Raw genomic sequence first — 57,671 nt, 5'->3', positions numbered from 1 at the left:
ATTAGATTTCTGATGTAAACGTGATTCCGCAGCATCCAAATCTGGGACAGCGGCTGAAGGGAGAACTTCGGCTTGTTCAATTTGTTTATTAATGCCGAGATTCTGATTGGCCTGTTCAGTTTTTGCTTTGATAACTTCGGCACGTTTGCCTTTGGTGGGTGCCCATTCCAAAATAGGCAGAGCTCGTGCTACAGCCAAGGTGACTCGATCCGCCAATTGTTCACTTTTAACAGTATATTCTGGGGTAAAGTCGCGATCAGTTGCATAAACCCCGATAGGTAAGGTTTGTGCTTGGAAAAAGCTAAATAACGGGCGTAATTGATGTTCTAGTACCAAAGCATGGCGGTCGCTTCCTCCTGATGCAGCCAACAAAACAGGTACATCAACTAAAGCGGTTTGCTCTACGAAATCAAAAAAGTATTTAAACAACCCTGTAAATGAAGCACGGTAAACAGGTGTTCCCACGATCAATGCATCGGCAGCTTCAACTGCAGCTAAATCATCTTGGACACGTTGTGGTAACTGATTTCGATAGATGGCACCTCCTAATAAGGGACCAATCTCACTGAGTTTAATAAAATGCACATGGATCTGAGTTGCCTCCGCAAGTTCATCCAAAATTGCTTGTACCAAGCTTTCTGTTTTTGATGGGCTATTTAAGCCACCTGAGACCGCAACAATATTTAAGGGAGTAGAAAGGTTATTTTGATGTGACATGGATAAACGCCTAAATCAGCAATAAGGAATTGCTATTTATTTATCTATAGCTCCTGTCGACTGTAAAATAAGGAAATGCTGCAAGCTTATCTGTTTTAAATATAAGTTGAAAAATCACGTTTTGAAGCAAATTAAATGAATTTAATGCTCTGTTTCTATTCGCTATTTCGGTATAGTAGTTTGGGAATGATCTAGGTTGTGTGAGTTATATCATTATCTGATTTATTTTTCATATTTGCGAAATAAATAAGTTTTGATGCTCTTACAACAGTTTATTTCAAAAATAGGCTAAGATAGATTAGATTTGAATAAACACCGTACAGTGACGTACTTGCAGATTGCGTAAAGCGCTTATGAATATTTTAATTGTAGACGACCATCCGTTATTTAGACACGCTTTGATTCAAGCGGTTCGTTATAGCATTCCGCAGGCACAAATTCAGGAAACTGCAGATGTTGATGAATTTTATGAACGCTTAGAACATGGTGCAGAGCCAGATTTAGTTTTGTTGGATTTAAATCTACCAGGTGCCTCTGGTTTTTCCGCGTTGGTATATGTGAGAGCGCAATATCCTGCAATTCCAATCATTGTTGTTTCTGCACATGAAGAAACCTCCATCATTCAGCGTGCGATTGCACATGGTGCGATGGGTTATATTCCAAAATCATCTCATCCAAGTCATATTGGTGAAGCTATTAAACATGTTTTGGAAGGTGAGATTTGGTTACCTCCAAATCTACCGACACATTCAGGTTTTGATCCTCGTGCTGCCGATGAAACGGCTTTGGCAGAACGTTTACAATCACTCACACCACAACAGTTCCGTGTGTTGATGATGGTTGCTGAAGGCTTGTTAAATAAACAAATTGCTTATGAGCTAGATGTATCAGAAGCGACAATTAAAGCGCATGTGACAGCAATTTTCCGCAAATTAGGCGTACAAAACCGTACGCAGGCAGTACTTGCGATTAGTGCATTAAATATCGAAGATAAAAAGATGTAATTAACAAGTTGAATAACTCATTCGGTTATTCAAATGTTTAAAGACAATAAAAAACCCAGTTCATATGAACTGGGTTTTTTATGCATAGATGCTTAATTAGAACATCTATGACTGTATTAGAAGCGTACTTTAGCGTTTAAACCAACAGTTTGCATATCAGCTGCATTAACACCATTAGCATTTAAGTAGCTTGCACCAACAGCGATCGCTGGAGTGATGAAGTAATTTACGTTCACGCCCCAAGCTGAGTCTGGTGAACCAGCAAAGCTAGATTCAGCGTAAGAAACACCAGCGCTAAGTTGAGAGTTTAAGTACAAATCAGTTTTTAACTCGTATGCAGTGTCTTCACCATAAACGAGACCAGTTTCAAAACCGATTGACATTGGAGTACCATCGATCGCACCAACGTATTTAGTACGAGCAGTGATTGCATCTTGGTCATCAGCGATAGTCGCTGTTTCACCAACTGCTTTAGCAAAACCACTATTTAAGATTTTGAAAGTATCCAAAGATGTTTGTTCAACAACGTTTGTATAACCTACAGCAACAAGGAAGTTTGGAGCGATTACCGAACCAAATTCAACAGCCCAACGCTGACCACGGTCATCATTAAGACCATATTTACCGTCATTGTCAGTCGCGCTATAGCTTAAGCTTGCATACGCTGGTGTATATGGAGTTGGTACATAAGCTTCAGCTTTAACACCTACGTTTTGAGATTTAACTTCGTCAAGATTAGCAAAGTTATAACCAAGAGATACGTTAGAAGCTTGGTTAACAAAAGCTGCTTCAGCTAAAGGACCTTTAGAAGCATCTACATTTTTGAAGTAGTAAGTTGCTTGTCCGCCAACAGTGTAATTATTAAAATCTCTGTTTTCATCGTTAGAATCTAGAGCTTCAGACTGACCTTGTATTTCGAATTGGTAAGCGTGAGCACCGGTCATGGCTAATACTAAAGCAGTGGCTAAACCGAGTTTTTTCATAATAATTTCCAGCTTTAACAGTAATGAATAAAGTTGAGTCATTGTATTGTAACAAAATATGATGTCAATGTAATAAATCTGAGAACCCGATAAACGATCATAATGCACTCAGGTTGTGATCAAAATACATACAACTGTGTGTGGTGCTGTCAACCGAGATTGAAGTTTATATCTTACAAATAGATAGATTCAAAATAGTGAATAAAAGCACATATTATTTGGGGTTCATAATTTACTATTTTGATTGATAAATACGATTGTATTAATCTAATTTATCAATTATTGGTTTCTTAAAACTGTCATAATTGGCTGGAAAAATTGTGTTCAAAATCTATTTTTTTTACAAATTGGAATGATAAATCATATTTTTTAACAGTAGTTCGGGTCAAGGTTTGCTATTTAATTGAACAGTGTTGTTTTTTAATTCCAAAAAACGATCAAAAAAAGAATCCTGATCTATTTAATCGACTTTACATTTGGAGACTTAGTTCACATAATTGCGCCCAAGAGATATTTGTTTAGCATTCTATCTCATAACATTTTCTTGAGTATTCGATGTTTAAAAGCATCTGATTTTACTAGCTCGGCTTTCCCCAAGGCTGAGCTTTTTTTATCAATTTTTTAGTGTAGGAAATTTGATTTATAAGTTGTTCAAATAAAAAATTATTTATAAATCTATGAAATAGCTGTTCGCTCGACTGTTTGATCAGCTTCAGACATCAAGTTGTAAGACAAAGTATGACAATATTAAAAAAAACCACATGCAGTTAGTTTTTAAAAATAATATTAAAATAGCAATATCTCAATGACCGATATTCAAGATGTTGAAAGTACTTCGATTGCATTTGGCATAAATTTATATTGATAATGAATCACATATATCATATGGCTAATAATCAGATCATCTGGGATATATATTATTTTTACGTGGTGTTTATATTCTGCTTTAGTTTTTGGTTTTGATGGTTTTTTAGTAAATTAATAATAAAAAAGACCCAACCCTATGAGGTGGGTTGGGTATGAGAAGAAGGATGTTTGATCATTGGGAGAAACATCCTTGAGGAATTTGTATCAAATTGCTTAATTTCTTATCTAAATTGATTGTGTCTCTTTTTACTTAATTAGGGAAATTGATAATATTTATCTTCAGAATTTGTTTTTTCGATTATTTGTTTTTTTAATTAAATCAATAGCTTGAAATTTTCTGCTGTGTCGAATGATAAAGAGACTATTCATTTTTTATAAATACTTGTAAATACACCAGAGTATTGTTAAAACTAAAATAGTTTAATTATTTTAAAGTGTTATTTTAATAAAATGAAATTTAAAAAGTTGCATATTATTCTTTGATTATAAAAGTCTCAAAATTAATTGGAATCATATCAGCGCAAATTAAAAATTAAGGTAAGATTAATATTCTCAAGAAATCAAATAGGATGAGTTTTTGAAAAGAGTAGGATGTCTTCATGGAACGTAGTTTGAAACGTGTTAAATTACGTTCAGAGCAGATTAGCCTTCGTCTATTTTCTTGCATGGTCGTGATTATTTTTTCGATCTTATACATTTCTATTCCATTAATAATTCATAGTTATCAAGATTATATAAAAACTCAACAAGTATTATCAGAAATCACAAGTTTGCGGGCCTTAGTAAAAACAGCCAATAAGATTTCAAGAGAGCGAGCGCCTGCCAATAAGCTCATGTCGAGTACGCCTGATGAGCTTCAGCAACATCAAAAGGAGTTGAAAGAATTTAGACTGGTTGTCGATCAGCAAATTGATGAGGCGATTACAACACTTCATCAAGCAGGTTTTAACTCTATCGCGACGGCTTTAAATTCTGATTTAAAAACTCAATTAGCACAGTCACGAAAAGTCGTTGATGACTATGCTCTGATCCCTCCAAAACAACGTAATGCAGCAGAATTAGATCATGCGATAGTATCCATGTTCGCTGCATGGGATAAGACACGTGAATATCTGAGTGCTCTGATGCTAGAAGCAAAAAGTAAAGACAGTAAGATGTCAAATTACTTTATTTCGATTGTTGTTTTAACGGATATGCGTGATCAAGCGGGTCGCGTAGCATCTAATATCATGGCACCTGTGACGTTTAAGGAAACGATATCAGATATTAATCGTGCTCGATCATTACAAACTCAACATCAAGCCAGATATCTATGGTCATTGGTCGATACGATTCAGCCTGAACAAACCAAAACTACAGAATATTATCGTTTACATCGACGTGTAAAAACGGAGTTTCTTGATCAGGGACTACCACTGATCTCAAGATTATTAGATGAGAGTGCAAAGAAACAAACTTATTCACTTACAGGAACGCAACTTACCGAGCAAATTGTAGATAAATTTATTACGGTGATGGATCTACAAAATTATATTTTGGATAGCAGTATCCAAGTAGCGTATGAACAGAATAGAAAAGCAAAACAACAACTGATTTTTACATTATGTATGACCAGTGTTTCATTGCTGACAGCTCTATTTATTATGATTTATACCAAGCGAAAGGTATTTATGCCTTTAATTAGGGCTCGGCAAATGATCTTACGCTTATCTAACACATCCTATGAAGACCTGAATACGAAAGCATCAAAACAGGAATTTGCTTCATTATTCGAAGCGATCGATCGTTTAAAAGCGATGTTAAAACAACGAGACATGATGGAGTCTCAGTTGAAGAAAATCGCGAACTCAGATGTGCTGACTGGTGTAGCGAATCGCTTAGCTTTGGATGAATACATTCGGGTTTTGGAAAGTCGCCCAAATGCGTTTTCTAAAACAGGTGTGATCGTGATTGATATTGATAACTTTAAGTTGGTCAATGATCAGTATGGTCATATTGTGGGTGATCAGGTGATTACAATGATCGCGGATCAATTGAAGCATAACGTAAGGGCATCCGATCTGATTGTGCGTTATGGTGGTGATGAGTTTTTAGTGGTTATTGAAAATATTCAGTTAGATGCAGCTAAGCATATTGCGGAAAGTATTCGTACTGAAATCGCCAGTCAGTCTATAGAGGTTTCGAGTTTAGGTGAATCCATCCAAGTATCGATAAGTATTGGAGTAGCTGTCGGAGCAGAAAGCTGGCTTGAACTGCTAGAAAATGCGGATCAATCGATGTTAAGAGCGAAGGCTAAAGGGAAGAATGTGGTGGAGGGATAAAAAAAGTTGCCGTGAAATTTTTAAGTTTATCTTTTTTGGTCATCATATTTAAATTTAGAATTGCTAGTTTATATGAGTTCCAAAATTAAGATTCTATTTGTGTTAGTAAAAGACCAAGAAAAATTATGCGAAGCTATTTATTCAACTCAACATTATAATGACTGGCAGAGAATTGCCCAATCTTCTAAACAATATGAAGCAGATGATATTGCTCAAAATGCTTTTCTATACGTAATAGATAGATGGATAGGTGTATTTGATCCTGTTAATCTTGAACATTGGATTGAACTAAAAAGCCAAATGCGAAATCTTTATGGTTATGGTGTTGATCGAGTGCTCAGAAAAGCACTGAGTATGGATCAAAGTTCTAGTAATGATGTAGATGAAGCGACTAATCCGATTCTTTTGAGCATATCATCTTCAACATCAACTGAGCCATTACAGGGAATGATTGAGGATGAAGAACAACTTTTCCTCCAAAAGAAACAATTAAAACATATTCAAGAAAATAGCTTCTCGATGGCTTTGGCGTATGTTCAATTATTTGAAAGTCTAAAACCTAAATTACTCAAATATACATATCTGAATATCGCTGATTATATGAAAATGTCTTACTCATGGTTGAGGGAATGCATAAATCGTGCTGAGAAATTACAGAGAACACAGCATTCTTTGTTTGATAATATTGAATATGCTTCAGTTTCGCATTTAAGGAGTTGGCGTAAATTCAAGCTAGAGAGAAAAGTACAGCCTAAATTTACGCCAGTTTTGGAGAATCAATTAAATTTATTTCAACATCGGTTTTAAGAACTTACCTGTGTGTGAAATCTCAACTTCAGCAACTTGCTCAGGTGTGCCTTCAGCGATAATTTGACCACCACCAGAACCACCTTCAGGGCCAAGATCAATCACCCAATCGGCAGTTTTGATCACATCTAAATTATGCTCAATCACAACGATGGTATTACCCTTATTACGTAGCTCATGCAAGATATCGAGTAACTTGGCAATATCATGGAAATGTAAACCAGTGGTTGGCTCATCTAGGATATATAAGGTTTTACCCGTATCACGTTTTGCTAACTCACGCGCTAATTTCACGCGTTGAGCTTCACCACCTGAAAGGGTTGTTGCTGCCTGTCCCAAACGAATATAACCCAGTCCTACTTGAGTCAGTGTTTCTAGACGACGATGAATCACAGGAATTGCACTAAAGAATTCGGCTGCATCTTCTACCGTCATTTCTAACACATCAGAAATATTCTTACCTTTATAGCCTACTTCCAGTGTTTCACGATTATAACGCTTGCCATGACAGGCATCACAAGGCACATACATATCAGGCAGGAAATGCATCGCGACCTTGATCATGCCATCGCCTTCACATGCCTCACAGCGCCCGCCTTTTACGTTAAACGAGAAACGACCTGCGCTATAACCACGTGCTTTGGCTTCAGGGGTTTGCGCAAATAACTCACGAATTGGGGTAAATAACCCCGTGTAGGTAGCAGGGTTCGAACGTGGTGTACGACCAATTGGACTTTGGTCAATATCAACCACCTTATCCAAATGCTGTAAACCATCAATTGAATCAAACTTTTCTGCGGTAAGAGTGGTTGCACCATTGAGTTGAGTGGCTGCTAAAGGCAATAAAGTTCGGTTAATTAAGGTTGACTTTCCTGAACCTGAAACGCCAGTGACACAGGTCATAATGCCTAAGGGAATGGTTAAATCAACATTCTTCAGATTATGTCCGCTTGCGCCTGAAAGCTTAATCACTTCATCAGGACGTGGTGATTGGGTACGTTGTTTTGGCACTGCAATTTTTAATTTGCCTGAAAGATACTGACCTGTAAGCGAATCGGCATGGTTCGCCAATTCGTCATAAGTTCCTTCAGCAATGATCGCACCACCGTGAATCCCTGCACCTGGTCCGATATCAATGATATGGTCCGCAGCACGAATCGCATCTTCATCATGCTCAACGACTAGCACGGTGTTGCCCAAATCACGTAAACGAATGAGCGTTTGTAATAAGCGATCATTATCACGTTGATGCAGACCAATCGATGGTTCATCAAGCACATACATCACACCCATCAAGCCTGCACCGATTTGCGAAGCGAGACGAATACGCTGTGCCTCACCCCCTGAAAGGGTTTCAGCCGAACGTGCTAAGCTTAAATAATTGAGTCCAACACTCACCAAAAAGTGTAAACGTTCACGAATTTCTTTAAAAATTTTATCGGCGATTTCGCCTTTAGCCCCCTCAAGATTGAGGTCTTGATAATAACTTTCTGCATCACCAATCGACATCTTGGTGATTTCAGCAATGGTTTTGTCTTTAACACGAACATGACGCGAGATTTCATTGAGACGAGAACCACCACACGCATCACAAGCGGCATTAGATAAGTATTGGGCTAAGTCATCACGGACATAATTCGATTCCGTTTCACGATAACGACGTTCCAAATGTGGCAATATTCCTTCAAAAGGTTGCACACGATTATGTTTACGACCACGTTCATCAATATAACTGAGGTCGATTTTTTCTTTGCCTGTACCTTGTAAGAATTTCTTTTGTGTCTCTTTATCCAGTTGATTCCACGGGGTATCGAGTGGAATATCAAAATGATCTGCGACTTTTTGAAGCATCGTATAGTAATACGGACGCTGTCTGTCCCAACCACGAATTGCACCTTGGCTGATCGATACTTCTGGGTTTGGAATAAGTTTGTCGGCGCTGAAATGACTACGCGTCCCTAAACCATCGCAGACAGGGCAAGCACCAAAAGGATTGTTAAATGAGAACAAACGAGGCTCGAGTTCAGCAACCGCACGGTCACATTCAGGACAAGAGTGTTTCGCTGAAAAGACACGTTCTGGGTGTTCGCCATTCATCCACGATAAAATTGCAATATCGCCACCTAAACGTAAGGCAGTTTCAAAGGATTCAGCAATTCGATTGCCAAGATCATCGCGGACTTTGAAACGGTCGACGACGACTTCGATGGTATGTTTTTTCTTTTTGTCTAATTCAGGTGGGGTATCAATATCAATAATTTCGCCATCGACACGCGCACGTACAAAGCCTTGGCTTTGTAATTGTTCAAATAAGTTACTGTATTCGCCTTTGCGCTCACGAACCACAGGTGCGAGCAACATCAGTGCCGTACCTTCTTCAAGCGATTTTACTGCATCGACCATTTCCGAAACGGTTTGTGCGACCATCGGTAAGTCATGTTCTGGACAGTAGGGTGTACCCACACGCGCATAGAGCAGTCGTAAATAGTCATAAATTTCGGTAATTGTTCCGACAGTTGAACGCGGGTTATGGCTCGTTGATTTTTGCTCGATCGCGATCGCAGGGGATAAACCTTCGATTGAATCAACTTCAGGTTTTTCCATTTGCGAAAGGAATTGTCGTGCATAAGCCGAAAGTGATTCAACATAACGGCGCTGACCCTCAGCATATAAGGTATCAAATGCCAACGATGATTTCCCTGAACCTGAAAGCCCTGTGATCACCACAAATTTGTCACGTGGAATATCGAGTGACACATTCTTTAAATTATGGGTACGTGCGCCTCGAATACGGATATGACTTTGGCTCATGAAAACATCTCAATAATATGCAATAGAAGATCAAAAGACGTTGAACATTGATGGGGTGCATCATCAATTATTTAATTTGAATGTCTTGAGAGAAAGTTCAGTACCAATCAATTTAAAATAATTGCAGAGCAGCATCGTTCTGTTTAACAGGTCTTATATGATAGCGCCTTAAAATTGTTCAAGTGGTATAAAAATATTTAAAACGACAAGTTGTGACGGTCAGACCACTTTTTCAAACATGATCAGTCTCAAACCGAGTTATATTTTTATCATTCCTTTTCTCATTTTACTACTGTAAAGCTGTTGCTAAATAAAAATACATAACTTTACTAGACGACTGGTCTAATATTTATTTATAGTGTGAACATGAAACGATCAATGAAAAGTGAAGCAATCCGAAAACACATCTTGGATACCAGTTTTGAATTGGTATTGCATAAAGGTTTTGTTGGGCTTGGCTTACAAGAAATTTTGAAAGCCTGTGACGTACCCAAAGGTTCGTTCTATCACTATTTTTCGTCTAAAGAGGCCTTTGGTTGTGCTTTATTAGAACAGTACATGGCTGACTATAAAGTACGTGTCGAGCAGCTATGGCAGCACACTGAACAAAGTGCTTATGCACGTTTGATGGGGTTGTGGCAGGCATGGATTGACGATCCAATTTACGGCAGTTGGGCAGAAAACTGCTTAATAGTGAAACTCGCGGCTGAAGTCTCTGATTTATCAGAAGACATGCGACAAATTTTGAATTTAGGTGTGCATCGACTCACGCAACGCATAGCGCTGCTATTACAAGAAGGGCAGCAGCAAGGTTTGATTCCAACACATCTTGACCCATTTAAAACAGCTCAAGTGATGTATCAGCTTTGGTTGGGTGCGGCATTGATGACCAAATTGGCACAAGACAAAGCACCATTGCATCTTGCTTTGGAAACCACGAAACAGCTGTTACAACCGATACAGGAATAAATCATGCAAAGTGTTATCCACTACCAATTTGGCGAACCCGTAGATGTTTTAGAAGTAGCGGATATGCCTCAACCAAAGCCTAAAGCAGGTGAAGTGCGTATCAAGACCATTATGTCTCCAATCCATAATCATGATGTATGGACGGTGAGGGGGAGTTATGGCTATAAGCCAACTTTACCTGCAATTGGTGGTAGTGAAGCGGTAGGTATCGTCGATGCTGTAGGTGAAGGTGTCGATGAAAGTAAATTAGGGCAACGGGTTGCAGTTGCTGGGGTACATGGCAGTTGGGCAGAATATTTTATTGCTCCTGCGCAAAGCATCATTCCTTTAAATGATGCGATTGATGATGAAACAGCAGCTCAATTGATTGGTATGCCGATTAGTGCATTGATGTTATTGGACTTTGTAAATGTTCAAGCAGGTCAATGGCTGATTCAGAACACAGCGAATGGTGCAGTGGGTAAAACCGTTGCCATGATCGCTCAAGCGCGTGGTTTGCAAGTGATTAATCTCGTGCGTCGTACCGATGCGATTGCTGAAATGCAGGCTTTAGGTATTCAACATGTAGTTGCGACTGATCAGGCGGATTGGAAGCAACAAGTGAAAGCCATTCATGCTGATCAGCCATTAATTGCAGGCGTGGATTCAATTGGTGGAGCGGCGAGTGGTGAAATGCTGAATCTACTGAGTGAAAATAGCTTATTAGTTTCATTTGGCAGCATGACGGGTGAAACCATGCAGATTTCATCGGGTGATTTGATTTTCAAACAGGCTACAGTGAAAGGCTTTTGGGCAAGTGTAGTCAATAAAGAAATGCCAGCAGAGCGTAAAAAGGCATTATTTGTTGAGTTATTAACCCTTGCGACACAAAAGAAGCTGATTTTACCTGTAGAAGGCATTTTCAGTTTTGATGACATTAAAACAGCTGCACTGAAAGCGACTCAGGGAGCACGTCAGGGTAAAGTGTTGTTAAAAGCTTAATTTTGAAAATTGCATGACCAGTCGTGAGGCTGGTCTACTGATATTAAGTCATACAATAAAAAGGAAAATGAGATGATCGGACAACTGCTCGTAGGATTAATTGCTGTCTTGCATGTTTATATCTTAGTATTGGAAATGTTTTTATGGGATAAACCAGCAGGTTTAAAAGCATTTGCGAATACTCCTGAAAAAGCCCAGCTCACCAAAGTTTTAGCGCAGAACCAAGGTCTCTATAATGGTTTTCTTGCAGCAGGCTTATTCTGGTCGTTAATTGCACCTGAAACCTATGCTGTGGCTTTGGCGAATTTCTTTTTAGGTTGTGTATTGATTGCAGGTATTTATGGTGGTTTGACGGCGAGCAAAAAAATTATTTATATCCAATCTGTACCCGCAGTGATAGCCTTAATTGCCGTTAACTTTTTTTAAGTAATAAAGGTATTCACTCGATCTGATTTATGTTTTAATGCAGCCAGTTTGAGATGAGCCTCATACAGTATATCGGACGATACGATATACGACTAAGCCCCTTTATGGGGCTTTTTTATGTCTAAAAGAATGTCATGTTTAATTATTTATGGGATTAAGCGTGATCTAACCCTAACCATTGGCGTTGCTGATAAGCGCTATCCCAAAATAACCACTCCAGCTTTGCACCCATCGTATATGCTGCGTGCATTTTTGCTAAAGTATCTTCATCGCAACGCGCTGCTACTTTATCAATCGTTGCAATCACATTACTTACCGCTGTATTAAATTCTTCACCTGCATAGGTATCAATCCATGCTTGGTAACGGTTATTGTCAGCGGATTGGTGAATAATTGATTTCCCGACTTCTGCATAAATCCAAAAACATGGAAGCAATGCCGCTAAAATCACAGGATAACTTTCTGACCAAGCTGTAGCCGTTAGAAAAGATGTGTAGTGATGACAGGCAAGGGTGAGCGGGGTATTTTCAAATTCAGTTTTGCTGATGGAAAACTCTTGCATGAAATCACTGTGCAGACTACGTTCAACGATGATTGCAATTTTTGCAGCTTCAGAAAATTGAATTACATCATCCGCTTCATAAGCTTTAGCAGCAGCAACTGCAAGCGCACGACCATAAGCCAATAGATAATGTGCATCTTGAATCACATAATGACAAAAGACTTGAGGGTCCAATGTTCCTGCTGCAAGTTCTTGGTTGAATGGAAGTGCGAGGATTTTTTGATAAAGGTCGATGTTGCGCTGCCAGACATCCTGAGAAAAAGTCATAAATTGAACCTGTAAAAACAATAAGTCTAAGATTTTATTCAAACTATATCAGAACTTAGCTTTGATCGTATTTGATCTCAAAATAAGTCCAACAATCTTTTCTGTCTTTCGGTCAAAACTCGCCTACAATAGTCACATTTTTCTACCCAAACGATTTCGAATAAAAGGTTGCTCATGAAGCATTTTCGTTTCTCAATTTTCTTTACAGTAGTGTGTTTAGCACTATCTGCTTACTGGGGCTATACGCATGGCCCAGAAGCAGGTATTGTAACAATGCTGAAAGCATTAACTATTACTGCAATTTTGGCAGTGATGGAAGTCTCTCTCTCTTTTGATAATGCCGTGGTCAACGCATCAGTACTCCGTAATTGGGATCATTTCTGGAAAATGATCTTCTTAACGGTGGGTATTTTAATTGCCGTATTTGGTATGCGCTTGGTTTTCCCTGTCGTGATTGTTGCTGTCACAGCAGATATGGGCATGATGGAAGTCGTAAAATTGGCACTTAACGATCCGAAGTCTTATTCAGCTCGTTTGATGGAACATCATGCAGAAATTGCAGCCTTTGGTGGTACTTTCTTATTGATGGTGTTCTTGAATTTCTTCTTCGATGATGAAAAGGAAACTCATTGGTTCCGTTGGATCGAATCTAAACTCTCACATCTTGCAAGTGTTCCTGCGATGTCTGTTTTCATTGCTTTGGTTGCGATGTTAATCATGGCGGCGAATGTTGAGGAAAGCAAACGTCTGGTAGTGACGATGGCTGGAATCTGGGGGATCGTGGTTTATATCGGTGTGCAAGTTCTCAGTCATTTATTGGGTGGTGAACCTGAAATTGATGAACACGGTAATGCCGTAATGCATGATGGCAATGGGGCTGCATCAGGTGTTGTCAAAGCAGGTTTTGGTGGTTTCTTATATCTTGAAGTCCTAGATGCATCGTTCAGTTTTGATGGTGTTATTGGCGCATTTGCGATTACCAGTGATGTTGTGATCATTATGTTGGGTCTTGCGATTGGTGCGATCTTCGTCCGTTCGATGACGATCTATCTGGTTGAGAAAGGCACTTTAGATGCTTACATCTTCCTTGAACATGGTGCGCACTATGCGATTGGTGCATTGGCATTCATTATGATTGCTAGTGGTACAGGTTTACATGTACCTGAAGTGGTGACTGGTTTGATTGGTGTCGCATTTATTGTTTGGGCGGTAATTGCCTCGATCCAATACAGTAAACGACAGAAGCTAAGCTCTTAAGATTAGTTTCAGTTTGATCACTTAAGATCTTTTAAAGGGACGGTAACGTCACTGCTGTCCCACAAATATCACAAGAAGAACCTCAATTGAGGTTCTTCTTGTTTTCGCCATTTTTTATCAGGCACAAAGAGTGACCTTAAAAGTTTCCTTTCAAATAAATTGACCTGAATAATTCTCAGTAAACGCTGAACACTCCATCCTTCTTGTGCCATGTGTTTAGCGAAGTTCACCAGCAAATAGGCAATTAATGCAATCCATATTTGCGTTTGTATCGCATTGCGGCTTCGACCTAGAAATGACTTCAGTTTTAAATTCTGCTTGATGGCTTTAAAGAATAACTCAATCTTCCAGCGGTCTTTATAAATTGCAGCAATGGTGGATGCTGCCAGATGAAAGTTGTTGCTCAGAAATTCGAATGTTCTTTTCTTATCTGTATCATAAAACTCTATACGTCTTAATAATTCAGGTGCGCCTCTTTTCTTGGCATGCGCACTGCTCAATTCAATACATTCATCCGCAATAATCCCTTTAGTCTCTAATACGCTGCGGCTTGATTTAACTTGATAAACTGTCTTTGGGCGTAGCCGGGTTACAAAGCTGACGTTCTGAAGTGTCAACTGAGCAAACCATTGATAATCAACATATCCTTTATCAAAGACGATAATGCTGCCAGCAGGAAATTTAAATGCTCTGCCTTGCACCATATCATTTTCAATACCATCCCCAAGCGCTACAAATTCAGGAATGGTATTGCTGTGATTTAAGCCAACACTGAGTTTAATACTGGCTTTGGATTCATGCACTTTTGCCCATTCGCACAATGACAGTGAAAGATCAATATGACTGGCATCTAGTGAATACAGTGGATTTTTGAATCTAAATTTATGTGCAGTTTTAGAGTTTTCACAGCGCTGAAGCAGCTGTGTGAACAATTGCTGATACAGGCTGGCGGGCTGTTCTTCGTTGAGTCTTGCTAAGGTGCTTCGCGCAATTCTCTTCGCGCCAAGATGATAGAGCTTTTCCTGCTGGGATTCGAGATTGGATTGAATGTCTCTTAAGCTTTGCCGACAAGAAAGTTGGGACATCAATATGGCAACAAACTGATCCCAGCGGGTGGCTGATCTTAATTTTTGCCCAGAGTGGTGCAGTTTAGCCAGACGTTCAAAATCTTGTCTTAGAATGGGTTTGAGTAATTGATGAAATACGGTATTCTGATGTGACAAAACCTGAGTCCTTTATAGTTAAAGTGTTTGTTTGCACTCATATTTTAACTATTTAGACTCAGGTTTTTTTATTTAAAGCAAACTATGGGACAGTAGTGCGGTAACGTCCCTTTTTTATTTATTCGATTGTTATTTTTTCAACGCTTTAAAAGGAATAGCTTATAATCCTTTGAGCCAGTTTTAGTGTCTAGTCAATGATGAATGCTTTAGAACGTCGTTCAACCTTTGCCTTAAGTAGCATTTTTGCCTTACGCATGTTGGGCTTGTTCATGATTATTCCTGTTTTTTCAGTTGCAGGGCAATCATATCAATACGCAACACCTGCTTTGATCGGTTTAGCTGTCGGGGTGTATGGCTTAACGCAGGCGATCTTACAGATTCCCTTTAGCTTGTTGGCAGATCGTTTTAGTCGTAAGCCACTGGTTGTTCTCGGACTGCTATTGTTTGCGATTGGCGGTGCGATAGCAGGGTTTTCCGAGACGATCTATGGTGTAATCATCGGTCGTGCGATTGCGGGTGCTGGTGCTGTTTCGGCAGTTGTGATGGCCTTGTTGGCAGATGTAACCCGTGAAGAGCAACGAACGAAAGCAATGGCAGCCATGGGTATGAGTATTGGCTTGTCTTTTGTGGTGGCATTTAGTTTAGGGCCGTGGTTGACGAGTTTAGTCGGAATCTCAGGTTTATTTTTTGTCACGACCATCATGGGATTAGCCGCGATCTTAATGTTGTTATTGGTGCCGAAAGTCACTCGCCATCATCGAAATTTTCAACAAGGTTATTGGGCACAACTAAAACAAGTGATTCAAATGGGCGATTTAAATCGCTTGCATGTGTCAGTGTTCTCATTGCATTTATTGCTCACTGCAATGTTTATTTACATCCCTTCGCAATTAATCGACTACGCACAAATTCCTTTAGCAAAACATGGTTTGATTTACTTGCCCTTGTTATTGGTGAGTTTGTTTTTTGCATTTCCGAGCATCATCATTGCGGAAAAGTACCGCAAGATGCGTGGGATTTTTCTATCTGCAATCGCAGGCATTATTGGGGGCTTGTTAATTCTCATTTTTGGTTATGAATCGAAATATGTGTTGCTAACAGGCTTAGGAATTTTCTTTATTGCCTTCAATGTCATGGAAGCTTTATTGCCTTCTTGGTTATCGAAGGTCGCTCCGATTCAGTCCAAAGCCACTGCGATGGGTGTCAATGCAAGTAGTCAGTTTTTAGGTGCTTTTTTTGGTGGAACATTGGGCGGTCAGCTTTTGATGTTACAGAATACGGCGCTTGGCTGGAGTGTGTTAACGGGGATTGCTATACTATGGCTGCTGGTTAGTTTTGGGTTGTCTCAACCAAGATATTTGTCTTCAATCGTGCTTCGACTACCTGAAGCGCAACAAACAGATGAATGGTCTTCAAAATTACTGGCAATTCGTGGTATTGAAGAAGTCGTGGTGATGTCTGAGCAACAAGTTGCTTATATTAAGGTCGATAAACAACATCTAGATGATGCTGCGCGACAAGATTTAACGCACTTGTTGGGTAAAGAGGTAGCCATTTAAGCATAACTCTTATAAAGTAAAACATAGAAATAGATAGGACGTAGACAAGCTAATGCGTGGTGTGAATAAAGTTATTTTAGTCGGTACTTTGGGTAAAGATCCTGAGACAAAAACCTTTCCAAATGGTGGATCACTGACCCAATTTTCGATTGCAACAAGTGAATCGTGGACAGATAAAAATACAGGCGAACGAAAAGAACAAACAGAATGGCATCGTATCGTATTGCATAACCGTTTAGGTGAAATTGCACAGCAATACTTACGTAAAGGTTCGAAAGTTTATATCGAAGGTTCATTGCGTACGCGCCAATGGACAGACCAAAATGGTCAAGAGCGTTACAGCACCGAAATTCGTGGTGACCAAATGCAAATGCTCGATTCTCGCCAGCAAGGTGGTGAGCATCAAGCGGGTAATGATTTTAACCAACCGCGTTTTAACAACAATCAAGGCGGTGGCTACCAAAATACAGGCTATAACAACAACCAAAATGGTTATGGTCAAGGTGGCGGTTTTGGTGGTGGAAATCAGGGCAATTATGCAGGCAGTCCGCAAGCAGGTAATGGTTTTAATACACCAAAAGCCGCACCTCAACCTGCTGCTGCTCCAGCTGACTTAGATGATGATTTACCGTTCTAATCAGTTAAAAGACATGAAAAACCTCTTTTCCTGATCCGAAAAGAGGTTTTTTTATGGAGATTTATTGAAACTAGAAGCCAAGTTTAAATGGAGCTGAATCGAAGTTTAGGGTCTAGACAAATTTCTATTTCGATTCAGATTTTATTTTTAGAAAGGATTTTAAAGAAGGGGTTGATATATTAAATCACTGATTTATTTTAATTAATTTGATGTTGTATTTTTTAATTTGATGATGTTTCCTTTCAATATTGTTTAAAAAACTCGCCGAGATTGAGCATTATTTTTACAATTGGCTCTCTCTGTTATTCTAAAAATGGCTCTCGTTTCTTCAGAGCCGAAACGACAAATTAAAGCCATAGAAAGTATGCATGCGGAAGCGTCGTTTTTAATCCTTATTCCATTCTGGACGGAATAGGTTGAACGACACAGTTTTTAGGAGGTATTTGCGGCATGGTGTATGTGATGCCAAAAGCCGCTAATACCTTCAATATATTAAGGAAAATGATATGGCAGCACATCAAAATGGTTCTGAAGCCAATCTCTCCCAAGGTCTAAAACACGGGCTACAGTCACGCCACCTCACGATGATTTCAATTGCAGGTGTGATCGGTGGTTCTTTATTTGTCGGTTCAGGCAGTATTATTTACAACACAGGACCAGTGGTCTTTCTAACCTATGCCTTAGGTGGTTTACTGGTTTGGTTCATCATGCGTATGTTGGGTGAAATGGCGGTGTTAAACCCAGACAGCGGTTCATTTTCAACTTATGCTGACCGTGCAATTGGTCGGTGGGCAGGCTTTTCAATTGGATGGTTGTATTGGTGTACCTTGGCGATGTTGATGGGATGGGAAGCCTATGTCGCAGGTAAAATTCTGAATAGTTGGTTTCCCTTTATCCCGATTTGGGCTTATATGGTCTTGGTCATCGGCGGATTAGTTGCAGTCAACTTACAAAACGTCAAAAACTATGGTGAGTTTGAGTTTTGGTTTGCTTTGATCAAAGTCATTGCGATCGTGGTGTTTTTGGTGATCGGTAGCTTAGCGATCATGCATTTATGGCCGTGGGGTGATACGTCTGCTTCTGGGATCAGTAATCTAACCGCTCAAGGTTTTATGCCAAATGGCGTATCGTCAGTGATTACGGCATTACTTGGAGTTATGTTTGCCTATATTGGAGCTGAAATTGTCACGGTTGCAGCCGCTGAATCAGAAAATCCATCGAAAGAAATTCGTAAAGCCTCAAATTCAGTGGTTTGGCGAATTGTATTATTTTACGTCGGTTCAATGTTTGTCGCGGTTTGTTTGATTCCACATAATAACGAGTTATTAAAAGACTCAACTTGGGGAACTTATAGTGTGACTTTAACGGCACTCGGTATTCCAGAAGCACGTCATATCGTGAATTTCGTGGTGCTAACTTCAGTATGTAGTTGTTTTAACTCAGCATTGTATACCTGTTCACGTATGCTATTTTCATTATCAAAACGTGGTGATGCACCGAAAAGTTTTGGTTCTGTAAATAGCAAGAGCAGCCCTTGGGTTGGGGTGATTGTGTCATGCTTTTTCTCGGTAATTGCTGTGATTTTAACGGCTACCGAAAGTATGAATGTATATGACTTTTTCATGTTAACTACAGGTGCAGCAACACTGTATGTGTATTTAACCATTGCTTATTCTCAGCTTCGTATGCGTAAAAAGCTTGAAGCAGAGGGCACAAAAATTGAATTTAAAATGTGGTTATTCCCTTATATCACTTATCTCGTGATATTTGCCATTATCGGTGCAATTCTCACCATGTTAATAGAGGGAACCTATTTTAAAGAAGTCATTTACACCACAGCGCTCTTTGGAATTATTGTGTTCTTTGGTTTTGTCTCGCAAAAATTGCGTTGGGGTGAAGAGCGTCGAGCATCTCACCTGAGCCAAGTGCATGAAGAAAAATTGGTCTAAGTTCGTTTAAAAGTAAAAAGAGCCTCAAATCATGAGGCTCTTTTTTTTAGATACGACAATCGTAAAACAGCATCAATTGAGCGTGGGAACACCTGCTTCTCGTAAGCATTGCAATAACACACCAAAAGCCATCACCATGTCTTTTTCATTAACACAGGCGAAGCCCATCAACAGTCCACGTTCAGCGAGAGCATGTGATTGCATGTAATATTGCGACAATGGGCGAACTTTCACGCCTCGTTCTAAGGCTTTACTGGTAATCGCGACATCATCACAATCACTTGGTAATTTGAGAACCAAATGTAAGCCTGCGGCTTCATCATATTCATGTAGAAATTCAGTACCTAGATAGCGTTTGATCAAACTGACCAGATAATCCCGGCGTTTGCCATACAGTAGGCGCATACGTCGAATGTGCGCTTCATAATGACCTTCACGAATAAATTCAGCGAGTGCTTTTTGTTCAAGCAAATGCCCACCACGATATAGTTCTGCTGCCACGATTCTTAAAGATGAGAACAAGGGTTTAGGCACAACGAGATATCCAATTCTGAGTGATGGATAAATGGTTTTACTGAAGGTACCCATGTAGAGCACAGGGGCATTATTTTCTAAACCCTGCAAGGAGGGATAAGGTTGTCCTGAGAATCTAAACTCACTGTCATAATCATCTTCTACGATCCAACTGTTGTGTTGACGAGCAATTTGAATCAATTCTTTGCGTCGATTTACACTGAGATGAGAGCCTAAAGGATATTGATGAGAAGGGGTAACAAAGATCAGTTTAGGCGGTTGAGTTGGATTGTTTTCAGGAATAATACCTTCTGCATCAACGGGCATAGGTTGAATATCCAAGCCATTGATCCTGAGTGTGTTACGCATTCCCCAATATGCGGGATCTTCAATCCAAACACGATCACCAATGTCACTCAGCGCACGAGAAACTAAGTCAATCGCTTGATGAATGCCTTCGGTGATAATGATTTGATCTGCATCACATTGCACAGAGCGGGCGACTTTTAAGTAATCTGCCAAAGCACTCCGAAGTTCAATACATCCCCCAGCATTGCTATAAATCAGTCGATTCACATCAGGTTCACGACTTAAACGTGCTTGAATACGACTAAAAATATGATGTGGAAACTCAGTGACATCAGGTGCCCCGGGTACAAAAGCTCCCCATTGATGCAGTGATGCAGCAGCATAGCCCAATAAGTTTGAGCCACGTTGTGATAGTACATATGAACTTTGGATATTAGGGAGTTCAGGTTTTTTCTTTTTATTTTTGGTGTTTAAGAAACTTTCAGGGAGTTTTTCTGCGACCCAAGTTCCATGTCCTGTACGTGCTTCTAAATATCCTTCTGCTTGTAACTGCTCATAAGCACTCAGCACAGTGTTTCGAGAGACATGAATTTCACTGGCTAAATCACGTGACGCAGGTAAGCGCGTCATCGGTTGAATGACGCCTTCTATGATTGCACCACGTAGACATCGAAAAAGGCGTTGATGTAGTTTTCCCTCCGTGTCTTGTTGGAGCCTTTGCAGCAAATGATCTCCAAGTAAACTACGCAATTGGCTCTCTCCTACAGTTTAAAAATGGCTCTCGTCTCTTGCCTTGAGACGAGCGAAATTACAGCTATAGGCAGTCATTGTATCGCATCCTAAAAATCGACCCCTAGGATGTACGACCAAAGCTGTAACTGATGATGAGATATGAGGGAATAAAATGGATACTCAACATTCTGCACTGAATACACGCAAACAGCAAGCAACGCCACGTGGCGTCGGTGTGATGTGTCAGTGGTATGCAGAAAAAGCTGAAAATGCAACCATTTGGGACAAGGAAGGCAAGCAATATATCGATTTTGCAGGTGGTATTGCAGTACTCAATACAGGCCATCGTCATCCGAAAGTGATCGCGGCTGTCACAGAGCAACTGACTAAATTTACCCATACGGCTTATCAAGTGACACCTTATGAAAGTTATGTTGCTTTGGCTGAACGCATTAATCAGCGCGCGCCGATCGCAGGTGCAGCGAAAACAGCATTTTTCACTACAGGCGCAGAAGCAGTTGAAAATGCAGTGAAGATTGCACGTTCATATACAGGTCGTCACGGTATCATTACTTTTGGTAATGGTTTCCATGGACGCTCATTTATGACTATGGCAATGACAGGTAAAACAGCACCATATAAACGTGACTTTGGTGTGATGCCAGCAGGTGTATTCCATGCGCGTTATCCTGTGCCAGAAAAAGGTATTTCAGTTGCAGCAGCGATTGAAAGTGTTGAAGATATTTTTAGCGAAGATATTGCCCCACATGACGTCGCGGCAATTGTGCTTGAACCTGTACAAGGTGAAGGTGGTTTCAACGTTGTACCTGCCGAATTCTTAAAACGCTTACGTGCTTTGTGTGATAAGCACGGTATTTTATTGGTCGCTGATGAAGTGCAATCTGGTTTTGCGCGCACAGGCAAATTATTTGCCATGAATCATTATGAAACCAAAGCAGATTTGATTACGATGGCGAAAAGCTTGGGTGGTGGTTTCCCAATCTCAGGTGTAGTGGGGCGTGCCGAAGTGATGGATGCACCAAACCCAGGCGGTTTGGGTGGCACCTATGCAGGTAGCCCAATTGCAGTTGCTGCTGCTCATGCGGTGATTGATGCAATCGAAGAAGAAAACTTATGTGATCGTGCCAATGAGCTAGGTACAGAGTTGGTTACTGTTTTAAAAGAAATTCAAGAAACTTCAGGCGATGTTGTTACTCAAATTCGTGCTTTGGGTTCAATGGTCGCTGCAGAGCTAGAAACAGCTGAACAAGCAAAAGCAGTACAAAGTTATGCAATGGAACATGGTTTATTGATTCTCACTTGTGGTAAATACGGTAATGTTATTCGTTTCCTATATCCGTTAACCATTCCTGCTGAGCAATTCCGTCAAGGTCTCGATATTTTAAAACAAGGTTTTGCAGCATTAACAGCAGACAGTGCACAAGCAGTGGAGCAATCTGCATGATTCAAAACAATTTGCAGTATTTATTACAGCACCCCGATATTTCATTAGCTGCACCTGCGGCTCATAACGATATCGAAGTGAAAGATGCTGCGACAGGTGAAACACTGGCATGGGTGAAAAGTTATGACCGTGCTGGTGTTGAAGCCGCGATTCAGCGTTCAGCCCAAGCCCAAGCTGCATGGAAAAAGCAAACTGCTTTAGTTCGTGCCGATGTGCTTTGGGCATGGTATCAGTTGATGCTTGAGCATAAAGAAAATCTTGCACAGATTTTAACTGCCGAACAAGGTAAACCGTTGGCTGAAGCTCGTGGTGAAATTGGTTATGCCGCTTCATTCATCCGTTGGTTTGCTGAGCAAGCTCGTCGTATTGATGGTGAAGTGTTAACGCCAACATTGCCAAATCAACGTTTACTTGTTATTAAACAAGCAATCGGGGTGACTGCTGCGATTACGCCGTGGAACTTCCCTGCGGCGATGATCACACGTAAAGCTGCACCAGCAATTGCGGCGGGTTGTTCGATGTTGGTCAAACCGGCTGAACAAACGCCTTTGACTGCATATGCACTGGAAGTGTTAGCTCTCAAAGCAGGTTTGCCTGCCGATATCTTGTTAAATATCAGTGGTGATGCGATTGAAGTTGGCAAAACACTGTGCGAGAGCGATATTGTACGTAAGTTGAGCTTTACAGGTTCAACCCAAGTGGGGCGCATTTTAATGCAGCAATGTGCGCCGACGATTAAGAAGTTATCGCTCGAATTGGGTGGTAATGCACCTGTATTGGTGTTTGATGATGCCAATCTCGATCAAGCCGTTCAGGGCATTATGGCGAGTAAATATCGCAATAGTGGTCAGACTTGCGTATGTGCGAATCGAATTTATGTACAAGATGGTATCTACGATGCTTTGGCGGATAGGTTAGTTGAAGCTGTGGCTAAGCTACAAGTCGGTGATGGTCGTCAGGAAACATCAACGCAAGGTCCATTGATTGATGAAGATGCGATTGCCAAAGTCCAGTCACATATTGCTGATGCGACTTCAAAAGGCGCGACAATACGTATTGGTGGTCAGCGTTCAGCACTCGGTGGCACTTTCTTTGAACCGACGGTACTGACCAACGTCACTCAAGACATGAGAGTATCTAAAGAAGAGACCTTTGGTCCACTGGCGCCGTTATTCCGTTTCAAAACTGAAGACGAAGCCGTAGCCATGGCAAATGATACGGAATTTGGTTTGGCCGCATATGTGTTTACTCAAAGCGCAGCTCGTCAATGGCGTGTTGGTGAGGCACTTGAATATGGCATGGTTGGAATTAACACAGGAGCAATTTCAAATGAAGTTGCGCCATTTGGTGGAGTTAAACAATCAGGCTTAGGTCGTGAAGGTTCAAAATTCGGCATTGAGGAATATCTCGAAATGAAATACCTCTGTGTGGATTTATCTGAGTAAATCTTGGATAACTGAACACTCAAATGTGTTCGATAAAAACGGTCATGCCCATTCATGACCGTTTTTTTATTAAGCCGAAAGATAACCTTTGTGGCTCTCAGACAAACTTCTTAAATGTTCAATCAAGGTTTCGATCAGGCGTTCGACGACAAGGCGTTGTCCTTTTCGAGATACGTAGACCAATTGCAAGGTCCCAATATTAGATTTCCATTCAGGCATCAAATGAATCAGTTTACCTTTGCGAATGTCGGATTCCACAGTTAAGAATGGTAGGTCAGCGATACCTAAACCATCTGCTACTGCATAATACACACCGGCCAAATCATTACTTTTGATTCGCGGTTGATAGGGAACATCCATCGTTTCCCCTGTGCGAGTATTGCAAAAATGCCAAATATAATTTGCTTTTTGGGTGCCTAGGCTAATGCTTGGATAATCTTTAAGATCAGAAAAATGCTTGATGCTGCGACCTTGGAGTAACTCAGGGGAGGCAACTAGACAATGATCTGTTTTAATGACATCTCGAACAATTAAATTAGAATCTTCATTTGGTTCAAAATTGGTTCGAATCGCGAGATCAATATCATCATGTAAAATATCCACTCGTCGACTGGTGAGCTCAAGTGATATTTCTACTTTAGGATAGGTTTTTAAAAATTGATTGAGGATTTTGCGAATTTGAAAATGCATCATTAACGGTGGACAGCTAATTTTAACTAAGCCTTGTGGTTCGCTTTTTTGTTTGAGTAAGACATTTTCCGCACACTCAACTTGAGTGATGACTTTACAGCACTCTTCATAAAATTCTTGACCTAATTCGGTCACTTTAAAATGTCGAGTTGTACGCTGAATGAGGCTGACATTAAATTTATTTTCTAGGTCAATGATACGGCGGCTGAGCTTTGATTTGCTGATATTTTCTGCTTCACTTGCAGCACTAAACCCACCATGTTTTACCACTAGATAGAAATAATAATAATCATCAAATGAGTTCATCAAGGCAGATCAAATCCTATAACTATTCAGTTGAGAATAGCATGAACTATTCTCAACTGATGGAGCAGGTCAATTATTTTTGATTAGTGTTTTGATTATAGCTGTTGATCAAATTACGATAATCTGGAATGTGGTTTGAGAATAATGTTCCCAATCCTTCAATATCATTACGCCAGACACGATGTAACTCACACGCCATACCAAACCATGTCATTAATTGAGCACCCGCTTTAGACATACGATCCCATGCTGCATCACGAGTCAACTCATTAAACGCACCTGAAGCATCGGTAATTACAAAAACTTCAAATTCTTCAGCAAGTGCTGATAGTGTTGGGAAAGCCACACAAACTTCAGTCACAACACCTGCAATAATCAATTGTTTTTTGCCAGTTGCTTTAACCGCTTTAACGAAATCTTCATTGTCCCATGCATTAATCTGACCTGGACGCGCAATATAAGGCGCATCGGGGAACATTTCTTTAAGTTCAGGAACGAGGGGACCATTTGGACCATTTTCAAAACTTGTTGTTAGGATTGTCGGTAAATTAAAATATTTCGCAGCATCTGCAAGTGCCAACACATTATTTTTAAATTTGTCAGGATCGATATCGCGGACTAATGACAATAAGCCTGTTTGATGATCGACCAATAACACAGCCGCATTATTCTTATCTAAACGAATATAGTCTTGGCTCATGATTTTATTCTCAAGTTGTTTTAGGTTGATTTTGAAAGAAAGGCTTCGATTGAAGCTTGAAATTAAAATTATGCTATTGGAAATTTTCTAGGTTCAGAAGTCTGAAAAATGAGACAAACAATACTATAAATAGGATTATTTAAGTCTCATCCTGATTTATACCCTGTGACCAAGTTATTTGTCCTATTTATGAAATAATGTGTTGCTGTCCTGTGCCTATAAGTCTGTCTCCGTGAGGCGTAGAATAATCATCAAGATCGCAACTTCTACACTTTAGGAGTAAAAAGATGAAAACGATTACAGGTATTTATCAAAATAAACATATGCATTGGGTGGGTGATGGTTTCCCAGTGTACAACTTATTTTCTTATGATCGCTTAGGGCAAACAATCAGTCCTTTTTTACTTTTGGACTACGCAGCACCTTATCGCTTTGAACCAACTACAGTTCAGCATGGCGTGGGTACACATCCACACCGTGGATTCGAAACTGTAACAATAGCTTATCAGGGTGAAGTGACACACAAAGACTCAGCAGGTGGCGGCGGTACGATCAAAACTGGTGATGTACAGTGGATGACTGCTGGCTGTGGAATTCTGCATCAAGAGTTTCATTCTCCTGAGTTTGCTCAGCAAGGTGGTTTGTTTGAAATGGTGCAACTATGGGTCAATTTACCTGCACACTCAAAAATGACACCTGCAAAGTATCAAGCGATTGAATCTAGCAAGATTCAGAAAATCGCATTAGATGATGTGGGCAGCGAGTTACGTGTGATTGCGGGCGAATACCAAGACCTTGCAGGTGCAGCAACAACATTTAGTCCAGTCAATGTTTGGGATGGTCAATTGATCGAAGGTCAAAGCCATACGTTCTATGTGCCTGAAGGACACACCACATTGTTTGTGCTGTTGTCAGGTCAGGTTGTATTGAGTAATCAAACCATTGATTCTCCAAGTTTAGTCGTGTTAAGCCGTGAAGAGATTGATTTTGCTGTTCAAGCAACTCAGAACAGTAAATTCTTGATCTTAACTGGCCAACCATTGAATGAACCAATCGAAGGTTATGGTCCATTTGTAATGAACAATAAAGCGGAAATCGTTGATGCAATTAATGATTTTAATCGTGGTAAGTTTGGAATAATGAATTAAGTTTAACCAAACATTGATTCATATAAGAAAGCCCATAACTCCTTTGACGTTATGGGCTTTCGGCTATAAGGTTCCTCTATTGATTATTTTAATGTTATGTCACTTATAATTATGCAGTTTATTATGTGACTCAGTTTTCATTGTTGTGTAATCAGAATAGCCCCATTTTTGTGACTTGCAAAGGGGGATCAGCGTGAAAAATGGAAAAATAAAGAACGATCTGTATATTTTTATTATTCATTTAATAATAAAATTAATTTATTCATAAGCTTACGATTAAAAAATCAGCTGTGCTAAATGTAACAATACATGAAGACATTATTACTACAAAAGTATGGCTTAAATGCTGAATCTGGTATTTTTTAATACGGCATTTGGGTTAACTATCAGTCATAATCAAGAAAAATCATCAACTGATGGGACAAAAATTTTGGATATTGCAATTATTGGCAGTGGAATGGCAGGACTCGCTGCCGCCAGAATCCTACATGATGCAGGGCACAAAGTAACCATATTCGAAGCACTCGCTGGACGAGGTATGGATAGCCACAGTATCGAATTCGATGGTGGTATTATTGATGCACCCTTACGTGTGATGAATCCTAAACTTTGGAAGAATACCTTAAGTTTAGCCAGTCACTTAGGAATAGAAACGTTTCCAGTGCGCACGTTTATGGCGTGTAGTTGGTTGTTTGAAGACAAAACAGACACATGGTTGACCACTTCGCGCAGTCGAATTGGTAACTTTCCGATTATTAATAACCGCAAAGGCATTCAGCAATATGGCTGGCGTCTCGTAAAAGGGATGTTGCAACTCAAAACTGCTGTTAATCAATTTTTCAAATCAGATAATCAAGACATCACCTTAGCTGAATTCATGAATCAATATCATATTGAAGAAGTATTTTGGCATGGTACGGTGATGCCAGTGCTGTACACCATTTGTACATGCCATCCTAAAACCATTGGTGAATGGCCAGCTAAACCATTACTTGAATTTGTACGTCAATTGACGGAAGGCGAAGCACTACTACGAATGAAAGGTGGAACACCTGCTTTGGTGAATCGTTTAATCGAAGGGATTGAAATTCATAGTGGTGCGCCCGTTCAGAAGGTTGAAGAGCACAGCGATAAAGTATTGGTCGACAATGGACAAGGTGAAAGCAAAGCTTTTGACCGTGTTGTGATTGCAACGCCGACACCTGTGATTGAGAATTTCTTAAAGCAGCCTCAATTTGCTGATGACATCGACATATTGAAAAAGTTCAGATTTGAAGATGGTGATTTGGTGATTCATACCGATCCTGTCGTCATGCCAGCACGTCGTAAAGATTGGGCTGTATTGAGCTATATGATGGATCGTAAATTTACCCGCCAACAATTTACAGTTTGGATTAATGCAGTTGAACCATCTTTAGTGGGAAAAAATGCAGTGTTCCAAACTTGGTGTCCAGTCATTGACATCGATCCAAAGAAAATTATTTCTAAGGTTAAATTGACACGAGCAGTGGTTGATTTAGAAACTGTTGCTTTGAATAAAGAGATTCAACAACGTCATCTACAACAGAATCGTAAGGTCTTTTATTGTGGTTCTTGGTCATGTGATGGCTTGCCAATTTTAGAATCAGCAGTGACTTCTGCGATGCATATTGCAGAAATTTTAGGTGCCCCAGTTCCATTTGTTGGACTTAAACCACAAGTTAAAGTTGCACCTGAACTCGGTTACTAAATATGAAGCGCTTCAAGCAAGCATGGATTGAAAGCCTCATCGGGCATAAATATGCCATAGATGCAAAACGACTTGGTGATGAATCTAGGCTTGCTTGGAGTAATTTAGGATATTGGCAACAGCTACAGGATTATCCCTTAGCATGTCAAACGTTAGCAGATCAAATCGCTGAGGCAGTTCAGCTTAAAGGTTCCGATCGTGTTTTAGATCTCGGATGTGGGCAAGGTGCAAGTTTATTGCATTGGATTGAGCAGTATCATGTTCGTCAACTCAGTGCAGTGGAGCTGCAAGCTGAATGTGTCAAACGAATTCAACATGAGTTACCGCAGGTTGAAATTTATTGCCAATCCTTTTTAGATTTACAGCAACCCGTTACTTTGAATTTATTTGATGTGGTGCTGTGTTTGGATGCAGCTTATCACAGTGATTTGAATTCATTTCTTCTCTCAGCATCATCAGTTTTAAATTCAAAAGGACGAATTGCTTTTCATTATTTAATGTGGTCTGACCGTTGGCAAAACTGTTCTCAACTCCAAAAGCAACAATACCGTTATTTATTAAAGGCTGCGGATGTTAATGATTTAAACCTTCAAACAGAGTCAAAATTGCGTCTAAACTTGCTAGAAAATGGTCTAGATGACATCATTATTCAAGATTTTTCAGAACCCGTTTTAAACGGTTTTTCAAATTTTATAAAAAATAAAACCGCAATAAAAAAACCGTTTGATTTTGCTCAACTTAAGATTGAGATGACTGCCAAGTTGTGTGCAAAGCTCTACCATGATGGATTGGTGCGGTATATTCAGGTGAGTGCAGTCAAAAAGTGAAAATAATATGCCAGTCTTATATTCAGGATCATGCTTATGTGGTGCGGTCAGTTATCAAGCTAGTGTAGAGCCACATTATCAATTTAATTGTCATTGTCGAGATTGTCAGAAAGCAACAGGTGCTGCATATGCGCCGATCGCATTTTTTCATCAATCAGAACTCAATATTCAGGGTGAACTTCATTATTTTGAATCATTTGGTGCATCTGGGAAGCCAATTCGACGTGCATTTTGCCCGAGATGCGGCTCGCAAATGTTTGGGTTACCAGAAATAGTACCAGATATGATTTCGATTCGTGCAGGAACTTTGGATGATCCAAGTTTGTATCAACCGCAAGCAGAAATTTTTGTGAGTCATGCAAATCAGTGGGATATGTTAAATCCAGAGCTTTTGCATTTTGAGAAAATGATGAGGAAGAAAAAGTAGAAAATGGTGCCGGCACACGGATTCGAACTGTGGACCTACTGATTACAAGTCAGTTGCTCTACCAACTGAGCTATGCCGGCAACGTGGCGAGAATTATAGATAATCCGTAGAAAAAAACAAGCGAAAAAATGAGCAAATAATTCGATTTATCCCCACTAAAAATTTTTATATCAAATTTTGATCAATTTTTGCTTGTTTGAAAGTGAGATGTATGGGAAGAGCTGCTAAAACTGCAAAAGTACTTGCCCCGATTCAGAACTATATGAGTGGGATGCCCTAGAAAATATTTATAAATATTAGGAGTGACACTTTATGCCATAACACGAGAAATGTGGTTTTTTTGTGTCAAAAATTAAAACTAAATATATAACAAATATATAAAAAATCATTTTTTCATTGAATTTTTTTTGCTTTCTATGTATTGATATGAATTAAGCATTTCTGCATTTAAATTAGGGATAGTTCATGATTGATGTGCAATATTCCGAAAATGTCTCAATTCTTCAATTATCTGATACTGCTTTTGTATTGAAGATCAATGATGCGAAGGTATATCACTTTTTATTGACACACTGTGAGCGAGAATTGGGCTGGGGAAAAATGATTCAAACTTCTCAATCATTTTTAAATGGTGAGATTGAATATCAAATTAATCTTGCGGAAATGGATGTTGAACACTTTGGGCGAGAGTTTTTTATGTTAGAGCCTGAGTTATTGGACAACATTTCGAAAAATTAAAGCTACAGATATGACTGATTTGTTGAAGTATCAATATTTATCCTGAATAAAAATACATACTTATTGGTTTTGCCATCTCATCCCCAAGAGGTGGCTTTTTTTATGTTTGTTTTGTGACTTGATTTAATCTGAATCGTCTAGGGATTTGTATAAAAAATTAAGGAATAAAATTTATATGAATTACTCTATCTCAATTCGTATCGCAACCAACTCAGGATTTAATAGGATATATTGGAAAACATAAGGCAATAAAAAAAGCTTAAACCCTTTAGATTTAAGCTTTTAGAACTCTATGAGACATCATAGAAACTAAATTTGGCGAGAGAGTCCGTCAGGTTCAATATCTAAATATATGAATTATTGAAACATAAAAAATCAGGGCTGTAAATGTACCGACATTTATACCGACATCATTATGAAATTGAGAGTTTAAATAAGAGAGCTTATTTGTTTAGCAAATTGAAATACAGCTAGATGCTTATAAGAATAGCGATACAAAGAAGGTGGAGATAGAGTGTTGTCACTGAGTGTGTGCAACCGAAGTTGCTCAAATATTAAACTGACTAACCCTTGCGAGGTTAGTCACTTTGATATCTGAAGTTCTTACGAGGTTAATCGTAAGAAGTATGCTGGTTAACAGATTGCTCTGTGTCTCCAGAGGAGGACGAACTACTCTATCTCCACTGGTAATCTTATATACTTAATATGCTTGTCTCAAGTCTTTCTTTTGAAGATAACTAAGCAAATCAAGGTGATGCCAGTCAACATGCCAGATATGACTTGATATCTCATTATAAAATTGATCAATAATAGATTTTTGAGTGAGTGGATGAGCTGGATTATCCTTGTCTAAAGAAGCAAGTACCTGTTTAAGCCAAGAAGTTTTTACAGTTTTTTTAAAATCAGGATGAAATAATGAATCAAAAAATAAATATGCTTTATTGGTGTTAGTAGAGAAATCAGACAAATCTGACAGATACTTCTCAATGGCACATAAAATATCTTTTTTCCTTTGTTGTAGTGCCGAATACTTTCCAGAATAATAAAGAGCAGAAATTACATGTAAATAATTTAAGTGATCTCCATTAGTAATATTGAAAAATTGAAAAGTTAAATCTTCTGGAAGCATGAATTCATGACTCAACTCCGTAGAAGCCAAAATAATATTTATAGCTTCTATAGGAAAATAATCATCAACTATATGAGGATTTTCATCTTCCATATTTTTTAAATATCTATAAATATGGTCATATATAAATTTAGAAATATGCTCATATCTATCATTAATTTTATCTTTGACAAATCTGATAGCTAGAATTAGTGAAGTTGATATTTTGTAGGAGCTATTAGTTGATGGACTTATACTAAATAAAAAGAACTGAATATCAATCAATACTTCAAGAGCATCTAAAAAGTTTTTAGTATTGACTAAATTTTTGTTATTAGTTAATTTTTTTATCCTTTCATTTATTGAGGATATTATATAAGCTGAAATATCATCATAAGAAATTCCATTTGTATTACATTGATATTGTATTGACTGAATAAAGCTTCTGGTTAGTTTCCAAGTATTTATCACTCTCTTAGGTTTTAAGGTCTTAGGGTTCTCATATTCTAAGAAGCTATCAAAAAAATCATTAACAATATTTCTTATAGAATATACTAGTTTAGATTTTCTAGTTATGAATGGTCGTGAAAGATATTCTGTTTTTGATTTATTCAGATGTAAGTTAAAATTTAATAAAACATCAGACAAGCATATGACGATCTTATTTTGAATATCTTTATTTATCGAAAATATAAAAAAGTCATCTACATAACGCTTTATAGTATACTGATTTCCGTATACTAATTTATATTTTTCTTCTAATTTTTCTATTACCTGAATATCAACTTTTTGTAAGATTATCTCAGCAAATATTCTACTTAGTTCGGGTCCGATTACTATTCCATTAGTCTCATTGTGATTCATTCTCTGCATTAATGAATCAAACTCATTAGGAAATGTCGTTTTAATAGTAACGTTTTCCTTAGTAAACTCTTTGTTTTTTACCGCCCAAGATATGCTATGGGTATAGATTGAATCAAAGCATTTAGATATATCTACACTACAGAACTCTGAATATTTTTCCTCTATATTAAAAAATTTTCTAGATTCAAAGAACTTATAGAGTCTATTGAAGCCTCTATATGAAAAAAAGGATGGTGAATGTTTGGAAATTTCCTCTGTTTTTGAAGTTAAAATTTGGTTGCTTCTATACTTATTAATATCTTCTAAAAGGTTTTTTTTATAGAATGACGTAGCGATTCTATTGGGTGATCTAATCGTAATTGGACTAGCTTCACAATAATGTAGTATCAAGTTTTCATATTTTTCATAAAATTTTACTACTTGTATTTGAGATAAAGGATGAATTAACTTTAATTTTCTAAATTCATGGGAATTCTTTTTAATTTTATATGATAAAGGGATTGTATGTGTATTAGACTTTTTTAGTCCGTTTATTAATCTTTTTTGTAATTCAATAGCAGTAGGAGATTTAAAGTCAAATTTAACAAAATTATAAAGACCAAAATTATTAAAGATTAGCGGGGTTTCATAAGGTAAAACTTCGGTGGTGAGTACTCTATAGTAATCATTTCTCTTAATTTTAAAATGATTTTTTTTAAACATTTTTCCAGCACTCCTTTAATACTTTAATCCGTTGGCCGCTAAAATAATTAAAACTTCTATTAGTATGGGATTTAAAGAAACTTAAACTTAGTAATTTTCTCTTTTGATTTTTAGATAATTTACTTGATATATTTAAATGTTTAAAAGTCGCTTTAGATAAGATTAAAGTTCTTAGATATTGATCTAACTCTAATAGGCTTTCATTGTTTTCACTAAGTTCTGGATAATTGTAATATATTCCGGAGAGTTTTTTTCTACCTTTGTTTCTGTCATATATACTGAAATTAGTAGATAGGAATAATAATCTTTCTATTAGAATTTCGAAATTCTGATCTTTTGAAAATGCTATAAAAGCACGAATAATTTTTGTTTTTATTTTTTTAATTTTATTGTTTGCTATATCAATTTTAATTGCCCTATTTTTATCTTTAGAATGATTGTTTTCTATAGAAAAGCTATACCCTAAATAGTCAAATCTATAATTTAAAGGGAGGGAGTTGTTATTAATGTTTTTACTTATAGATATAAATTGAAATTTATCATCACTATTAAATATTAGACCTTTAGGAAGCTCTGAAGAAAGATGGGTAAGAAAAGAGTCCTTATCTTCTTTGCCACTAGTGATGATGATGATGTCATCTACATATCTTCGATAGTAAAACACTACATTGTTTTTGCTTATAGCCTGATCAAAAGACTGCATATAGATATCAGATAAGATATTGCTGATTGATAAGCCTCTGGGAATCCCACTTCCTCCTAAACTTTCAAATTGTTTAAACAGCTCTTTCAGGATTTTTTTACTATAAGCACATAAGAAATAATTATTATCTAAATGTTCAAAAAGTGTATTTTTATCTACTGACTCAAAAAAACTTTGTATATCTAATCTGTATACATTGTAAGGCGTTGCTTCTCTAAGCAAACTAAGTAAATTTTTAATAATAGTATGTCTATTGGGTGCACTGTAATAAAAAGACTTTCTCAAATTTTGATGTAGCTTTCTTACTATCAAATTGTGTTCTAACAAATTGATTGTATAAGCACTTTTATTGTTAATAGTAACTTTACGGAGAAGGTTAACATTCCTCAAATGCCTTTGAACATCTTGATAAGCTTTATTAGATATGGTTTCTCTTTGCTGATTCCTTTGAGCTGCTGGAAATTTAGCAATTTCTGAGTTTAAAAAATATTTACTCAAATTATCTTTTGAATAGGAATGATCGTATGCCATTTGAATTCATTATCATTAGAGATATAAAATAAATTATATTATAATTTCATATGTTTAGTTGAAAAATATATTTCTTTAGACCTTCTTGAAGATATAAAAATTATAAAGGTGATAAACATGAATCTTCAAAAATAGCAATTTTTATATCCTGTCTAATCTTCGGTATAGGTTTATTAGTCATCCGCATTGGTGAAACACGAAATATAGACCCACTATGTGGTTATGAAGAGGGCACGGAACTCTGTAATGGGCATCTATACGCAAAGGTTAATGAGCTAAAGTCAGTTGATAACTGCGATGATGAAGCCAATGATCCGGAAATGAATATTAATGATGAGTTCTTAAAAGGTTGTAGAAAATTTTTTACTCATGAAAAAGATTAGTAATTAGCATCTATACATCAATCTATCGAATAAGTCATAACTATTCGTTAAAACAAGAGAAATTATAGGCAACTTTTTGAAACTTATTGGGGAAATATAAGATCTTTCAAATCTGTTCAAAATTTACGAATAGTCTCCATAGAGTAGAACGCTTTTATTCTAAGACTTCGCTCATTTTAATCCATCTAACGAGACGTACCCGCTAGATGGATTGTTCCTGTTAAGAACAACGGCGTTCATACTCGTAGTCAATTTTATTTAATACACCTTGAGCGTTACCTTGGAAAAGTAATTGATCAAGCGGACTTCTTAAGTCAGTTTCCCAAGCATTTAGATCTTTATAAGGTGCTGTCCATCTTGCCATTGGACCGCAGAAATCCCCATTAGCTTTAGATGGATATTTCGAACGTGTAATAGCAATAGTTAAGCTACAGTGAGTATCACTAGAGAAGCAGTCTAAAGAAGCCATAGTAAACTTAAGATTATTCTCTCTCATGAATTTTTCTAGGTTACTCTTACCGTAGTTGACAGGTAAAAAATGGGCACCTTTTAAATTATTGTTTTGCATTCTTATGACATCATCACCGAGCTTTGCACGTTCTGGACTTGCATCGAATTCATCCCAACTGAAAGCTTTTTCTTTAATTGTTTTAATCTCAGTTTTTACAGTAGGTGAGACAGCTTTATCTGCGGAATTTACTTGAGGTTTTTCTATTGAATTTTGACTACTTGATTCACTCGCAATAGATTGGCTAGCTTGCGTAGAGACTTCCTTATCAATGTAAGATCTAGTGATTTCTCGACTAACTAAAGGTAATAATCCAATCATAAATAGGGTGATACCATATTTTTTAAGCTTGGTGAGCTTTATTACCTTAAAACCGATAATAAACAGTAGACATCCTAAAAGCATTAAAAGTGTGAAAAAACCCGCCATTTCAATCTCATTCATAGTTAGAAAGTACAACGGCGAGCATTTTATTTTGTGTGAAAAGTAAAATAAATTCAACCAAAGCTCTAAGTACAAAGCTTTGAGTATCTTCTAATGCTTTTAATATGAATATATAGCTCAATAGGTATTAGAGGAGTCTTCGTAAGAAAACCTATTTAATTTTATAAAAAATAAATACTTAAATAGGTTTTGTGCACTGCAATTATGAGGTGATTTTGACGACCTTAAAACTTCCTGCATAAATTGAATATCGCTTTAGAAACGATGCTATTCAACTCCGCATGAGTCTTAATTCCATATTCTAAGTTCCTTCTATTTCGGTTTACACTTCTCACTGCTCGTTCTTGCCCATAAGGCTTGATGCTTTCCTCATAGCTTGATCTAAATGCCTCAGTTGCTTTCTGATCAAGCTCTGTAAATGTCAAAAATTTGAATCCTTGCTTAATGATGGTTTGCAGATTTTCGATTGAGCAATTGTTCTCTTTGAGAATAGATTGATCCAAAGTTACTTCAACTCGTAACCGATGTTCCTCTTTTGGTAAAGGTTGTTTATTGCTATCAGTCGTCTTTACATAAAGCCGATAACATAGTGGTGAGCCTTTTGGATTTACACCCAGACACCAGTCATGATTAAACCGTTTAAGAAGCATCAATGGCGAATGAGGAACAGGATTAAACTTATTTCTAATATCTACTTTTACATATTTGTAAATGCGAAAGTTATTTGCCGTTGCTTGGTATCGAAGAGATTTATGCAAAGCAGATAGTAAGCCTCTATTGTTCGCATTATAGAAATCTAGCGAAAGCTCAATATTGCGGATCTTCATTCTGAAAATTTCTGCACCGTATTGTTTCTCAAGTAGATCAGCAATCATCAGCAAGTCGGCTTTACTTTTGATGTCGTGAAGACGGACGGTAAAGATCAAGCCATCTTGATTGATATCACTCTCATCATGTTTCACATAATGCTTTTTCCCTGTCTTCATAGTTAGAAAGCTTTTAATATAGCTTCGGGCATTAGGCTTATGTGCGAAACTACAACGGCTTGGATCTACTTCAAAAGAAAGATCAAGCCAATCGATAACGGCTTTGATTTGGATTGGCTTAAAATGAATTGAATAACCGTTTTCCTGAAGCTCAGGATTTTTAAAGTCCATGTGTTTTTCAAAACTATAGCTAGAAATGTTGCTGTAAATTTCAGCTTCAATGGTTTCCGCAACATCAGCATTGATTTCTAAACGCCGTTGGTAAGCATCTAAGAAAGTATGAAGTTCGGTCGTTCCTGTTCTTTCTGAAAATGTTAAAGGTCTTCCTGATGAGTTCTGAAGCATATCCATCACAAGAAAGTTAAATAGCTTATCACCCTCGATATTGATTGCTCGTTCATCGCATGTTGCCATTGCTTCATAGAAGGATTCAAAGAGAATATTGCAGTATTGGTCTTGATTCATAGTTATTCCATGTTGCTCAACGGCGTATCTTTGAGCCGAGGAGACTTATTTGTAGCGGATCAGATGGAAAAGGGGATGCTTAGCATCCCCTTTGTTATTGGTTTGTTTGACAGGGCTTAGCTGACTTTCAATTGTTTTTGGAATTCATCGGTAACTTGTTTGGGATGAATATAGATACCAGTACTGATTTCTAGGTAATAAGCGATCATTTCACTTAAGGTCATGATGTCTTTAGCGTTGCTGAGATCATATTCATGAGTGATTTGAGCAATGGTATTTGTGACTTCAGAGCTAATAAGTGTATCTAGTACATCGACCGCAAGGGCTGTAGAGCCATCTTTCATGATGACTTCTGTTTTACTTAATGAACTCATGCTTTAACGTCCTGTTGTAACGAAGTAATTTTCAATGGCTGTATTAATCAGTACAGCCTCCTGACCCTGAAAAATTAAAAAGTAGGTTGTAGAAGCTGTGGATTCATATTTGTGAAGAATCTCATTGTCTTCTAACAATTCAGCCGACTGCTCATGAGAAATAATAGAAGACAGCATTAGATAATTTCTCCGTTATCTACTGGATGGTCTTCTACAGCGGTAATATGATATTGACCGCTCTCAAGTCCCTGTTGAAAGTGATATTCAATGAAGTAGTGAACTGCATGCTTAATTCCATCTACTGTAGTGAGATCAAATAAGCTTTGACCCTCATTCAGTAATGAGTTCAGTGTGTTTTGAACCAATGTATCTTTGAGCTGAGTCATTGTTTGTGTCATTTTTTCCATGTTGTATGTTCCTTGTTTGGCTCATTTGGTTTTGTTGAAATGAGCATTTACGAAAGCTGTAAGAACAGCAGTTGAGTATCGTCTCTCGCCGTTGATGACTTTGACATTGAGTTTGTATCCATCTTGATATCGATATTGAGAGGGATTAATCATCAGATACCGATACCAAGCCTTTTGAGAGCGTAGAGGTAGCCATTGGGCTAAAAACCTTGCGGATTCCCAAGTTGTAAATAATTCGTTTTGCATTACTGTTTCGACTCAAGCCATTCGATTAGGTCAGTGGTACGCCACGCACTCACACGTTCGCTCAAGCGTACAGGCGCAGGCATATCGCCTTTACGAACTAGGTCATAGATAGTTGAGCGACCTAACGGCAAGATGCCGACTGAAGGAGGGCGAGCTTTGATCCGTCGTTCCAAGCCTTTTGAGGTTTTATAGATACGTTCTTTGTGTTCGGCTGTTGTGGCGAGTTGGCAGATTCGCCAATAGTCACGCTCAAGTAAGCGTTTATAGATGTTTGGATCTTGTGGGGACATGAATTGCTCCTCATCGTTACGGTAGTGCTTCGTAGTGATAAGAAGATTAAAAAAGTGAAGATGTATAATCATCCTAACTAAGATTAATAAAATCTTAGTTAGGATTTTATTTATTTTAAATAATTGATTTTTTAAGTGTTTTTAAATAGGTATTTCTTAATTGATTTATTTGCCTGCGCAAAAATAGGTTCTACTGTATCGCTACTTAATCCTGCTTTTTCAATATCAATAGATTGAGCCATTAGGTCATATAAAGTATTTTGCTTTAAGCTTTTATATCTTTCGGAATTTTTCATACCTGCGAGCATTCCTCCAATGATTCTTAATAACTTTTGATTTTCTAAAGTTAAAGATTTTTCTGTTCTTGCTTCAATTAATTCATCTGTATTGAAAATACTTTCAAACTTTTCTTTTTCAATCAAAAAATCGAAACTATTGTATAACTGAGCATAAAATTCAATATCCAAAAAATCTAGGTTTGTTGGTAGATTTCTTAAGAGTGTGTAAGTTTCATCATTGATAGTTACATAGCTAATAGTAATAGGCTTCCCTTGAAGTAGTGAAACCACATCTTGATTGGTAATGTCATCTAAAGGTTCAACAAGTCCACGGAAAGGTTTAACAGAATCAACATAGTAGCCTTTGATTAAATTGGTATTTGAATCGATAGAGTTTCTTACGATAAAACCGCTATGCTTTAAATAAATTTTGATCTCTTTTGATGAATAAGCATCAATGAAATCATTCATATCAAATGATTTATGAGTGGTGAGCCTTTGCTGTACGTCTTTAAAAGTTAAATATTTCATTTAGATTAAGCCGCGCTATATTGAGTAAATTTGATTATGTTTCCGTCATTTGCAGGTTTAAATACAGATACGTCCCCACCTTGACGTAAAGTGTCCAAATAGTCCGCCCATAACTGCATAAGCTCACGTCTACGGCGTAAAAACTTAGTACGGTTGTAAGCTGTACCATTGGGATCACGTACCGTATGTGCTAATTGATGCTCAATAATATCGACTCGATATTCAAGCTCTTCACCTAAGATTGTGCGCGCCGTTGCTCGGAAGCCATGCGCCGTGTGCTTGCCTTTATAGCCAAGTCTATTGAGTGCTTGACGAATCGTATCCTCACTCATGCTTTCATGAGGTGACTTCACACTCGGAAAGACAAATGCTGAGGTTGTCCGCATATCTTCAAGCTGTTTCAAAATGTCAAAAGCTTGACGAGAGAGGGGAACGATGTGTTCTTGATGTGTCTTAGATGCACGAAAGCAAAGACGCTGATTCTCAAAATCGACGTGCTCCCATAGCAATTCACGGATCTCATTTGGACGTTGATAGATGTATGCTGAAAGCTTCAACGCAAGCTCTGTTCTTAAACGTGCACGAGGACTCTCCGCATGATATCGCCAAATCTTTTGGAGCAGTGTTTTAAGCTCTGATTCGCTTACTACGGCGTTATGATTACCTTTAATAGGTTTGGGTAAGGTAATGTCATAAGCTGGGTTATACGTGATCAGACGGCGTTTAAACGGAAGTTTTAAAACCATACCCATAATAGATTTAACACGGCGAGCCGACTCGAGTGCACCACGTTCTACAAGGCTATTCGTTACATCACGCTCAAGCTGTTCGACACTTAAATCAGTCACAGGTAATTTGCCAATGAACGGCAAAATATCACGATTGAGTTTGCGGATTGTTTCTCGGTCTACTTTGCCTTCAAGCTCACGAATCTTAAGCCACTCAAGGGCAAACTTTTCAAACGTATTCTCTAGCTTGGCTCTAAGTTCATCCCTATGGTGATTACGTTCCTCTGCGGGATCAATACCATCAGCAAGCATGCGCTTTACTTCATCACGTTTTAGACGTGCTTTCTCTAGGGTGACTTCATCATAGACGCCCAAGGCTAAGGTATTTCGTTTTTGACTGATTGGACGGCGGTAATCTAAACGCCAATATTTTGAGCCGTTCTTATGAATGAAAAGATACAGCCCACCACCATCAGCATGCTTATTACTGCTTTCAGGATCGTAAGCTAGATTCTTAACGGTTTTAGCTGTCAGTTTGTTGGATTGCTTAGCCAATTTTTAACCTCATTTGACGGTATAAATTTCAGGAAAAAACGAAACTCCCCTCATTAATAGTCGTTTTTAATGAGATACCGTCAAAAGTACCGACAAATATGTCGGGATACTACTGGACTGCGCCGTAGTGTACAGGCGTAAAAAAAGGCTTAAACCCTTTAGATTTAAGCCTTTCGCACTACGGTAAAGTCCCGTAGAAATCAAATTTGGCGGTGAGAGAGGGATTCGAACCCTCGAAACGCTATAAACGTTTACACACTTTCCAGGCGTGCTCCTTCAGCCACTCGGACACCTCACCAATGGGGTGCGATAGTAACTAAAAAAAAGCAGGCTGCCAAGTTGTAGCGAAACAGATTTGCAGAAAAACTTCTTGTCTAATGATAATATTGCGTCAAGTCACGTTTTATATTGAAGACAATATATGCAAAGTACTGCAAAAAAAGCAGCGTTGCCAGCCACGGCATTAGCAGCACTAGGGGTAGTCTTTGGAGACATTGGAACAAGTCCACTGTATGCATTGAAAGAATCATTTCATGCTGCACATGGACTCGGGATTCAGCCTGAAAATGTACTGGGTATCCTGTCCATTATCTTCTGGTGTTTGATGCTCATTATTAGTATCAAATACATCGCTATTGTTATGCGAGCAGACAATAATGGTGAAGGTGGAATCATGGCTTTACTGGCCTTGAATTTGCGCAAAGCCAAAATATCAGATACTAAAAAAATTTACTTGATTGCAATTGGGTTTATTGGCGCATCACTCTTCTTTGGTGATGGCATCATCACGCCTGCGATTTCAGTCCTCTCCGCAGTAGAAGGCTTATCCATTGCAACAGATGTACTCGATCCTTTTATTGTACCGATTGCAATTGTGATCGTTACGACCTTATTTTTGATGCAAAAACATGGAACCGCTTTTGTCGGGAAATTTTTTGGTCCAATTACCTTACTTTGGTTTTTGTCATTAGGTATTCTCGGAATTGTCAGTGTCATACAGACACCTGTGGTTTTGGGTATGGTGAGTCCGCATTGGGCAATCCAATTTATTTTTACTCATCCTTTACAGTCCTTTTTTATTATGGGTGCTGTAGTCCTTACCGTGACAGGTGGTGAGGCTTTATATGCGGATATGGGACATTTCGGTCCTCGTCCAATTCGCTTTGGTTGGTTCACCGTCGTTTTACCTTGCTTGGTGTTAAATTACGCGGGTCAAGGTGCATTGCTACTTCGTAACCCTGCTGCGATCGAAAATCCATTTTATTTATTGGTGCCGAGTTGGGCCTTATATCCAATGATTATCTTGGCAACTATGGCAGCGGTGATTGCATCACAAGCGGTCATTTCAGGGGTCTTTTCCCTTGCGCGTCAGGCGATTCAATTGGGATATCTGCCACGTTTAAGTATTAAACATACATCAGATTCAGAAGAAGGTCAGATTTATGTCCCATTCCTGAATTGGTTGCTTCTCGTCGCGATTGTAATTTTAATTTTAATCTTTAAGACCAGCTCAAACCTTGCAAGTGCTTATGGTTTAGCTGTGACCTTAACGATGTTGTGTGACACCATTCTGGTTGCGATCTTTATTTTCTATGCATGGAAATGGAGTCTGCCTAAAGTATTGCTTTTAATTATTCCATTTTTCTTTTTGGAATCTGTACTCGTTGCTGCTGCTTCATTAAAAATGTTCTCTGGTGGTTGGGTTCCTTTACTCATCGGTAGTATCGCGGTCATGATTTTAATGACTTGGAAGCGTGGTCGAGAGTTGACCTTTGCTAAACTTGAACACGATACTTTATCTTTGGATTTATTCGTCCGAAGTCTGGGGGATAATGTCCATCGTGTGCCTGGCGATGCAGTATTTTTGACAGGTACGCCGAATGTTGTACCTCATGCGATGTTGCATAATATTAAGCACAACAAAGTATTGCATGAGCGAAATATTCTAGTCACGGTTGTGATTGAGGATGTTCCTTTTGTTCCTCAAGAGGAGCGGGTTCAAGTCGAAACACTAAATGAGCATTTCTATCGCATTAAAATCTTCTATGGATTTAAAGATGAGCCAAATGTTCCACGTGCATTAATGCAAGCATATGAGCAATTAGAATTTGAATATGACTTGATGCAGATTAGTTTCTTCATTTCACGTGATCGTATCGTGCACAGTGTTGGTGATGGAATGTCTCCGTGGCGTGAACGTTTATTTATCTCAATGCAACGAAACACTAGCCCTGTTAGTGATTTTTATCAAATTCCGACTAACCGTGTCGTCGAGTTAGGTAGTCAAATCGAAATTTAAGAACTGGTTTTAAAAAAGGCACGTTCGCGTGCCTTTTTTATTGTCTGCTGATCAATTGTACAGTTTTGCGACATAAATTGTCGTTCATGCTCGGAACGCAATATACATCAAGCTTTTGAGTTGTTAAGCTTCGCATTCTTAAAGGTTTTGATGTAGTCATGGCAAAGAAAACAACGAGAAAAGGTAAATCACAAACTACTTTTTTGAGCAAAAATACTGGAAAAGTGCTGCTCGCGTTGATCGCAACAGGAAGCTTTGCGATAGCCTTTGGTAGTGAAAAGATTTCTAAATTTATTCCATTGCAATCAAGTAGTGGAGCGTGTCTTAATCAGTTTTATCGTGAAGTTCCTCCATTGCTCAATAAGGAAAGCTTAACCAAACATAGCTATGCCTTATGTTTTAATGATTTTAATGTCATGTATTCAGGTGTTTCAAAAACACCACTATGGTCAGCCGAGTATTTAAGCCCTGATCGATTAAGTATAAAAATTAAACGCGAAGATAATTTCCACGAAGAAACACGTGTAGAAATGGTTCATCGAGCATTGTTATCGGACTATCGTGGTTCAGGATATGATCGTGGGCATATGGCACCCAATGCAGATATGAACAATACTGCTGCACAATATGATAGTTTTTCTTTAGCCAACATGGTACCTCAAGCACCTAAAAACAATCAGGAAGTTTGGCGAAAACTTGAAGAGGCTGTCCGTGCAGTTGTGACCAAACATCATAAAGATGCATATGTTGTAACAGGTCCAGTTTTTGAAGGAAAACGACTCAAAACAATCGGTAGCGGTGTGATTGTCCCGACTGCGGTTTATAAAGCTGTGTACTTACCTAAACAAGGGATTATTGGGGCTTATTACGCACCAAATAATAATTCTGAACAGGTTGAGGTGGTGAGCGTTTGTTATCTAGAAGAAAAATTAGGGATTAATTTATTTCCACAACTGACTGAACAGCAAAAGCGCAATATTTATCATTTACCATTATTGGCTCAACAGGTAAAAGCCAATAAAGAGATCAGCTATTCACATTGGGATGGTCAAAGTCAATGTGCTGAAGAAGCGACTACAGAAGCGATACAGGCACAGCAAAAACAGTTTAGTTCGGGTCAAAGCCAAACTTCACAGAGTAGTCTTCCGCAAATTGATGAAGAAACTAAACAAGCTTTAATAAAACAATTGGTCGATGCACTTGTGCAGTATTTCTTACAATTGTTGCGATAATCGAATCGATCTTGGTCGTAAATTGATTTAGATTCAGAATATAGTCCGACAATAATAAAGTGAGTAGAAAATGTTTAAACCATTTGAAACTGGAAATGAATCATCTTCGATTTATGATTTGACGCTTGAAAACCAAGTGGACTGCGTCAGTTTGTACGGTAATTTGCAGATTACAAAAGATCAAGTGGGATTAAAAGCGGCTAAAGCTTTACAGCAATTGATTAATGATGTGGTGATCGCTTTAGAAAAAGAAGAATTACCTGCACAGATCGAGCGAAAGCCAGAGCAGGAAATAGAGAATCCATTTTTATAATCCAATAAAAAAACAGCCATATAGTGGCTGTTTTTTTATGGAGTGATCATTTAATTTCGGAGTGTAGCAACCACTTTGTGTATGAGAGCACCAATAACTGCACCTACAATTGGTGCAATCCAGAATAACCATAATTGACCAAGTGCCGCAGTTTCTGCAAAGAAAGCTACACCCGTACTACGTGCAGGATTCACAGATGTATTCGTCACAGGAATACTGATTAAATGAATTAAGCATAGGTCACTGAATCTCGTATAAAGATTGTTTAATTAGTGATCAATTGTAAAATGGTGTGAACATTAATCGTTTTTATAAATAACTGTAAGTTGTGTTGAGTTTTCGCCATTGTTGAGGAGTTTGTCCTGTCCAAAGTTTAAAAGCACGTTGAAAAGCACTTTGTTCTGAGTAGCAAAGTAATAAAGAGATTTCTTGCAAACTCAGGTGCGGATCTTTTAAGTATTCTGTAGCCAACATAAAGCGGACTTGTTGGACACGCTCCTGAAATGTTGTGTTTTGCTGTTGTAAATGACGCTGTAATTGTCGTACAGAAAGTCCCAATTTCTCAGCGATAAAATCAATCTGATATTGATTCTTCTGTAAGCCCGTTAAAATTGCATGTTGTAAACGCTGATCTAATTGTGTTGAATTCGGTAGTTTATCTAATAGTGCCTGAGCTTGTTGCAATAACAATTGTTGCAGGGTGTGATCACCTGTTTTTAGTGGTTTGAATGCTTCAGTAATCGGGAGTAAGAGCTGAGTCTTAGGTTGATCAAAATGAACTTTGCAGTGGAAATACTGTTCATACACCGTGAGGTTTTTAGGTGCAGGATTCACAAAATGAACTTCGTGTAAATGGATCATTTCCCCTGACATAAACAATTTAAGGAATTGCACCATCAGTGCTATTGCAATTTCGTCTGTCAGTTGAGTGGGGTGTAGTTCAGGTGCTTCCCAACGAATAGATGCATAGGGTTGATTAAATTCAACAATTAAAGGACTTCCATCATAAATAAGTCGATGAAAATCATGATAGCGTGCTAAAGCTTCACCAAGACTTTCACAAGATAAGGCTAAGTAAGCAATAATCCCTAAATGCTTAGGTTGGACGTATTCCGCAATTTCTAATCCTAAACCGATTTTTGGATGTAGTTGATTCAACTCTTCAAGTAGATCCCGCCAAATGACATAATCAAAGCGTTCAAGGTTTTGAATTTTTTGTAATTGTTCAGGTAAAGCTAGATTTTTAGCTTCACAATAAGTCGCCAGTAAATGCCCCAAGCCACCGTAAACTGATCCTGTATAATTCTTGAGTTGAGACATCCTGTCTATTCCTCTTATTGTCGTGTTTTGTCAATATTAATATATCGTATCGTCAATACTTCGCCTACAAAAATTTATATCTTAAATAAAAAGAAGCACAGTTTAGGAGATCAAAATGATCAAGGGTTTTATCGCTGGTTTAGCGGTTGCAAATGCATTTGAATGGTTCGCACATAAATACGTTTTGCATGGTGTTGCATCGTCCTGGGCAACCCCGTTATAGCCCTGTACCTAAAAGCATGGAGTCGCATTGGGCGCATCATCGTGAAGTACGTAAACAAGATTTCTCGGATGAATGTTATGTGGAAGGCATTGATCACTGGCGTACGCGTAATGAGTTAATGTCACTTGCTGTAGCCGCAGGTGTGGCCAGTGTTGTGTTCTATCCTTTTTCAAAAGGCATGGCACTTGCAGCAATTTATAGTGCGGGGAATTATTATTATGTTCATCGCCGTGCCCATCTTGAGCCTGATTGGGCGAAGCGCACGATCCCGTGGCACTATGATCACCACATGAACTCGAACCAAGATGCAAATTGGTGTGTTACTCGTCCTTGGTTTGATTATGTGATGGGGACGCGTGTGGTGTCTTCAGCAGATTTGAAAGAAGCTAATCCATTGGGTCTGCCTTTACCTGCACCGATTTCGAAGATATTAACTGAAGCGATTGAATCAGTATTTCCTGCAAAATGGGTAGAGCAGAAACCAAAATTGGTGACCGCCGCTCAGACAGAAGAAATCGAAAAAGTATCGGTTGCATCTTGATATAGCGTGAAGAGGGTATTTTGACAAAACATGATGCTAGTCGCGTGCTTCTGTCGTGAATTGTCAATAAAATTGGCTTTTAATGTCAATATTTTTGCTGAATATCTCGCTAATTTAGCCCAAGCCTTTTTGTTGCTTGATATTTATCCAAATTTATTGTTTTTCGTTTACCCTCTAGCGTTGTATAAACGCATTTCATATACCTTGCTGAGCAAGGTATTTTTTTGACTAAAATTTGCCGAATAAAAAACCTCTCAAGCAATCGCATTGAGAGGTTTGGATCTCGCTATTTTTATTGCTTAAAGGCGCATTTCAATGCCTTGCTCAGCTAAATATTTTTTCGCTTCAGGAATCGTATGTTGACCAAAGTGGAAAATGGAAGCGGCAAGTACAGCATCTGCGCCACCTTTCAAAATACCATCTGCCAAATGTTGTAAATTTCCTACACCACCTGAAGCAATCGTTGGAATCGTGACACGATCATTGATTTGACGCATTAAAGCGATGTCATAGCCAGCTTTGGTTCCATCGGCATCCATACTGGTAATCAGTAATTCACCTGCACCAAAGTCTGCCATTTTGACAGCCCATTCTATTGCATCAATACCTGTTGGCTTACGTCCACCGTGGGTAAAAATTTCCCACTTATTTTCGCCAGTTTTTTTCGCATCAATTGCAACCACGATACATTGAGCACCAAAACGTTGGGATGCTTCTTGAACAAATTCAGGGTTGAACACCGCTGCCGAGTTGATACTGACTTTGTCTGCACCGGCATTGAGAAGTAAACGGATATCTTCGACTTTACGTACACCACCGCCTACGGTTAAAGGGACAAAGACACTCTCAGCCATGCGCTCAACAGTACGGTAAGTCGTATCGCGTCCATGATGGGTAGCAGTAATATCTAAAAAGGTAATTTCATCGGCACCTTGTTCGTTATAACGACGTGCAACTTCGACAGGATCACCTGCATCACGAATATCAAGGAATTGAACGCCTTTGACGACTCGACCATTATCAACATCTAAGCAAGGGATAATACGTTTTGCGAGCATAAAATTTTCCAAAAAATCGCCAATAGAGAAAGGAGACCGACTCTGGTGCTACACCTTCATGGAGGGAAAGGGTATTCTATCAAACTTCACAGCTATTTTTTGCAGGTTTTCCATGTCGGTTTATACCCCGTTGAGTTTAGAAGATGTTCAAGCTTTTGCTGAACCTTATGGTTTGGCAGTGATTGATCTGATTCCAATCCAAGGCGGTATTCAAAACACCAACTATTTTTTAGTGGATCATACTCAGAAACATTATGTTCTTACTGTTTTTGAAGAGCTTGATGCTGAAGGCGCTGGTGAACTTGTTCCCGTACTAGACTGTTTGGGAGAGGCAGGGGTTGCCGTTGCTGTACCATTGAAACATCATGGTCAAGCCATTCATAGCATCGCAGATAAACCTGCACAAATCGCCCCACGCTTGATGGGTGAACATCCAGAAGAAGCAACATTATTACAAATCCAAGCGATTGCTCAGGCTCAAGCAAAAATTCATGTGGCGTTGAAAGATTTTCCTTTAAAGCGTGATTTTAATCGTAATCATCAGTATTGGTCAGATGTAGCAGAGCAACTTAGACCCAATATGAATGACGATGATCAATCCCTATTGGATCAAGTTTTTCAGCAATTTGCCAAAATTACACAGCAATATCCTGATCGTCCTGTCGGTTTTATTCATTCTGATCTATTTAGAGACAATACATTATTTGAAGGTGATCAATTACGAGGGATTCTTGATTTTTATGAGTTAAATCAAGATGAATTTTTATTTGATATTGCGATTAGTATCAATGATTTCTGTACTGCTTATCCAAACGCTCATATAGACCAAGCCAAGGCAGAGGCTTTCCTTGCAGCGTATCAAAGCATTCGTCAACTCACAGCTGATGAGCTAGCGTGTTTAAATATTTTCTTGGCAATGGCTGCATGTCGTTTCTGGAGTATGCGTCTCCAAGTTGCACAAAAAAATGCGGAACAGGGTCGTACTGGTGAAGACATTTCACAAAAAGACCCGATGGAAATGCGGATGATGCTGCAAGATCGTTTACAAAAAGTTCAAGCTTAAGGAAAAAGCATGCGAGACCAAGGTCGTTTAGTAGAATGGTTTGATGATAAAGGCTATGGTTTTATTCAACCGAATGATAAGCACAAAGATCGGGTCTTTTTACACATCAAGGACTTTGCTCGCACAGGTCCTCGACCTCTTGTAGGTTGTGCTTTGGAGTACTTGGTGATCTTAGATGAGCGTGGTCGTTATCGCGCTCAGCAAGTCAGTTATCTAAAAGCAGCCCAAGTATTTGAACATAAGCCGAAACCTTCAGCTGCGAAGCCTGCTAAACGTTGGACAGCGATGCAAATTGCCATTGTGATTTATATTGTATTCATGGTCATCGCGAGCTTTAGTAAATTATTACCGCCTTATACTTTATTGTTCGTCAGTTTGATGAATGTCTTGAGTTATTGGCTATATGCTCAAGACAAAGAGGCAGCACAATTGGGGAATCGCCGTATTCCTGAGCAAACCTTACATATCGTGGATTCGCTTGGAGGATGGTGTGCAGGTTGGTTAGCACAACAAAAACTGAGACATAAAACACAAAAACAACCGTTTCGTAAGATTTATTTCTGTACCATAGTCTTCCATATATTATTGATATGTTGGTTAATTTCTCCACTCAATGTGTTCTATTGAGGGACTTCGTTTCTGGAGATAAATAAAATGAATTATTCCGTTGATCAAGACCCGAACCGTACTTTGACTTTGGTCCTTTACGTACTTTATATCATTGCGATTTTTACAGGTGGATTATTGGCAGTGATTGCCTTAATTATTAACTATGTAAAACGTAGCGATGTAAGAGGCTCTATTTTTGAAAGTCATTTTACTTGGCAGATTCGGACATTTTGGTGGTATCTCGCTTGGAATATCATTGCCTTTATTCCATTCTTCTTCTTGTTTTTTACAGGCGATAATCCGAATGCCTTTGCGGGTGTTGCATTATCAGGAACGGTTTTCTGTGTAGCGGTGATTTTCGCTGCTTGGGTTTGGATTGTATATCGTGCAATACGTGGCTTGATTGCTCTCAATGACAATAAACCTATGTATCAATGAATTGAGGTGTTGAACCTGAAGAATTGGTATTTATTTGATGCGTTTATATTATGAACCTTTGACTGTTGAGCATGCAGATCTCATTTATTCATATACGCTTGATGATGATCTATATCGTTTTATTCCTGACGTGAAATATCCTGAGCGAGAAGGATTAAGACAACGGTTTAGACAACTCGCCAAAGGTTCAGGCACACTCGAAGAAGTCTGGGTAAATTGGGTGGTTTTTGATGACACAAGTCAACAGCAACCGATTGGTACGCTGCAAGCTACCATTTTCCCTCATAAGCAAACTGCTTACGTTGGCTATATCATTTTTAAGGATTTCTGGAATAAAGGTTATGCAACTCAAGCCTTAAAATGGCTTGAAACCTATTTAAATCAACAATATGCCATATATAATATAGAGGCTTATGTCGATCAAAATAATCATGCATCCAAACGTGTATTGGAAAAATGCCATTTTAAATATAGTGGTTGTGATGGAAGTGATGCTGTTTTTAGTAAAAATCATTTAAACAGGTTGGATCATGATTATTGAGCATGTGCATTTAACAATTAAACCCAATCAAAGTCAGGCATTTGAGGCAGCATTTCAAAAAGCCAAAGCGATTATTTATCCGATGGCAGGATTAAATGCTGTACAGCTGATTAAAAATGTTCAAGATGATCATCGCTATATTCTGATGATATTTTGGGATCATATTGAAGATCACACAGAAGGGTTTAGAAAGTCCGCTGCTTATCAAGAATGGAAAGCTTTATTACATCCCTTCTATGATCCAATGCCAATCGTTGAATATTATCAACCTCAGATGCTACTGAAGAAGAATGAGCCGCCAATAAAAAGAAAAGTAAGCTAAGCATCTTTATTGTTTTGAGGAGAGTTGAGGATTTTGAGTTTGAGCTCACTCACCAAAACACCCAATACCACCAGTAATCCGCCAAATAATGCGAGTAAGGGCAAACGTTCACCTGCAATTCTTCCAATCAGACCTGCCCAAACAGGTTCACCTGCATAAATGATCGCTGCACGACTTGGATCAACCATGCTTTGTGCCCAGTTCATAACAAACTGAATTAAAGCACTGGCGAGCCCCAATCCAGTTGCGATTAATAGGAGAGGCCATGAAAATGCTGGTAGCTGATGTTCACCAACCAAAGGCATACTTGCGAAAGAGAGTAGGGCGGCAACCATAAGTTGAATCACAGTAACGCGTCGTAAATTTACTTGTCCTGCAAAATAACCAATCAAAATAATCTCTAATGCAATCACCAAAGCACAGATCAGGGTAAGTATTTGTCCATAAGAGAGCGTGATATTGGAAAAACCATTTCCTGTCAGTAGGACTAAGCCTGTAAATGCTAATGCTGAGCCGATCCATGTCATGAGTGATGGTGATTTTTGAAAAATAACCCACATGAGAATGGGCACTAAAGGAACATAAAGCGCAGTAAGAAAAGCCGATTCGCTACTTAAAATACTTTGTAGACCAATCGTTTGTGTGCCATAACCAATCGCAATCATGATACCGATAGCAGTTCCAGCCAGCGTTTCTTTGAGCGTTAAACCCGACATGGATTTTAATGAAAGTAGGAAAATCACACCTGCAGCAACTGCAAAACGGCAACCGACGAAAAACATCGGTGTACTAAAGTTGAGTGCATATTGCACGGCTAGAAACGTCCCACCCCAAATCATGGTGATAAAAATCAATGCAAATTGTGCTGCTCTAGGTGATTGCGAGAAAGCTGTCAAAACCAAATTCCAAATCTACGTGCAATATACTGCACATGTTGCATTAATTTATGCATTTGTGCAATATATTGCGCACAATCAAATGAGAGTGAAACTGCATGAATCATCCTGATGCGGTCTTGCAATATGTAGGGCAGAATATTCGTTTTTATCGAAACCAGCATCAATTAAGTCAGCAAGAGTTGGCAGAGCGGGCTGGAGTAAGCCGACGTACCATCGCATCTTTAGAAACAGGAATGGTGAATATTAGTCTGACCAAACTGGATGCGATTGCAAATGCTTTAGATGTGAATTTCAAACAACTTGTGACAGCACCAGAGCTTGTGGATTCTGCGGTCGTTAAGACTTTGGCATGGCAAGGCACTCATCTTGAGAGTCAGGCAACTTTACATGCATCCATCCCTGCACGTACTCAAGTCGAATTATGGACATGGACATTGGCTGTTGGAGAGACCTATGTTGCTGAATCTGATCAACAAGGGTGGCAGGAGTTGATCTATGTCATTGAAGGTGAGCTGAGTCTAGAATTTGCTTCTGGAACACATTTAGTTGCAGCGGGTACATCGTTTTTATTTGATAGTTCTGTTCCTTACCGTTATAGCAATCAAGGTACTGACATACTTCGCTTTATTCGAAATGTGATTTATTGATCTGAAAAAGCCAAACATGAAAGTTTGGCTTTTTTATGTTTAATGGTGTTAGTGTGTTGAACTAAATTGCATCAAACTGATGTTTAGTATGTGTTCCATATTTATCAATCATGATTGAGCTGGCTTCATTCAACCCACGTACCGTGACATTGACTCCATTTTTTTGGAACTTATTCACCACAGAATCTAGCATTGCCACTGAAGTTACATCCCAAATATGTGAATGAGTTAAATCAATAATGACCTTAGAAATTGGTTCTTGGAAATTAAAACCCTGCATGAATTTTTCTGAGGAGCTGAAAAAGATTTGACCTTTTAAATCGTAGACTCGTACATCATTTTCTATATAGCTGTCAACACGAATATCATTTTCTAATTTATTGGCAAGGAATAAAGCGGATAGTAATACACCTGTGAGTACACCGAGTGCCAAGTTATGGGTTGCTACAACTACAATAACAGTGACAATCATAACCACGTTACTACTTTTGGGATTAGATTTAAAACCTGTCAGTGATTTCCACTCAAATGTGCTAATCGAGACCATAATCATCACGGCAACCAATGCTGCCATAGGAATAACTTTGAGCCAGTCACTAATAAAGACGACTAAGATCAGCAAAAATACGCCTGCTGAAAATGTTGATAATCGGGTTAGACCACCTGATTTCACATTAATCATGGATTGACCAATCATGGCACACCCCGCCATCCCACCCATAAAACCAGATGCAATATTAGCTATCCCTTGACCTTTACATTCTTGGAATTTATCACTTGGCGTATCGGTCATTTCATCAATAATCGTGGCTGTCATCATGGATTCAAGTAAGCCCACGGCTGCGAGTGCAATCGAATAAGGTAAAATGATTTGTAGCGTTTCTAGGTTAAGAGGAATATCGGGTAATAAGAATACAGGCAGTGTATCTGGCAATTCACCCATATCTCCCACAGTGCGAATATCAATTCCGAAACCTACAGCGATCAGGCTAATAACGATAATACAGACCAAAGGAGAGGGAATAAGTTTTCCAATTTTAGGGAGTAAAGGGAAGAGATAAATAATGGCTAAACCCAAGCCAACTAATGCATATACATGCCATGTTACATTGATCAATTCAGGTAATTGCGCCATAAAAATGAGGATAGCAAGCGCGTTGACGAAGCCAATCACCACAGATTTAGAAACAAATCGCATGAGTTTTGCGAGTTTTAAATAGCCCGCCAGGATTTGCAGTACACCTGTTAATAATGTTGCTGCAAGTAGATATTGTAATCCATGTTCTTTCACTAGACTTGCCATGACCAAAGCCATTGCGCCAGTCGCTGCTGAAATCATGGCAGGACGCCCACCAACAAAAGAAATCACGACTGCAATACAGAAGGACGCATATAAACCAACTTTGGGATCAACCCCCGCGATGATTGAAAATGCAATCGCCTCGGGAATCAGCGCTAAGCCGACCACAAGACCCGCAAGCACATCGGCACGGATATTAGAGAACCATTGTTCTCGTACATTGGAAAACATAGAAATAGCCTATTTTTGAAAAATATTTTAAAGGCAAGTGATGTGATATAAAAAAGCACACGACTACACCACATCACTAGACAGTGATGAGTTATTTACAAGAGGGGGCTGTAAAAACTAGGGTGGCGTAAGTGACATTATAGAATTGAAGATCGAGATAAAAATCAGGATGAGGATAACATTTAAGCGAAAAAAGCTCTAGCCATTATTCAAATCGCTAGAGCTAAACACAATTAAAGTGATTGTTCATCAAGTAAAAGTTGAGCTTCACGAAGGCTTAAAGTGCCCTCATAAATTGCTCGACCTGTGATTGCACCTAAAATGCCAGATTGACCTTTTAAGTTGCGTACATCATCAAGATTGGTGACACCACCAGATGCAATAACAGGTAATCCTGAATATTGAGCTAAGTGAACAGTTTGCTCAACGTTGACACCTTGCATCATGCCATCACGTGCAATATCAGTGTAGACGATGCTAGATACACCAGCGTCAGCGAAACGTTTAGCAAGATCAGTCGCTTTAACATCAGTGACATTTGCCCAACCGTCAGTAGCTACCATGCCATTGATCGCATCGATACCAACAATAATATGACCTGCAAACTGTTTACATGCTTCTTCAACAAACTCAGGTTCTTTGACTGCTTTGGTACCGATAATGACAAACGATACGCCGGCATCTAAGTAGTGCTCGATGGTTTCAAGTGAACGGATGCCGCCACCAATTTGGATTGGTAATTCAGGTTGTGCTCGCGCAATAGCTTCAACCACTGGTTTGTGAATTGGCGTACCAGCGAAAGCACCATTTAAATCAACTAAATGTAAACGACGTGCGCCTTCATCAACCCAATGTTGTGCAGTTGCCACAGGATCATCAGAGAAAACAGTATCGTCTTCCATGCGTCCTTGTTTTAAACGTACACATTTACCATCTTTCAGGTCAATTGCAGGGATGATTAGCATGCTTTCGCTCCTAGCTTCATCGTAAATTAAAATTGGCTACATATTAACAAAGTATTGATCAATCTCTAAGTCTTGGATTGAGAACCTGTGAGTATTCTTTCGATTTGTTGTTGAAGTGGTGACGTGAAACTTTGATGCTGGTAGAGATATTCAAAAATAATACGCGCGGCATAAGCATCTGCCGCAGCATAATTGATTTGCTGTTGGCTCAGGGCCTTAGTCGACCAGTTAGAAGTGCTAATTTTTTTACTTTTAGGAAAATAACGCTGAAATAACAAAGCAATTGCCGTTTGTACACCGACCTGGGTGTTATATCCAAAATTTGAAAAGCATTTTGCTAAATCGATCAGACCGTTTGGATGAATCCCTTTGCGTCTAAAACCACTGGCATCATTTTTTAAACCAAAACCAACTTTGAGTTGTTGTTCATTTTCTAAAATAGGTTTTAAGAAAGCCAATATTTCTGGATTCACCTGAAAAAGATAAGCATTTTCTAAGCTAGACAACTGGATAAGGTGAGGGCCTGTTGATTTTTCACCGACTTTGAAGGTCGGTTTGGATTCTGTATCAAAGCCGAACACTTGCACAGATTTAAGCTCAGCTTCAATTTGTAAACACTGATTAAGTGTATGGATGACATAAATTCGATCTGGATTTAAGTTTTGAAATGCAGGGAAGGTGCGTATTTGTTCTTTGCTTAAAAGCGCAGTTTGTTGTTGCATTTCCATGAAATGAGCTCAAATCTTTTCACTCAGCTTAAACCGTTTTGATCAATTGAAAAAGCCAAGTTTTCCCACTTGGCTTTGAAAAATAGACTTGGTTTATTCTGCATATCTATTCATTTGTTCCATCTGGAGCTGTTGGCTTTTTTGAATATAGTTTTGGTAAGCAGGAATTGCGGATGCTGCTATGGCTAAAATGCAGAGTGGAAGGATAATAATGTATATCCAAGCTAAGACTTTTTCCCAACCCTGAGTAATACGAGGTGAGCCATAATTATTTGCATTTTCATCACCCTTTGCACAACTCAAGTAAATAAAAAATAAGAAATTGATGAAAGGAATAATCATCACTAATGACAACCAACCTGTTTGATTTCGATCATGTAAACGGCGGATTGAGAAAATAAAGCTGAAGTAGATCATTGCAATATAAACAATGATAAAGAGTCCACCAAATACATACATCGATGAACTTGTCGTTGAAGGACTCAAAGCTGGAACAAAAAACGCTGCGATAATACCCAAAATGAATACGAAGACCACGAGTAACATATTCCAGCCTAAGTAAGAAAGTCTGCCAAAACGCCCATTTGCACTAAAACCTGAATCATTTGTTTGAAGCTGAGAAGACATATTATTTTCCTGTAGTCTCTGATTTTTAAATTTAATTTTGAAATTATCTGTTGTTTGATTTTTATTCAAAGTGTTTGCATGATATGCAAAAAATAATGAGAAATAAATAGATAAGGCAATTAAAAAAATAAAGCCAATTTAAAATTGGCTTTATTATCAGGAGCTAAACTTGTTCAAATGCTTAGATTTTCCATTCCACAAAGTTTTTTAACAACTGTAAACCAGCAGTATGACTTTTCTCTGGATGGAATTGGGTCGCGAATAAATTGTCTTTGTGAATCGCTGTGCAGAAGTTCACACCATAATCACAAGTTGCCGCTGTAACTGTAGAATCTTTTGGTTCGACATAGTAGCTATGTACGAAATAAAAACGAGCATCTTGCTCGATGTTGTTCCACATTGGATGACTTGGATCAAGTTGATGTACTTGGTTCCAACCCATGTGCGGAACTTTTAAATTCGGAATTTCAGGGAAGTGTTTGACCACACCCTCAAAAATACCCAAAGCTTCTACGCCACCATTCTCTTCAGAGCTTTGTAGCAATGCTTGCATGCCAACACAAATCGCGAGTACAGGTTTGTTAAAAGCCGCTTGACGAACGACTTCATCAATTCCTGCCTCATGCATGCCTTGCATACAGTCACGCATGGCACCTACGCCTGGGAACACGATTTTATCCGCTTTGGCAATCAGCTTAGGATCGTTAGTCACATCAACTGTTGCACCTACATGCTCTAGCGCTTTGGCTGCTGAGTGTAAGTTGCCCATGCCATAATCAAGTAAAGCAATACGCGTCATTACAAGCTACCTTTCGTTGATGCAATCATGCCTTCGGCACGAGGATCAACCTCACATGCCATACGTAAAGCACGTGCCAAAGCTTTGAATACACTTTCGATCTGGTGATGGCTATTTTTGCCTTTTAAATTGTCGATATGTAAGGTCATCAACGCATGGTTGACAAAACCTTGGAAAAATTCTGAAAATAAATCGACATCGAATGTTCCGATACGGGCGCGTGTGAATGGAATATCCATAAACAAGCCTGGACGACCAGAGAGATCAACGACAACACGCGAAAGTGCTTCATCGAGTGGTGCATAAAAATGACCGTAACGACGTAAGCCCTTTTTATCTCCTAAAGCTTGCGCAAAGGCTTGTCCCAAGGTGATTCCACAGTCTTCGACGGTATGGTGATCATCGATTTCCAAGTCACCATCGCAATGAATATCGATATCAAATAGACCATGGCGCTTGATTTGATCAATCATATGGTCTAAAAATGGAACTCCAGTGTTGAGTGTGCCTTGACCAGTACCATCGAGATTGAGACGAACTCGAATTTTTGTTTCGTTGGTATTTCTTACCACTTCACTGATACGTTGCGTCATGGACACGTTCCTCAAAAAACGTCAAAAATGATTGAATTAAAAACCAAAGTTTCGCTGTGACGAAAAAGTGACAGCATCATAGTTTGCTCAGGAGGGTTAATCAATGCCTATTACCGTACATGCTTACAGTTCACTAGAAAATCTAGGAATTCGTACCCAGCTAGAGCGACTTTATGACACCAGTCCAGAGTTTGGTGATGGGCAAGATGCAATGCAGCAACTTGAACAAGATCTACAGCAATATACCACAGTTTATACCGCTGAATTTAACACCAAAATTATAGGTGCAATCTGGGTCACAGGACAAGGTGAAAGCCGTGTTTTGGAATATATTGTTGTACATCCATCCAATCGCGGTCGCGGTGTGGCAGAACGTCTCGTTGAGGAAGTTTGCCGTATTGAGGAAGAGCAGGGCGTAAAACAGTTTGAACCTGGATGTGGCGCGATTCAT

Annotated in this window: 54 protein-coding genes, 2 tRNA genes and 2 pseudogenes (2 of these 58 only partly in view); 28 read left to right on the top strand and 30 right to left on the bottom strand. The window is 38.7% G+C overall.

Annotated features, from left to right (window positions below; translation table 11 throughout):
• A protein-coding gene (gene msuE, locus R2H34_RS15665; protein ID WP_004964895.1) for an FMN reductase crosses the window boundary here: on the bottom strand, window positions 1-717 show its 5' portion. Its footprint begins 24 nt before the window's first position; the window shows 717 of its 741 coding nt (coding positions 1-717); the start codon lies at window positions 715-717; the stop codon falls past the left edge of the window.
• 353 nt (window positions 718-1,070) lie between these two features.
• Between msuE and R2H34_RS15660 the strand changes: the two genes are divergently transcribed.
• A complete protein-coding gene (locus R2H34_RS15660) occupies window positions 1,071-1,721 on the top strand; it encodes a response regulator (RefSeq protein ID WP_004909861.1) in 651 nt (216 codons plus the stop codon).
• A gap of 116 nt (window positions 1,722-1,837) precedes the next feature.
• Here R2H34_RS15660 and omp33-36 read toward each other — a convergent pair whose 3' ends face one another.
• Entirely contained in the window at window positions 1,838-2,704 is an 867-nt protein-coding gene (omp33-36, locus tag R2H34_RS15655) for a porin Omp33-36 (protein ID WP_004964892.1), read from the bottom strand.
• Window positions 2,705-4,170: 1,466 nt separating this feature from the next.
• Here omp33-36 and R2H34_RS15650 point away from each other — a divergent pair.
• Together R2H34_RS15650 and R2H34_RS15645 are read left to right on the top strand one after the other, a co-directional pair.
• A complete protein-coding gene (locus R2H34_RS15650) occupies window positions 4,171-5,892 on the top strand; it encodes a GGDEF domain-containing protein (RefSeq protein ID WP_087539955.1) in 1,722 nt (573 codons plus the stop codon).
• 72 nt (window positions 5,893-5,964) lie between these two features.
• Window positions 5,965-6,699, top strand: coding sequence for a hypothetical protein (locus tag R2H34_RS15645; protein ID WP_005403384.1), 735 nt, complete (start codon window positions 5,965-5,967; stop codon window positions 6,697-6,699).
• Here the strand turns inward: R2H34_RS15645 and uvrA are convergent.
• A complete protein-coding gene (gene uvrA / locus R2H34_RS15640) occupies window positions 6,679-9,510 on the bottom strand; it encodes an excinuclease ABC subunit UvrA (protein WP_004964883.1) in 2,832 nt (943 codons plus the stop codon). The genes R2H34_RS15645 and uvrA overlap by 21 nt on opposite strands.
• A gap of 366 nt (window positions 9,511-9,876) precedes the next feature.
• On the opposite strand from uvrA, the gene R2H34_RS15635 reads away from it, so the two are divergent.
• The 3 genes from R2H34_RS15635 (at window position 9,877) to R2H34_RS15625 (ending at window position 11,886) form a co-directional block, all read left to right on the top strand.
• Window positions 9,877-10,479: a TetR/AcrR family transcriptional regulator gene (locus tag R2H34_RS15635; RefSeq protein WP_125298058.1), complete on the top strand. Its 603-nt coding sequence runs from the start codon at window positions 9,877-9,879 to the stop codon at window positions 10,477-10,479.
• A 3-nt stretch (window positions 10,480-10,482) separates the two neighbouring features.
• The gene (locus R2H34_RS15630; protein WP_125298057.1) at window positions 10,483-11,460 is read left to right on the top strand and encodes a zinc-binding dehydrogenase; all 978 of its coding nucleotides are present in this window, start codon (window positions 10,483-10,485) and stop codon (window positions 11,458-11,460) included.
• A 72-nt stretch (window positions 11,461-11,532) separates the two neighbouring features.
• Window positions 11,533-11,886, top strand: a complete 354-nt coding sequence (locus R2H34_RS15625) for a DUF1304 domain-containing protein (RefSeq protein ID WP_125298056.1) — start codon at window positions 11,533-11,535, stop codon at window positions 11,884-11,886.
• Between the two features lie 154 nt (window positions 11,887-12,040).
• Here the strand turns inward: R2H34_RS15625 and tenA are convergent, their stop codons facing one another.
• Window positions 12,041-12,715, bottom strand: a complete 675-nt coding sequence (tenA, locus tag R2H34_RS15620) for a thiaminase II (RefSeq protein ID WP_004951380.1) — start codon at window positions 12,713-12,715, stop codon at window positions 12,041-12,043.
• A gap of 174 nt (window positions 12,716-12,889) precedes the next feature.
• On the opposite strand from tenA, the gene R2H34_RS15615 reads away from it, so the two are divergent.
• Window positions 12,890-13,972 carry a DUF475 domain-containing protein gene (locus tag R2H34_RS15615; protein ID WP_125298055.1) on the top strand — a complete coding sequence of 361 codons (1,083 nt, stop codon included), beginning with the start codon at window positions 12,890-12,892 and terminating at the stop codon, window positions 13,970-13,972.
• Window positions 13,973-14,040: 68 nt separating this feature from the next.
• Here the strand turns inward: R2H34_RS15615 and R2H34_RS15610 are convergent, their stop codons facing one another.
• Window positions 14,041-15,195 (bottom strand): IS4 family transposase, encoded by a 1,155-nt coding sequence (locus tag R2H34_RS15610; RefSeq protein WP_108565295.1) that lies wholly within the window; start codon window positions 15,193-15,195, stop codon window positions 14,041-14,043.
• A 194-nt stretch (window positions 15,196-15,389) separates the two neighbouring features.
• Between R2H34_RS15610 and R2H34_RS15605 the strand changes: the two genes are divergently transcribed.
• The 3 genes from R2H34_RS15605 to R2H34_RS15595 all read left to right on the top strand — a co-directional run bounded on the left by R2H34_RS15605 (window position 15,390) and on the right by R2H34_RS15595 (window position 19,340).
• Window positions 15,390-16,754, top strand: coding sequence for an MFS transporter (locus R2H34_RS15605; RefSeq protein WP_005403380.1), 1,365 nt, complete (start codon window positions 15,390-15,392; stop codon window positions 16,752-16,754).
• Between the two features lie 52 nt (window positions 16,755-16,806).
• Complete coding sequence (ssb, locus tag R2H34_RS15600) at window positions 16,807-17,391, top strand: single-stranded DNA-binding protein (protein WP_004909838.1); 585 nt, start codon at window positions 16,807-16,809, stop codon at window positions 17,389-17,391.
• A 506-nt stretch (window positions 17,392-17,897) separates the two neighbouring features.
• A complete protein-coding gene (locus R2H34_RS15595; protein WP_005403379.1) occupies window positions 17,898-19,340 on the top strand; it encodes an amino acid permease in 1,443 nt (480 codons plus the stop codon).
• 72 nt (window positions 19,341-19,412) lie between these two features.
• Here the strand turns inward: R2H34_RS15595 and R2H34_RS15590 are convergent, their stop codons facing one another.
• Window positions 19,413-20,912, bottom strand: a complete 1,500-nt coding sequence (locus R2H34_RS15590) for a PLP-dependent aminotransferase family protein (RefSeq protein ID WP_318342345.1) — start codon at window positions 20,910-20,912, stop codon at window positions 19,413-19,415.
• 154 nt (window positions 20,913-21,066) lie between these two features.
• Between R2H34_RS15590 and gabT the strand changes: the two genes are divergently transcribed.
• Both gabT and R2H34_RS15580 read left to right on the top strand, forming a co-directional pair.
• The gene (gene gabT / locus R2H34_RS15585) at window positions 21,067-22,359 is read left to right on the top strand and encodes a 4-aminobutyrate--2-oxoglutarate transaminase (RefSeq protein WP_004964859.1); all 1,293 of its coding nucleotides are present in this window, start codon (window positions 21,067-21,069) and stop codon (window positions 22,357-22,359) included.
• Window positions 22,356-23,804 carry an NAD-dependent succinate-semialdehyde dehydrogenase gene (locus R2H34_RS15580; RefSeq protein WP_004964855.1) on the top strand — a complete coding sequence of 483 codons (1,449 nt, stop codon included), beginning with the start codon at window positions 22,356-22,358 and terminating at the stop codon, window positions 23,802-23,804. The genes gabT and R2H34_RS15580 overlap by 4 nt, the downstream gene beginning before the upstream one ends.
• A gap of 69 nt (window positions 23,805-23,873) precedes the next feature.
• Here the strand turns inward: R2H34_RS15580 and R2H34_RS15575 are convergent, their stop codons facing one another.
• Window positions 23,874-24,800, bottom strand: coding sequence for a LysR substrate-binding domain-containing protein (locus R2H34_RS15575; protein WP_087540977.1), 927 nt, complete (start codon window positions 24,798-24,800; stop codon window positions 23,874-23,876).
• 73 nt (window positions 24,801-24,873) lie between these two features.
• The gene (ycaC, locus tag R2H34_RS15570; protein WP_004964852.1) at window positions 24,874-25,500 is read right to left on the bottom strand and encodes an isochorismate family cysteine hydrolase YcaC; all 627 of its coding nucleotides are present in this window, start codon (window positions 25,498-25,500) and stop codon (window positions 24,874-24,876) included.
• 287 nt (window positions 25,501-25,787) lie between these two features.
• On the opposite strand from ycaC, the gene R2H34_RS15565 reads away from it, so the two are divergent.
• The 4 genes from R2H34_RS15565 (at window position 25,788) to R2H34_RS15550 (ending at window position 29,631) form a co-directional block, all read left to right on the top strand.
• A complete protein-coding gene (locus R2H34_RS15565) occupies window positions 25,788-26,648 on the top strand; it encodes a pirin family protein (protein WP_004964851.1) in 861 nt (286 codons plus the stop codon).
• A 430-nt stretch (window positions 26,649-27,078) separates the two neighbouring features.
• A complete protein-coding gene (locus R2H34_RS15560; protein WP_026057365.1) occupies window positions 27,079-28,377 on the top strand; it encodes an FAD-dependent oxidoreductase in 1,299 nt (432 codons plus the stop codon).
• A 2-nt stretch (window positions 28,378-28,379) separates the two neighbouring features.
• On the top strand, window positions 28,380-29,204 hold the full coding sequence (locus R2H34_RS15555) for an SAM-dependent methyltransferase (protein WP_004964848.1): 825 nt from the start codon (window positions 28,380-28,382) through the stop codon (window positions 29,202-29,204).
• A gap of 7 nt (window positions 29,205-29,211) precedes the next feature.
• Window positions 29,212-29,631 (top strand): GFA family protein, encoded by a 420-nt coding sequence (locus R2H34_RS15550; protein ID WP_004964846.1) that lies wholly within the window; start codon window positions 29,212-29,214, stop codon window positions 29,629-29,631.
• Between the two features lie 4 nt (window positions 29,632-29,635).
• Here the strand turns inward: R2H34_RS15550 and R2H34_RS15545 are convergent.
• A tRNA-Thr gene (locus R2H34_RS15545) sits at window positions 29,636-29,711 on the bottom strand.
• A gap of 385 nt (window positions 29,712-30,096) precedes the next feature.
• Here R2H34_RS15545 and R2H34_RS15540 point away from each other — a divergent pair.
• On the top strand, window positions 30,097-30,369 hold the full coding sequence (locus tag R2H34_RS15540) for a hypothetical protein (protein ID WP_004951410.1): 273 nt from the start codon (window positions 30,097-30,099) through the stop codon (window positions 30,367-30,369).
• Between the two features lie 700 nt (window positions 30,370-31,069).
• Here the strand turns inward: R2H34_RS15540 and drt3b are convergent.
• The 11 genes from drt3b to R2H34_RS15485 all read right to left on the bottom strand — a co-directional run bounded on the left by drt3b (window position 31,070) and on the right by R2H34_RS15485 (window position 40,770).
• Entirely contained in the window at window positions 31,070-33,043 is a 1,974-nt protein-coding gene (gene drt3b / locus R2H34_RS15535) for an antiviral reverse transcriptase Drt3b (RefSeq protein ID WP_087540176.1), read from the bottom strand.
• Entirely contained in the window at window positions 33,036-34,277 is a 1,242-nt protein-coding gene (drt3a, locus tag R2H34_RS15530) for an antiviral reverse transcriptase Drt3a (RefSeq protein ID WP_087540177.1), read from the bottom strand. Before drt3a ends, drt3b begins: the two co-directional genes overlap by 8 nt.
• A 603-nt stretch (window positions 34,278-34,880) precedes the next feature.
• Window positions 34,881-35,612 (bottom strand): hypothetical protein, encoded by a 732-nt coding sequence (locus tag R2H34_RS15525; RefSeq protein ID WP_228715703.1) that lies wholly within the window; start codon window positions 35,610-35,612, stop codon window positions 34,881-34,883.
• Window positions 35,613-35,836: 224 nt separating this feature from the next.
• Window positions 35,837-37,063, bottom strand: a complete 1,227-nt coding sequence (locus R2H34_RS15520) for a hypothetical protein (protein WP_087540180.1) — start codon at window positions 37,061-37,063, stop codon at window positions 35,837-35,839.
• Between the two features lie 116 nt (window positions 37,064-37,179).
• Window positions 37,180-37,437: a hypothetical protein gene (locus tag R2H34_RS15515; protein ID WP_087540182.1), complete on the bottom strand. Its 258-nt coding sequence runs from the start codon at window positions 37,435-37,437 to the stop codon at window positions 37,180-37,182.
• A 3-nt stretch (window positions 37,438-37,440) separates the two neighbouring features.
• A complete protein-coding gene (locus R2H34_RS15510) occupies window positions 37,441-37,614 on the bottom strand; it encodes a hypothetical protein (RefSeq protein WP_171488065.1) in 174 nt (57 codons plus the stop codon).
• Window positions 37,614-37,844 carry a hypothetical protein gene (locus tag R2H34_RS15505; protein ID WP_087540183.1) on the bottom strand — a complete coding sequence of 77 codons (231 nt, stop codon included), beginning with the start codon at window positions 37,842-37,844 and terminating at the stop codon, window positions 37,614-37,616. Before R2H34_RS15505 ends, R2H34_RS15510 begins: the two co-directional genes overlap by 1 nt.
• A 245-nt stretch (window positions 37,845-38,089) precedes the next feature.
• The gene (locus R2H34_RS15500; protein ID WP_075167317.1) at window positions 38,090-38,380 is read right to left on the bottom strand and encodes a helix-turn-helix transcriptional regulator; all 291 of its coding nucleotides are present in this window, start codon (window positions 38,378-38,380) and stop codon (window positions 38,090-38,092) included.
• 131 nt (window positions 38,381-38,511) lie between these two features.
• On the bottom strand, window positions 38,512-39,189 hold the full coding sequence (locus R2H34_RS15495; protein ID WP_087540186.1) for a hypothetical protein: 678 nt from the start codon (window positions 39,187-39,189) through the stop codon (window positions 38,512-38,514).
• 5 nt (window positions 39,190-39,194) lie between these two features.
• Complete coding sequence (locus R2H34_RS15490) at window positions 39,195-40,472, bottom strand: tyrosine-type recombinase/integrase (RefSeq protein ID WP_087540188.1); 1,278 nt, start codon at window positions 40,470-40,472, stop codon at window positions 39,195-39,197.
• Between the two features lie 207 nt (window positions 40,473-40,679).
• A tRNA-Ser gene (locus tag R2H34_RS15485) sits at window positions 40,680-40,770 on the bottom strand.
• 123 nt (window positions 40,771-40,893) lie between these two features.
• Between R2H34_RS15485 and R2H34_RS15480 the strand changes: the two genes are divergently transcribed.
• From R2H34_RS15480 to R2H34_RS15470, 3 genes are all read left to right on the top strand, one after another.
• Window positions 40,894-42,771 (top strand): potassium transporter Kup, encoded by a 1,878-nt coding sequence (locus R2H34_RS15480; RefSeq protein ID WP_004909798.1) that lies wholly within the window; start codon window positions 40,894-40,896, stop codon window positions 42,769-42,771.
• 158 nt (window positions 42,772-42,929) lie between these two features.
• Window positions 42,930-44,003 carry a DNA/RNA non-specific endonuclease gene (locus tag R2H34_RS15475; protein WP_087540189.1) on the top strand — a complete coding sequence of 358 codons (1,074 nt, stop codon included), beginning with the start codon at window positions 42,930-42,932 and terminating at the stop codon, window positions 44,001-44,003.
• A gap of 70 nt (window positions 44,004-44,073) precedes the next feature.
• On the top strand, window positions 44,074-44,316 hold the full coding sequence (locus R2H34_RS15470) for a hypothetical protein (RefSeq protein ID WP_087540191.1): 243 nt from the start codon (window positions 44,074-44,076) through the stop codon (window positions 44,314-44,316).
• Between the two features lie 50 nt (window positions 44,317-44,366).
• Here the strand turns inward: R2H34_RS15470 and R2H34_RS15465 are convergent.
• Together R2H34_RS15465 and R2H34_RS15460 are read right to left on the bottom strand one after the other, a co-directional pair.
• Window positions 44,367-44,555, bottom strand: a pseudogene (locus tag R2H34_RS15465) (aquaporin); the annotation flags it as partial.
• A 70-nt stretch (window positions 44,556-44,625) separates the two neighbouring features.
• Window positions 44,626-45,636, bottom strand: a complete 1,011-nt coding sequence (locus R2H34_RS15460) for an AraC family transcriptional regulator (RefSeq protein ID WP_087540192.1) — start codon at window positions 45,634-45,636, stop codon at window positions 44,626-44,628.
• Window positions 45,637-45,751: 115 nt separating this feature from the next.
• Here R2H34_RS15460 and R2H34_RS15455 point away from each other — a divergent pair.
• Window positions 45,752-46,400, top strand: a pseudogene (locus R2H34_RS15455) (sterol desaturase family protein).
• Between the two features lie 299 nt (window positions 46,401-46,699).
• Here R2H34_RS15455 and hisF read toward each other — a convergent pair.
• The gene (gene hisF, locus R2H34_RS15450) at window positions 46,700-47,458 is read right to left on the bottom strand and encodes an imidazole glycerol phosphate synthase subunit HisF (RefSeq protein WP_004812244.1); all 759 of its coding nucleotides are present in this window, start codon (window positions 47,456-47,458) and stop codon (window positions 46,700-46,702) included.
• Between the two features lie 112 nt (window positions 47,459-47,570).
• Here hisF and R2H34_RS15445 point away from each other — a divergent pair, with 112 nt between their 5' ends.
• Genes R2H34_RS15445 through R2H34_RS15425 form a run of 5 tightly spaced genes read left to right on the top strand, consistent with a single transcriptional unit; the run spans window position 47,571 to window position 50,431 of the window.
• A complete protein-coding gene (locus R2H34_RS15445; RefSeq protein WP_039908638.1) occupies window positions 47,571-48,521 on the top strand; it encodes a homoserine kinase in 951 nt (316 codons plus the stop codon).
• Window positions 48,522-48,530: 9 nt separating this feature from the next.
• Window positions 48,531-49,148 (top strand): DUF1294 domain-containing protein, encoded by a 618-nt coding sequence (locus tag R2H34_RS15440; protein ID WP_005403365.1) that lies wholly within the window; start codon window positions 48,531-48,533, stop codon window positions 49,146-49,148.
• A 27-nt stretch (window positions 49,149-49,175) separates the two neighbouring features.
• Window positions 49,176-49,568 (top strand): DUF4870 family protein, encoded by a 393-nt coding sequence (locus tag R2H34_RS15435; RefSeq protein WP_004909785.1) that lies wholly within the window; start codon window positions 49,176-49,178, stop codon window positions 49,566-49,568.
• A 37-nt stretch (window positions 49,569-49,605) separates the two neighbouring features.
• Window positions 49,606-50,109 carry a GNAT family N-acetyltransferase gene (locus tag R2H34_RS15430; RefSeq protein WP_005403363.1) on the top strand — a complete coding sequence of 168 codons (504 nt, stop codon included), beginning with the start codon at window positions 49,606-49,608 and terminating at the stop codon, window positions 50,107-50,109.
• Complete coding sequence (locus tag R2H34_RS15425) at window positions 50,099-50,431, top strand: antibiotic biosynthesis monooxygenase family protein (protein WP_005403362.1); 333 nt, start codon at window positions 50,099-50,101, stop codon at window positions 50,429-50,431. The genes R2H34_RS15430 and R2H34_RS15425 overlap by 11 nt, the downstream gene beginning before the upstream one ends.
• On the opposite strand, the gene R2H34_RS15420 is transcribed toward R2H34_RS15425, so the two are convergent.
• Window positions 50,428-51,270, bottom strand: a complete 843-nt coding sequence (locus R2H34_RS15420) for a DMT family transporter (RefSeq protein ID WP_050758683.1) — start codon at window positions 51,268-51,270, stop codon at window positions 50,428-50,430. The two genes, R2H34_RS15425 and R2H34_RS15420, sit on opposite strands and share 4 nt — an antisense overlap.
• A 155-nt stretch (window positions 51,271-51,425) precedes the next feature.
• Here R2H34_RS15420 and R2H34_RS15415 point away from each other — a divergent pair, with 155 nt between their 5' ends.
• On the top strand, window positions 51,426-51,977 hold the full coding sequence (locus R2H34_RS15415) for a helix-turn-helix domain-containing protein (protein WP_087540194.1): 552 nt from the start codon (window positions 51,426-51,428) through the stop codon (window positions 51,975-51,977).
• A gap of 61 nt (window positions 51,978-52,038) precedes the next feature.
• Here R2H34_RS15415 and R2H34_RS15410 read toward each other — a convergent pair whose 3' ends face one another.
• The 6 genes from R2H34_RS15410 to hisB all read right to left on the bottom strand — a co-directional run bounded on the left by R2H34_RS15410 (window position 52,039) and on the right by hisB (window position 57,220).
• Complete coding sequence (locus R2H34_RS15410; protein WP_087540195.1) at window positions 52,039-53,508, bottom strand: SulP family inorganic anion transporter; 1,470 nt, start codon at window positions 53,506-53,508, stop codon at window positions 52,039-52,041.
• 233 nt (window positions 53,509-53,741) lie between these two features.
• On the bottom strand, window positions 53,742-54,473 hold the full coding sequence (hisA, locus tag R2H34_RS15405) for a 1-(5-phosphoribosyl)-5-[(5-phosphoribosylamino)methylideneamino]imidazole-4-carboxamide isomerase (protein WP_004909768.1): 732 nt from the start codon (window positions 54,471-54,473) through the stop codon (window positions 53,742-53,744).
• Between the two features lie 65 nt (window positions 54,474-54,538).
• Window positions 54,539-55,201, bottom strand: coding sequence for a 3'-5' exonuclease (locus tag R2H34_RS15400; protein WP_004909767.1), 663 nt, complete (start codon window positions 55,199-55,201; stop codon window positions 54,539-54,541).
• A gap of 93 nt (window positions 55,202-55,294) precedes the next feature.
• Complete coding sequence (locus R2H34_RS15395; protein ID WP_087540197.1) at window positions 55,295-55,828, bottom strand: DUF805 domain-containing protein; 534 nt, start codon at window positions 55,826-55,828, stop codon at window positions 55,295-55,297.
• 181 nt (window positions 55,829-56,009) lie between these two features.
• Window positions 56,010-56,627: an imidazole glycerol phosphate synthase subunit HisH gene (gene hisH, locus R2H34_RS15390; RefSeq protein WP_042893150.1), complete on the bottom strand. Its 618-nt coding sequence runs from the start codon at window positions 56,625-56,627 to the stop codon at window positions 56,010-56,012.
• Window positions 56,627-57,220 (bottom strand): imidazoleglycerol-phosphate dehydratase HisB, encoded by a 594-nt coding sequence (gene hisB / locus R2H34_RS15385; RefSeq protein ID WP_004877928.1) that lies wholly within the window; start codon window positions 57,218-57,220, stop codon window positions 56,627-56,629. The genes hisH and hisB overlap by 1 nt, the downstream gene beginning before the upstream one ends.
• A gap of 103 nt (window positions 57,221-57,323) precedes the next feature.
• On the opposite strand from hisB, the gene R2H34_RS15380 reads away from it, so the two are divergent.
• Window positions 57,324-57,671: the 5' portion of a GNAT family N-acetyltransferase gene (locus R2H34_RS15380; protein ID WP_004909759.1), read on the top strand. 30 nt of this gene lie beyond the right edge of the window; only the first 348 of its 378 coding nucleotides appear in the window; it begins with the start codon at window positions 57,324-57,326; its stop codon lies beyond the right edge, outside the window.

Origin of the sequence: Acinetobacter sp. 16 (genome assembly GCF_033439925.1) — a bacterium.
Taxonomy (GTDB): Bacteria; Pseudomonadota; Gammaproteobacteria; order Pseudomonadales; family Moraxellaceae; genus Acinetobacter; species Acinetobacter junii.
Note: the sequence above shows the minus strand (reverse complement) of the source record. Positions and strands in the feature narration are given on the sequence as shown.

Coding starts and splice junctions, on each gene's coding strand:
- R2H34_RS15660 (WP_004909861.1), top strand. CDS start 1,071: ATGAATATTTTAATTGTAGACGACCATCCGTTATTTAGACACGCTTTG.
- omp33-36 (WP_004964892.1), bottom strand. CDS start 2,704: ATGAAAAAACTCGGTTTAGCCACTGCTTTAGTATTAGCCATGACCGGT.
- R2H34_RS15650 (WP_087539955.1), top strand. CDS start 4,171: ATGGAACGTAGTTTGAAACGTGTTAAATTACGTTCAGAGCAGATTAGC.
- R2H34_RS15645 (WP_005403384.1), top strand. CDS start 5,965: ATGAGTTCCAAAATTAAGATTCTATTTGTGTTAGTAAAAGACCAAGAA.
- uvrA (WP_004964883.1), bottom strand. CDS start 9,510: ATGAGCCAAAGTCATATCCGTATTCGAGGCGCACGTACCCATAATTTA.
- R2H34_RS15635 (WP_125298058.1), top strand. CDS start 9,877: ATGAAACGATCAATGAAAAGTGAAGCAATCCGAAAACACATCTTGGAT.
- R2H34_RS15630 (WP_125298057.1), top strand. CDS start 10,483: ATGCAAAGTGTTATCCACTACCAATTTGGCGAACCCGTAGATGTTTTA.
- R2H34_RS15625 (WP_125298056.1), top strand. CDS start 11,533: ATGATCGGACAACTGCTCGTAGGATTAATTGCTGTCTTGCATGTTTAT.
- tenA (WP_004951380.1), bottom strand. CDS start 12,715: ATGACTTTTTCTCAGGATGTCTGGCAGCGCAACATCGACCTTTATCAA.
- R2H34_RS15615 (WP_125298055.1), top strand. CDS start 12,890: ATGAAGCATTTTCGTTTCTCAATTTTCTTTACAGTAGTGTGTTTAGCA.
- R2H34_RS15605 (WP_005403380.1), top strand. CDS start 15,390: ATGATGAATGCTTTAGAACGTCGTTCAACCTTTGCCTTAAGTAGCATT.
- ssb (WP_004909838.1), top strand. CDS start 16,807: ATGCGTGGTGTGAATAAAGTTATTTTAGTCGGTACTTTGGGTAAAGAT.
- R2H34_RS15595 (WP_005403379.1), top strand. CDS start 17,898: ATGGCAGCACATCAAAATGGTTCTGAAGCCAATCTCTCCCAAGGTCTA.
- gabT (WP_004964859.1), top strand. CDS start 21,067: ATGGATACTCAACATTCTGCACTGAATACACGCAAACAGCAAGCAACG.
- R2H34_RS15580 (WP_004964855.1), top strand. CDS start 22,356: ATGATTCAAAACAATTTGCAGTATTTATTACAGCACCCCGATATTTCA.
- R2H34_RS15575 (WP_087540977.1), bottom strand. CDS start 24,800: ATGAACTCATTTGATGATTATTATTATTTCTATCTAGTGGTAAAACAT.
- ycaC (WP_004964852.1), bottom strand. CDS start 25,500: ATGAGCCAAGACTATATTCGTTTAGATAAGAATAATGCGGCTGTGTTA.
- R2H34_RS15565 (WP_004964851.1), top strand. CDS start 25,788: ATGAAAACGATTACAGGTATTTATCAAAATAAACATATGCATTGGGTG.
- R2H34_RS15555 (WP_004964848.1), top strand. CDS start 28,380: ATGAAGCGCTTCAAGCAAGCATGGATTGAAAGCCTCATCGGGCATAAA.
- R2H34_RS15550 (WP_004964846.1), top strand. CDS start 29,212: ATGCCAGTCTTATATTCAGGATCATGCTTATGTGGTGCGGTCAGTTAT.
- R2H34_RS15540 (WP_004951410.1), top strand. CDS start 30,097: ATGATTGATGTGCAATATTCCGAAAATGTCTCAATTCTTCAATTATCT.
- drt3b (WP_087540176.1), bottom strand. CDS start 33,043: ATGTTTAAAAAAAATCATTTTAAAATTAAGAGAAATGATTACTATAGA.
- drt3a (WP_087540177.1), bottom strand. CDS start 34,277: ATGGCATACGATCATTCCTATTCAAAAGATAATTTGAGTAAATATTTT.
- R2H34_RS15525 (WP_228715703.1), bottom strand. CDS start 35,612: ATGAATGAGATTGAAATGGCGGGTTTTTTCACACTTTTAATGCTTTTA.
- R2H34_RS15520 (WP_087540180.1), bottom strand. CDS start 37,063: ATGAATCAAGACCAATACTGCAATATTCTCTTTGAATCCTTCTATGAA.
- R2H34_RS15515 (WP_087540182.1), bottom strand. CDS start 37,437: ATGAGTTCATTAAGTAAAACAGAAGTCATCATGAAAGATGGCTCTACA.
- R2H34_RS15510 (WP_171488065.1), bottom strand. CDS start 37,614: ATGCTGTCTTCTATTATTTCTCATGAGCAGTCGGCTGAATTGTTAGAA.
- R2H34_RS15505 (WP_087540183.1), bottom strand. CDS start 37,844: ATGGAAAAAATGACACAAACAATGACTCAGCTCAAAGATACATTGGTT.
- R2H34_RS15500 (WP_075167317.1), bottom strand. CDS start 38,380: ATGTCCCCACAAGATCCAAACATCTATAAACGCTTACTTGAGCGTGAC.
- R2H34_RS15495 (WP_087540186.1), bottom strand. CDS start 39,189: ATGAAATATTTAACTTTTAAAGACGTACAGCAAAGGCTCACCACTCAT.
- R2H34_RS15480 (WP_004909798.1), top strand. CDS start 40,894: ATGCAAAGTACTGCAAAAAAAGCAGCGTTGCCAGCCACGGCATTAGCA.
- R2H34_RS15475 (WP_087540189.1), top strand. CDS start 42,930: ATGGCAAAGAAAACAACGAGAAAAGGTAAATCACAAACTACTTTTTTG.
- R2H34_RS15470 (WP_087540191.1), top strand. CDS start 44,074: ATGTTTAAACCATTTGAAACTGGAAATGAATCATCTTCGATTTATGAT.
- R2H34_RS15460 (WP_087540192.1), bottom strand. CDS start 45,636: ATGTCTCAACTCAAGAATTATACAGGATCAGTTTACGGTGGCTTGGGG.
- hisF (WP_004812244.1), bottom strand. CDS start 47,458: ATGCTCGCAAAACGTATTATCCCTTGCTTAGATGTTGATAATGGTCGA.
- R2H34_RS15445 (WP_039908638.1), top strand. CDS start 47,571: ATGTCGGTTTATACCCCGTTGAGTTTAGAAGATGTTCAAGCTTTTGCT.
- R2H34_RS15440 (WP_005403365.1), top strand. CDS start 48,531: ATGCGAGACCAAGGTCGTTTAGTAGAATGGTTTGATGATAAAGGCTAT.
- R2H34_RS15435 (WP_004909785.1), top strand. CDS start 49,176: ATGAATTATTCCGTTGATCAAGACCCGAACCGTACTTTGACTTTGGTC.
- R2H34_RS15430 (WP_005403363.1), top strand. CDS start 49,606: ATGCGTTTATATTATGAACCTTTGACTGTTGAGCATGCAGATCTCATT.
- R2H34_RS15425 (WP_005403362.1), top strand. CDS start 50,099: ATGATTATTGAGCATGTGCATTTAACAATTAAACCCAATCAAAGTCAG.
- R2H34_RS15420 (WP_050758683.1), bottom strand. CDS start 51,270: ATGATTTGGGGTGGGACGTTTCTAGCCGTGCAATATGCACTCAACTTT.
- R2H34_RS15415 (WP_087540194.1), top strand. CDS start 51,426: ATGAATCATCCTGATGCGGTCTTGCAATATGTAGGGCAGAATATTCGT.
- R2H34_RS15410 (WP_087540195.1), bottom strand. CDS start 53,508: ATGTTTTCCAATGTACGAGAACAATGGTTCTCTAATATCCGTGCCGAT.
- hisA (WP_004909768.1), bottom strand. CDS start 54,473: ATGCTAATCATCCCTGCAATTGACCTGAAAGATGGTAAATGTGTACGT.
- R2H34_RS15400 (WP_004909767.1), bottom strand. CDS start 55,201: ATGGAAATGCAACAACAAACTGCGCTTTTAAGCAAAGAACAAATACGC.
- R2H34_RS15395 (WP_087540197.1), bottom strand. CDS start 55,828: ATGTCTTCTCAGCTTCAAACAAATGATTCAGGTTTTAGTGCAAATGGG.
- hisH (WP_042893150.1), bottom strand. CDS start 56,627: ATGACGCGTATTGCTTTACTTGATTATGGCATGGGCAACTTACACTCA.
- hisB (WP_004877928.1), bottom strand. CDS start 57,220: ATGACGCAACGTATCAGTGAAGTGGTAAGAAATACCAACGAAACAAAA.